Source organism: Pseudonocardia sp. (genome assembly GCF_035305885.1).
Lineage (GTDB): Bacteria > Actinomycetota > Actinomycetes > Mycobacteriales > Pseudonocardiaceae > Pseudonocardia.
In genome coordinates this window covers 1-42,402 of sequence record NZ_DATGOP010000148.1, presented here as the reverse complement: position 1 = coordinate 42,402, position 42,402 = coordinate 1, and the positions used below count along the sequence as shown (strand labels likewise).

Sequence of the window (42,402 nt, the reverse complement as noted above, 5' to 3'; positions counted from 1 at the left end):
GCGTGGGCGTGACCGGCGCCGGCACCCGAGCTCGGCCGCGCTGGGCAGGAGCTCTGCCGTCACGCCGTGCGGCCGAGGAACTCGGCGATCACCGCGGCGATCGCGGCGGGGTGCGTGATCGGCACCATGTGGGCGCCCGCGGGCAGCGTGTGCGCCCTTCCCCGCGGCGCGGCGGCGGCGAGGGCCGCGGTCCAGTCCGCCGGTGCGATCCGGTCGTGGCGTCCGCGCACGACCAGCACCGGGCAGTCGACGCCGGCGAGGGCCCGCTCGATGCGGTGGCGGCGCGCGGCCGCCATCCCGCGCAGCATCGCGCCGGGCGCGGTACGGGCGTAGTCGTGGGCGAGGCGCGGCACCTGGCCGGGCCGCTCGTGGCCCGCGGTGCGCAACCAGCGGGCGGCGAGGGTAGGCCAGCCGACGGCGCGGGGATCGGTGGTCGGGCCGACGAGCACCAGCCCGGCCACCCGCGTCCGCGCCGCGGCCGCGGCGACGACCTGGCAGCTCGCGGAGTGTCCGACCAGCACCACGGGGCCGGGCGCGTCGATCCGCGCGAGCAGCCTTTCGGCGAGCGCGCACGGGTCCAGATCGGTGCTCCGCGGTGCCGGCAGGCCGAAGGCGGGCAGCTCGACGACGCCTGCGGGCGGCCCGAGCAGGTCGAGGGTGCGGCGGGGTACGGCGGCCGAGAGCCCCAGCCCGGGCACCGCCACCACCGTCGGCCGGCGCCCGCTGTGCTCCCCCGCATCGAACCCCGTCGGCACGGTTGCTCGCCCGCTCAGACGAGCCCGAGCGCGAGCATCGCCTCGGCGACCCGGGCGTAGCCGGCGATGTTGGCGCCTGCGACGTAGTTGCCGGGCATGCCGTACTCCTCGGCGGTCTCGTAGCAGCGGGCGTGGATGCCGACCATGATCTCGCGCAGGCGCTCCTCGGAGTGGGCGAACGACCACGAGTCCCGCGACGCGTTCTGCTGCATCTCCAGCGCCGACGTCGCGACGCCGCCCGCGTTGGCCGCCTTGCCGGGCCCGAACGCCACCCCGGCCTCCTGCAGGACCCGCACGGCCTTCGGCGTGGTCGGCATGTTGGCGCCCTCGCCCACGGCGATGCAGCCGCCCCGCACGAGCGCGATCGCGTCCGCTTCGTCGATCTCGTTCTGGGTGGCCGACGGCAGCGCGACCGCGCACGGCACCTCCCACACCGAGCGGTCCGCGACGAACGCGGCGTCGCCCCCGCGCCGCTCGGCGTAAGCGCTGATCCGCTCCCGGCGCACCTCCTTGACCTCCTTGAGCAGCTCGAGGTCGATGCCCTTCGGGTCGTGCACGAACCCGGAGGAGTCGGAGCAGGCGACAACCCGGCCGCCGAGCTGGTGCACCTTCTCGATCGTGTAGATGGCGACGTTGCCCGAGCCGGAGACGACCACGTCCTTGCCGTCGAAGGACTCGCCGCGGGCGCGCAGCATCTCCTCGACGAAGAACGCGCACCCGTACCCGGTGGCCTCGCGCCGCACCTGGGCGCCGCCGTAGATCAGGCCCTTGCCGGTGAGGACGCCGGACTCGTAGCGGTTGGTGATCCGCTTGTACTGCCCGAACAGGTAGCCGATCTCCCGGCCCCCGACGCCGATGTCGCCCGCGGGCACGTCGGTGTGCTCGCCGAGGTGGCGGTAGAGCTCGGTCATGAAGCTCTGGCAGAAGCGCATGACCTCGCGGTCGGAGCGGCCCTTCGGGTCGAAGTCCGAGCCGCCCTTGCCGCCGCCGATCGGCAGCCCGGTCAGCGCGTTCTTGAACACCTGCTCGAAGCCGAGGAACTTCACCGTGCCCAGCAGCACCGACGGGTGGAACCGCAGCCCGCCCTTGTACGGGCCGAGGGCGCTGTTGAACTCGACGCGGAACCCACGGTTGATGTGGATGCGGCCCTGGTCGTCCTCCCAGGGGACCCGGAAGATGATCTGCCGCTCCGGCTCGCAGATCCGCTCGACGATCTTCGCGTCGGCGTACTCGGGGTGCTTGTCCACGGCGGGCCCGATGCTTTCCAGGACCTCGCGCACGGCCTGGTGGAACTCCCGTTCACCCGGGTTGCGCGCCAGTACGTCCTCGTAGATGCGCTCCAGCTCGACGTGCATCGTCCTCCTCGCTCGGCCGCCGCACCGCGTGCGGCCATCCGAGCCTAGGCGCCTCGAGGCGGCCCGCTCGGCGGGAGGCGCCCAGCGGGAAGCACGTGTGGCGAACGGCTCACCCCGCTGCGATCGCTGTGCGGCGAGGTGCCCGTTTGGCATGCTGGATGATCGTTTCCGGTGGGTGCCTCCCGCGGGCCCGCCGGGCCCGTCACCCGGAGGACGCGATGCCGCTCGACCCGCAGTTCCGCTCGGTCATCGACCAGGCCACCGCCGCCGGTGCGCTCCCGCTGGTCCAGGCCACCGCCCAGGAGACGAGGAGCCACTACCGCTCCCTCGCTGTGTCCCGGCGCGGCGCGGACTTCGTGCCGGAGCCCGTGGCGAAGGTCGTGGACGACGCGGTCGACGGCCCGGCGGGCCCGGTCCCGGTGCGGGTGTACACGCCCACCGGCGACCGCGGTCGGGTCATCACCTACCTCCACGGCGGCGGCTGGGTGGTCGGCGACCTCGACACCCACGACCCGGTGTGCCGCCGGGTGGCCAACGCGGTCGGCGCCACCGTCGTGGCCGTCGACTACCGGTTGGCGCCCGAGCACCCGTACCCGGCCCCGCTCGACGACGCGATGGCCGCGCTCGCGTGGACCGCGGACCGCTACCCCGGCCTGCCGCACGTCGTCGCGGGCGACAGCGCGGGCGCGAGCCTCGCGGCGGGCGCCGCGCTGCGGGCGCGCGACGGGAACGGGCCCGCGCTCGCCGCGCAGCTGCTCGTGTACCCGGCGACCGACCCGTCGATGAGCACCCCGTCGATGCGGGACAACGGCGAGGGCTACTTCCTCACCCGCGCCGACATGGCCTGGTTCTACGACCAGTACCTGCCGGACCGGGCCCGGCGCGGCGAGCCGCACGTCGACCTCCTGCACGCCCCGGACCTCGCCGGCCTGCCGCCCGCGGTCGTCGCGACCGCCGAGTTCGACCCGCTGCGCGACGAGGGCGACGCCTACGCGCAGCGCCTGCGCGCGGCCGGCGTCGCGGTGCGGCACGTGCCGGGCCCCGGGCTGATCCACGGCTACTTCGCCTTCCTCGGCGTCGTGGCCGAGGCGGACGCGCGCAGCCGGGAGGTCCTCGCCGCGCTCGACGACCTGCTGCCCTGACGCCCCCTCAGGTGGCGTCGGCGGCGGAGAGGGCGTGGGCGGCGAGCAGCCGCAGCTTCTCGTCGCTCTCGCTGCCCTTGTCGGGGTAGTAGACGACGAGGATGACGTCGTCGACGGGGAACTTGTCGCGGTGCAGGTGCAGCCGCCCGACGACGGGGTGGTTCACCGTGGTCGTGCCCCCGTCGAGGGTGCGCACGTCGTGGCGGGCCCACAGGGTGCGGAACCGCTGGCTGGCCAGCGACAGCTCCCCGACGAGCTCGACGAACCGGGGGTCGTCGGTGTCGTCGCCGATGGTGGTGCGCAGGGCGGCGACGAACTGGGCGGCCGCCTTCGGCCAGTCCTCGTGGAAGGCCTGCTCCTCGGGGTCGAGCATCAGCGAGCGGAGCCGGTTCTCACCCGGCCGCAGCCGGGGGGAGAACGCGAGGGCCATGCGATTGGAGGCCAGGACGTCGAAGGCCCGGCCCTCGACGAACGCGGGGAGATCCAGGTGGGCGAGCAGCTGGTGCAGCCGCGGCGGCACCCGCTCGGCCCGCTTGCGGCGCCGCGTGCGGGGGCGGGCCCCCACGAGGCCGAGCAGGTAGGTCCGTTCGACGTCGTCGAGCTGCAGGACGCGCGCGATCGACTCGAGCACCTGGGGTGAGGGGTTCTTGTCGCGCCCCCGCTCCAGCCGCAGGTAGTAGTCGGCGCTGATCCCGGCGAGCAGCGCCACCTCCTCCCGGCGCAGGCCGGGCGTGCGGCGGTTGCCGCCGGACGGGATGCCCGCCTGGGCCGGGGTGACCAGCTCGCGCCGGGCGCGGAGGTAGCTCCCGAGCCGGTTGGCGGAGTCGTCGTTCGGCACACCGGCAGCGTAGGCCGGTGCGGTCGTCGGAGAGGGGGTCCTGGCAGGACCCGGGACGACCGGGGCACCACCTCTCCCGGCGGAGGCGCCCGAGCATGGGATCACCTCAGGCAGAAGGGATGATCTCGTGGACGTCTCCAACCGCACCGTCCTGATCGTCGGCGGGACGTCGGGCATCGGCCGCGAACTGGCCCGGCGGTTCGCCGAGGCGGGCAGCACCGTCGTCGTCGGCGGTCGGAACCGGCAGGCGCTCTCCGAGCTCGCCGGCGAGGGCTTCGGCACGGTCGCCGTCGACGTCACCGACGCCGCCTCGGTCGCGTCCGCCCGGGACGACGTGCTCGCCGGCCACCCCGAGCTGGACACCGTGGTGACGATGTCCGGCGTCATGATCATGGAGGACCTGCGGGACCCGGCGCACTTCGCGACGGCCGAGAAGACGATCGACACCAACCTGCTCGGCACCATCCGGGTGATCGACGCCTTCACCCCCCACCTGGTCGGGCGGGGCGCGGGCACGTTCATCACCGTCACCTCCGGCATCGCGTTCCTCCCGTTCCCGCCCATGCCGTCCTACGGCGCCTCGAAGGCCGCGGTGCACGCGTACTCGGAGGCGCTGCGCGCTCAGCTCGCGGGCACCGGCGTCGGCGTCGTCGAGCTGGTGCCGCCCGCCGTCGCGACCGCCGGTCAGGAGAAGGTGAACCCGCGCGCGCTGCCGCTGGACGACTTCGCCACCGAGGTGATGCAGCTGCTCTCCCAGGAGCCGACCCCGGACGAGATCCTGGTGGAGGGGGTCCGCGGGCACCGCTGGGCCGAGCGCGACGGCACCTACGACGAGCTCGTCGCCCAGCGCGCCCAGGCCCTCGCCTTGCTCCCCGGCCGTAGCGGCTGACCCGATCTCCGCACCGCCCCGCCGAGGGCGACTACCGGAGCGGGCGGATGAACTGGGCGTGGTCGGGACAGCGGTCCCGGTAACCCAGGCTGCGGTAGATCGCGTGCGCCGTGGCGCGGTCGCGGGGGCTGGACAGCCGCACCGCGTCGCACCCGGAGGTCCACCCCCGGATCGTGGCCCACCCCGCCGGCGGGAGTGCGCGGTCCGGGTACGGTCCCCGGCGCCGGGAGACGCCCACGATTCGGATCGGAGGATGATGCAGCGATCGACCCGCGGCGCACCCGTCCGCTCGCTCGACCGGGGTGCAGACGGCACGCAGGCGCGGCTGCTGCTGGTCGAGGACGACGAGCGCATCCGGCAGGCGCTGGGGCTGGCGCTCGCGGACGAGGGCTGCGAGGTCGTCGAGGCCGGGTCGGGCGAGGAGGCGTTCGACCTGCTCGAGACGACCCGGGTCGACGTCGTCCTGCTCGACCTGATGCTGCCCGGCGTCGATGGCCTGGACGTCTGCCGCACCCTCCGGGCCCGCGGCGACCTGCCGATCATCATCGTCTCGGCACGGGCGGACTCGGCGGACGTGATCGAGGGGCTGGAGGCGGGCGCGGACGACTACGTCACGAAGCCGCTGGTCGCGAGCGAGCTCGCCGCCCGCATCCGGGCGCTCCTGCGCCGCAGGCACCCCGCCGACGCGGCCCGCAGGTCGCTCGTGGTCGGCGAGATCGAGATCTTCCCGGACGAGGAGGTCGTGCGTCGGGCCGGGACGCAGGTGCACCTGACCCGCACCGAGTTCCGCCTGCTGGTCGAGCTCGCCGCCGCCGAGGGCCGGGTCGTGACCCGGGAGGAGCTGCTGAAGCGGGTGTGGGGATACGACTACTTCGGCGACACCCGCCTGCTGGACGTCCACATCCGGCGGCTGCGGCGCAAGGTCGAGCGGGACCCGGACGCCCCGGAGTCCGTGCTCACCGTGCGCGGGCGCGGGTACAAGGTGAGCGGCACCGCGTAGGACGGGTGCAGATCGTGCCGCTCACGCTCCGCCGGCGGGTGGCGACCGCGTTCGGGCTGGGCTCGCTCCTGCTCACAGGGGTGCTCGCGGCCGCGACCTGGAACCTGGCCGGCGACTACATGCTCCGCCAGCGCGAGCAGAGCGCCGTCCGCCAGGCCGAGGTCAACGCCCTGCTCGTCGCGAACTCGCTGCGGAGCGGGTCGGAGGGCCTCGGTGAGCTGCTCGCCGGGTTGACGTCAGATTCCCCGACGTCGGTGCTGCTCCAGCGGCCCGGGGGGTGGATCACCAGCGGGCGCCGCATCGACCCGACCGTGCTGCCGGACGACCTCATGGATGAGGCCTCGGCCGGTGTCCCGGCCAGCAGGCGGCTCGACGTCGACCGGGTCCCGGTGATGGCCGTCGCGGTCCCGACCGGGGGCGGTTCCGACGTCTTCGTCCAGCTCTTCCCGCTCCTGGAGCTGCACCGGTCGCTGAGCTTCCTCGGCGTCGTCCTCGTGGCCGGGGTCGCGTCGAGCGGTTTCCTCGGCTTCGGGCTCGGCGCGTGGGCGAGCCGGCGGGCCCTGCGCCCCTTGGCCGAGCTGACGGCGGCCGCGTCGCGGGTGGCGAGCGGCGAGCTGCACACCCGACTGCCGCAGTACCGCGACCGGGACCTCGCCGCGCTCGCGACCGCCTTCAACGACACGACCGAGGCGTTGGAGGCGCGGGTCCGGCGGGACGCCCGGTTCGCCGGTGACGTGAGTCACGAGCTGCGGTCGCCGCTCACCACGATGACGAACGCGGCGGCGGTGCTGCGGCGGCGGCGCGCCGAGCTCACCGGCGCGGCCGGCCAGGCCCTCGACCTCCTGTTGTCGGAGGTGGCGCGGTTCGAGCGGATGGTCGTCGACCTGCTCGAGATTTCCCGCGACCACCAGCAGGCGGACGGGCCCACCGGCGAGATCGTCGATCTGGCCGAGCTGGTGCGCAACGTCCTCGCCGCCCGGTCGCGCGCGCCGATCGCGGTGGAGGTCGGCGCACCGCCGCCGGTGGTGCAGGGGGACCGGCGCCGGCTCGACCGGATCGTGTCCAACCTGCTCGACAACGCCGACCGGTACGCGGGAGGTGCGGTGCGGCTCGCCGTGCTCCGAGCGCGCGGGCGGGTCCGCATCGAGGTCGACGACGCCGGGCCGGGCGTCCCCGAGGACATGCGGGAGCGGGTGTTCGAGCGCTTCGCGCGCGGCACCCAGGCCGGTCAGCGCGGGCAGGGCGGCGGGAGCGGGCTCGGGCTCGCGCTGGTCGCCCAGCACGTCCGGCACCTCGGCGGCCGCGTGTGGATCGAGGACCGGCCGGGCGGCGGCGCGCGGTTCGTCGTGGAGCTGCCCGAGGCCGAGCACTGAGCGCGCCGCGTCAGGCCGGGTCGAGGCGCAGCTCGACCATCGGCAGCACCGGGTCCGTCTCGCCGATGTGCTCGCCCAGCGTCTCCTCGAGGACAGGCCGGAACCGGTCCCACGCCCGCGGGTGCCTGCGGCGGTAGGCCGCGAGCACGCGCCCGGCCTCCCCGGGCCCGAGCACCCGCGCGGTCGCCGGCCGCGGCCCGCGACCGCGGACCTGGACGCGGACGCGGGGGTTCGCCCGGACGTTGCGGAACCACTGGGCGCGCCGCCCGAACCCGGACGCCACCACGTAGGTGTCCGGGTCGGGGTGGTCGATCACCTCCAGCACGACCTGCCGCGGGATGCCGGTCGCCCGCCCGGTGTGTTCGAGCATCAGCAGCCGCGACCCGAACAGGAACCCGAGGCGGGCGCGGTAGACCCAGATCGGGGCGCGCACGAGCGCGCGGGTGCGCAGGATCCGCACCCCGACCGCGGTGGTGAGTCGGGACGGGGACTGCTTCGTGCCCACCATCGGCCTCCGTTCGTCGGAACGGACGTTACGGGGTTCCCCGCCGACCGTCGCCCCGCACGATGGGCGGATGGCCGCGCGGCTCGAGGTGGGGCTGCTCGGCCCGGTCGAGGTGCGCCGCGACGGTGCGACCGTGGCGCTCGCCGGCTGGAAGTGACCCGTCACCGGGTCAGCACGGCACCCTGGCCGTTGTCGAACACCTCGTTGTCGCCTTCCTCGAGCTCGTGGCCGCGGGCGGTGATCCCGATGCGGTTGCCGAAGATGGTGTTCTTCGAGATGTCGAACGCGCCCTCGGTGTCGATGTAGATCCCGTACCGCTCGTTCCGGCCGATCGTGTTGCCGCGCACCGCGGTCCCCACGGACTCGCTGACCAGCCGGACACCATCCTTGCCGTTGCCGCGCACCTCGTTGTCCGCCACGACGTTGTCGCGCCCGGTCTGGGTGATGGTGATGCCGGACTCGGCGTTGTCGTAGACCTTGTTGCCGCGGATCGTGTTGCCGTTCGACTCGTTGATGTTGATCCCCTGGGCGGCGTTGTCGAACGTCTCGTTGCCCTCGATGACGTTGTTGTCCGACCGGAGGTACATCACGATGCCGTGGTGCTCGTTGGCGTAGACGACGTTGTCGCGCACCACGCTGTCCACGCAGTCCTCGGCGAGGATGATCCCGTGCTTGCCGTTGTGGTGCACCCGGTTGCCCTCGATCGTCATGTTGCGTGAGCCGGTGTGCGGGTCGACGCCGTAGAGGACGTTGTCGTGGAACTCGTTGTCGATCACCTGCAGGCCGTCGACCTCGTGCGAGTAGAGACCGAAGTAGAGGTTCGACACGACGCTGTCGGTGATGCTCCCGGTCGTTCCCTCGGTCCGCCACGCGAGCCCGTACGCCTCGACGTCGCCCGATCCGAGGTAGCGGATCTCCGAATCGCGGATCGTCATCGTCGCGCCGTCGCGGGCCAGCACGTAGCTGCGGCGGTCGGTGTGGTTCTCGTCGACCCGCCCGTTCGCCTCGTCCCAGGAGGTGATGCACACCCCCTCGACGGTGATCCCGCCGCCGAGGGCCGTGATCGCGACGAACGCGCCGTCGCCGCTCGCCATCTTGAGCCAGCGCACGTCGGGGGCGGAGATGCGCAGGGATGCGTCGGTGAGCACGGTGATGTTGGCCTCGAGCAGCCACTCGCCGTTCCCGAGGTCGCGCAGCGCCGAAGCGGGCACCTCGTCGCCGAGCGTCGGGATCGTGACGTCCTCCCCGCGGGCCACCGTGATCGTGTTGCTGGCGCGGTCGAACCGGACCTCCGCGTCACCCGGCTCCGGCGCGGGATCCGGCGGCGGGGTGTTGTCCCGCACGCACGGCCTGACCGGGTCGGCCGGTCGGTGGGCCGGCACGTCCAGGCGCGGCAGCGGATCCGGCGGTGTCGTGCACGCGGCGGCGAGGACGGCGAGCATCCCCGCGATCACGCACCGGGCGAGCAGGCGGCGGGTCGCGGACGACGTGTCTGCCAACGAGAGCTTCCTCCGAGGGGTCGTGCTGCGGTGGAGCCGACGGGCACGCTAGTTGCCCACAGCGCGCGTCCGGGCCCCCGTCGGGAGCGATGCGGATCCCGCCCCCCGGTCGGGCTCATCCGGCCTGAACTGGGCGAATTCGTCCACGGCGACGCGGAGGAGGCGATCCGCGGGGCCGTCGGGGCGCCGCTCGGGGGAACCTGACGATCACCTGACGAATCGCCGGCGGCGCCGCACGCACCACCCCCTGGCCGGCCTCGGCGGTCACGGCGCCGCCGCGCACGAAGCCGAGGACCTCGGCGACGAGCCGGCCCGGGTCGGCGTCCATGGCGTTGTGCGCCTGCCCGGCGAGGACCACCATCCGGGCGCCGGGCACGGCGGCCGCGACGGCGTCGGTCGACGGCTTCAGCGACGGCGCGCTCTCCAGGTCGACCAGCAGCAGCGTCGGCACGGTGAGGGCGGCGAACCGCACCGGCGGCCGAACAGGTCGACCGGGCCGCGATGTCGTCCGCGACCGCGTCCGACACCGCCGCGGCGTCGGCGAACTCGCGGTCGATCGGGTAGCCGTCCGCGTCGCCGCCGGCGCCGCGCCGGTCGACGGCGTGGACCGTCGCGGTGCGGGTCGACGAGCGGCAGCACCGGGCGCGGCGGTCGTGGTCGGCCGCCGCGCCGTGGACCGGGACCAGCGACGGGCCGTCCCCTCCCCGCGAGGGAGCACACAGCCCGGCCCGGGCCGGTCCGGAAGGCAGGGCCCGGATGCACTAGCCCGACGTGGACCGCCCGCCCGGCTCCGCACGCGGGCCCACCCGTCCGGCCCCGCCTGGGACCGGCCCGGCGGGGCCGCCGACCCGCACGGGCTCCGGGGTCACCATGCGCGCCGTCCACCAGACGCTCCGGGCGAGGGAACCACCACCGCGGCGGCCGACCGGGGACGTCACGGCGCCGGCGGCAGGTCGACGAGCTCACCCAGCCGTGCCCGGTGGGCGCCGGCCGTGCCGAACGCGATCTGGTCGGCCTTCGCGCGCTTGAGGTACAGGTGCACCGGGTGCTCCCAGGTCATGCCGATGCCGCCGTGCAGCTGCAGGGCCTCCTCGGCCGCGGTCACGGCGAGGTCGCTGCAGAAGGCCTGCGCGACCGCGGTCGCGACCTCGAGGTCGGGTTCGCCCGCCGCCAGCGCGGCGGCGGCGTGGCGGGCGGCCGCGTTCGCCCCGTCCACCCCGGTCGCGAGGTCGGCGAGGCGGTGCTTGAGGGCCTGGAACCCGCCGACGACGCGGCCGAACTGCTTGCGCTGCTTCAGGTACGCGACGGTCTCGTCGAGGCACCAGCGCGCCACGCCGAGCTGTTCGGAGGCGAGCAGGGCGGCGCCGGCCAGCAGCCCGCGGCGGATCGCGGCCTCGGCGCGCGCGACCACCGGCGTGCCGGTGACCCCGTCCAGGCGGACGTCGGCCAGCTGCCGGGTCATGTCGAGCGACACCACCGGCTCCCGGGTGGTCTCCGCGGCGGTGACGGCGTGCAGCGCGAGCCCGTCCCCGGTGTCGACGGGCACGAGCAGGACGTCGGCCTCCAGCGCGCCTGCGACGCTGGTGACGGTGCCGGTGAGCCGGCCGTCGGCGGCGCGGACCGCGGGGATCGCGCCGTACGGTGTGGTGGACAGCGGCACGGCCAGGGCGGCGGTCCGCTGCCCGGCGCCGAGCTCGGCGAGCAGGTCGCCGCCGGTGCCGGTGAGCACGTCGGTGGTGAGCACCGTGGTGGCGACGACCGCGCTGGTGAGGAACGGCACCGGCGCCGCGGTGGCCCCCAGCTCCTCCAGCACGACGGCGGCCTCCCGGGCCGACGCGCCGGCGCCCCCGTGCTCCTCGGGCACGAGCAGCCCGGCGAGGCCGAGGTCGGTGGCCAGCGCCTTCCACAGCGGCGCCACCAGCGCTCGGTCGCCGTCGTAGAGGGCGATCACCGAGCTCGGGTCGCAGCGGTCGGCGAGCAGGTCGCGCACCGAGGCCCGCAGGTCGTCCTCGACGTCGGTGTAGAGCAGGTCCAGCTCGCTCATTTCGCCAGGTCCTTCCAGGGGACGTCCTTGTCGACGCGGGGCTCGGGCGGGAGGCCGAGGACGCGCTCGGCGACGATGTTGCGCAGGATCTCCGAGGTGCCGCCCTCGATGGAGTTGCCCTTCGAGCGCAGGTACCGGTAGCCGGCGTCGCGGCCGGTGAAGTCGACCCGCTCGGGCCGGACCATGGTCCAGTCCGAGTAGCGCAGCCCCTCCTCGCCCAGCAGCTCCAGCTCGAGCCCGGACAGCTGCTGGTTGATCCGGGCGAAGGTCAGCTTCATCGCCGCCCCTTCCGGGCCGGGCCGCCCCCGGGCGAGCTTCTGCCGCAGCCGCGTCCCGGTGAGCCGGGCGACCTCCGCGTCGACCCACAGCCGCAGCAGGCGGTCGTGCAGCTCCGGGGTGCGCCGCTCGGGGCGCTCCCGCCAGGTCCGCGCGACCACGCCGATCATGCCGCCCTCCCGCGGTGTGGGGCGGCCGCCGATGGCCACGCGCTCGGTGTTCAGGGTCGCGGTCGCCACCGTCCAGCCCTGGCCGACCTCGCCGACCCGGTGGGCGTCGGGGATGCGCACGTCGGTGAGGAACACCTCGTTGAACTCGGCCTCGCCGGTGATCTGCCGCAGCGGCCGGACCTCCACCCCGGGGTCGGTCATGTCGCACACGAAGTAGGTCAGGCCGCGGTGCTTGGGCACCTCCGGGTCGGTGCGGGCGACCAGGATGGCGAACCGGGCGAGGTGCGCGCTGGAGGTCCACACCTTCTGCCCGTTGACCACCCACTCGTCGCCGTCGCGCACCGCGCGGGTGGCGAGCGCGGCGAGGTCGGAGCCGGCGCCGGGCTCGCTGAACAGCTGGCACCAGATCTCCTCCCCGGTCCACAGCGGCCGCAGGAACCGCCGCTTCTGCTCCTCGGTGCCGAACGCGAGGATCGTGGGCGCCGCCATGCCCAGCCCGATGACGTTGGACTGCGGGTTGTTGTCGGGCGCCCCCGCCGCGGCGAACACCGCGTCCACCTCGGGCTGCCAGGCCTGCGGCAGGCCGAGCCCGCCGTGGCCCTCGGGGAAGTGCACCCAGGCCAGGCCGGCGTCGTAGCGGGCGCGCAGGAACGCGAGCCGCTCGGTGGTCGCGGGGTCGTGCTCGGCGAGGAACCGCTCGACGCGGCGGCGCAGCTCGTCGCGGGTGATCGGGTCGCTCATCGCGTCTCCTCGCGCTTGCGGGCCTGGCGGCGCAGCTCGGCGCGGGCCAGCGCGTTCTTGTGGGTCTCGTCGGGCCCGTCGGCGAACCGCAGGGTGCGGATGCTCGCGTACGCGCGGGCGAGCGGGAAGTCCTGGGACAGCCCGCCCGCGCCGTGCACCTGGATGGCCTTGTCCAGGATCCACTGCACCGTGGCCGGGGTGGCGATCTTGATGGCCTGGATCTCGGTGTGGGCGCCCTTGTTGCCGACGGTGTCCATCAGCCACGCGGTCTTGAGCACCAGGAGCCGCAGCTGCTCGACCCGCACCCTGGCCTCGGCGATCCAGTCGCGGATCACGCCCTGGTCGGCGAGCGGCTTGCCGAACGCGACCCGCTCCTCGGCGCGGGCGCACATCAGCTCGATCGCCCGCTCGGCCACGCCGATGGAGCGCATGCAGTGGTGGATCCGCCCCGGGCCGAGGCGGGCCTGCGCGATGGCGAAGCCGTCGCCCTCGTTGCCGATCAGGTTCTCGGCGGGCACCCGCACGTCGGTGAAGACCAGTTCGGCGTGGCCGCCGTGGTCGCGGTCGTCGTAGCCGAACACCTCCATGCCGCGCACGACCTCCACGCCGGGCGTGTCGCGCGGCACGAGGATCATCGACTGCTGGCGGTGCCGGTCGGCGGTGGGGTCGGTCTTGCCCATCACGATGAAGATCCGGGCGTTGGGGTTCATCGCCCCGGTGATCCACCACTTGCGGCCGTTGATGACGTAGTGGTCCCCGTCCCGCTCGATGCGGGTGGAGATGTTGGTGGCGTCCGACGAGGCCACCGCGGGCTCGGTCATCGCGAACGACGAGCGGATCTCGCCCTCGAGCAGCGGCTCCAGCCACTGCTTGCGCTGCGCCTCCGTGCCGAACAGCGACAGGACCTCCATGTTCCCGGTGTCCGGGGCGGAGCAGTTCAGCGCGGGCGGCGCGAGGGGGCTGCGGCCGGTGATCTCGGCGAGCGGGGCGTACTGCAGGTTGGTCAGCCCCGCGCCGTGCTCGCCCGGGAGGAACAGGTTCCACAGCCCGCGGCGGCGGGCCTCGGCGCGCAGCTCGGCGAGCACGGGCACCGAGTCCCACGCCCACGGGTCGTCGAGCGCGTCGAGCTGCTCGTGGTACACCGGCTCGGCCGGGTGCACGTGGCTCTCCATGAAGTCCAGCAGGCGAGCCCGCAGCTGTTCGGTGTGCGGGTCGAAGGCGAAGTCCATCAGCGGTACTCCTTCACTGCGGTGAGCCCGATGTCGAGCACGGCGTGGACGGTGTCGCCGACCCGCTCGAAGCCCGGGCCGACGGTCTGGCCGTGCAGGTGCCGGTAGTGGATGCCCTCGGAGATGACGGCCAGCTTGAACGCCGCGAGCCCGAGGTGGAAGCCGAACCGCGACACCTCGCGCCCGCCGTGCGCGGTGTAGCGGGCGACGATCTCGTCCTCGGACGGGAACCCGGGCGCCGCGGCGACGTCGGTGATCGCCTCGCCCGCCCGGTGGTAGATCAGCAGCAGCGCCAGGTCGGCGAGCGGGTCGCCCAGCGTCGCCATCTCCCAGTCGAGCACGGCGGTCACGGTGTCGGACGCGTCGACCAGGACGTTGTCCAGCCGGAAGTCGCCGTGCACGATGCTCGCCGCCGTCTCGGCCGGGACGTCGGCGGCGAGCAGGGCGTGCAGCTCGTCCGCGGCGGGGAGATCGCGGCTGCGCGAGGCGTCCAGCTGCTTCTTCCACCGGCGGACCTGCCGCTCCAGGTAGCCGCGCGGGCGCCCGAAGTCGGCCAGTCCGACGGCGGCGGGATCGACCGCGTGCAGGGCGGCGAGGGTGTCGACCAGGCCCTCGGCGATGGTCCGCGTGCGCCGCGGCCCGAGCGGGGCGAGCTCGGCGGCCCACCGGTAGGGCCTGCCCTCGACCCGCTCCATCACGTAGAACGGGGCGCCGAGCACGTCCTCGTCACGGCACAGCGCGTACGTCGCCGGCACCGGCACGGCGGTGTCGCGCAGCGCGGAGATCACCCGGTACTCGCGCGCCATGTCGTGCGCGGTGGCGAGCACGTGCCCCAGCGGAGGGCGGCGCACGACCCAGCTCGCGGTCCCATCGGTGACGACGTAGGTCAGGTTCGACTTGCCGCCCGCGACGAGCTCGGCCGACAGCGGCCCGCCCGGTTCCGGCAGCGGAGCCGTGGCCCACCAGGCCGTGAGCCGCTCCAGGTCGAGGCCCGGCGGCGACGTCACGCCGTCGGCCCGCCCGCGACGTAGAGGACCTGGCCGGAGACGAACCCGGCCCCCTCGCTCACGAAGAACGACACCGCGTGCGCGATGTCCTCGGGGCGGCCGGTGCGGGCCACCGGGATCTGCTCGGCGGCGCGCTTGGTGAACTCCTCGAACGGCACGCCGATCCGCTCCGCGGTGGCGGCGGTCATGTCGGTCTCGATGAACCCGGGCGCGATCGCGTTCACCGTGACGCCGAACTTGCCCAGCTCGATGGCGAGGGTCTTGGTGAAGCCCTGCAGCCCGGCCTTGGCCGCCGAGTAGTTGGCCTGGCCGCGGTTGCCCAGCGCCGAGGTGCTCGACAGGTTCACGATCCGGCCCCAGCCGGCCTTGACCATGTACTGCTGCACGGCGCGCGACACCAGGAACGCACCGCGCAGGTGCACCGACATCACGGCGTCCCAGTCGTCGACGGTCATCTTGAACAGCAGGTTGTCCCGGATGATCCCGGCGTTGTTGACCAGCACCGACGGCTCGCCCAGCCCGTTGGCCACCCGGGCCACGGCCGCCTGCACCGCGGACTCGTCGCCGACGTCGGCGCCGACGGCGAGCGCGCGCCCTCCCTCGCGTTCGATCGCCTCGACGACGCGCCTGCCTGCGGCCTCGTCCAGGTCGAGCACGGCGACGGCGAAACCGTCGGCGGCGAGCCGCTTCGCGACCCCTGCCCCGATTCCGCGGGCGGCGCCGGTGACGATGGCGGTGCGGGTGGTCATGCGGTGGTCTCCTCGGTGGGTTTCGGGTGGGACATCAGGCGGCGCCGGTCAGGGTCACGCCGCCGTCGACGACCAGGAGCTGGCCGGTGATCCAGCCGGCGTCGGGGGAGAGCAGGAACGCCACCGGGCCGGCGACGTCGGTGGGGACGCCGAGCCGCTTCAGCGGGTAGGCGGCGGCCACCTCGTCCTCGCGGCCCTCGTAGAGCTTGGTGGCGAACCTCGTCTTCACCACGGCGGGGGCGACGGCGTTGACCCGGACATCCGGGGCCAGCTCGACCGCGAGCTCCTGGGTGATGTGGGTGAGCATCGCCTTGCTCGCGCCGTAGAAGCCGATCCCCGGGGCTGGCCGGGTGCCGGCGATCGAGGACACGTTGACGATCGCGCCGCCGTGCTCGCCCATCCACGCGCGGTGCACGTGCTGGGTCCACGAGAGCGCGGCGAGGCAGTTGACCTCGAAGATCTTGCGGGCGGCCCCGAGGTCCAGCTCGATCATCGGGCCGTACACCGGGTTGATGCCGGTGTTGTTGACCAGCAGGTCCGCCCCGCCGAACGCCTCGACCGCCCGCCGGACGGTCTCGGCCTGGTGGTCGGTGTCGTCGGCCCGGCCGGGGACGCCGAGCGCGTGCTCCGGGCCGCCGAGCTGCGCCACGGCGGCGTCGAGCGCCCCGGCGTCGCGGCCGGTGATGACGACGCGCGCGCCGCCGTCGACCAGGCGCTGCGCGATGGCGAGCCCGATCCCGCGGCTCGCCCCGGTCACGATCGCGGTCCGGCCCGCGAACCGCGGGCTCACGACAGCCGCTCCAGCACCATCGCCATGCCCTGGCCGCCGCCGACGCACATCGTCTCCAGCCCGTACCGCTTGTCGTGGAACTGCAGCGAGTGGATCAGCGTCGTGGTGATCCGGGCGCCGGTCATCCCGAACGGGTGACCCACGGCGATCGCGCCGCCGTTGACGTTCAGCTTCTCCGGGTCGACGCCCAGCTGCCTGGCCGACGGGATGACCTGCGCGGCGAACGCCTCGTTGATCTCCACGAGGTCGATGTCGTCGATGGTGAGGCCGGCCCGGGCGAGGGCCTGCCGGGACGCCTCGACCGGGCCGAGGCCCATGATCTCGGGGGAGAGGGCGCTCACCCCGGTGCTGACGATCCGGGCGAGCGGCGTGACGCCCAGCCGCTCGGCCTTCGCGTCGGACATGACCACCAGCGCGGCGGCGCCGTCGTTGAGCGGGCAGCAGTTGCCCGCGGTCACCGTGCCGTTCGGGCGGAAGACCGGCTTCAGCGCCGCGACGGCCTCCATCGTGACGCCGGGGCGCGGGCCGTCGTCGGCGTCGACGACGGAGCCGTCGGGCAGCGTCACCGGCGTGATGTCGCGGGCCCAGAAGCCGTCGGCGATGGCCTTCTCGGCGCGGTTCTGCGAGCGGACCCCGAACGCGTCCTGCTCCTCGCGGGTCACGCCCATGTGCTGGGCGACGTTCTCGGCGGTCTGCCCCATCGCGACGTAGACGTCGGGGAGGCGGCCCTCGGTGCGCGGGTCCACCCACGTCCCGTCGCCCGCGGCGAGCGCCTCCGTGCGGGCCTTCGCCTCGGCGAACACCGGGTTGGCGGTGTCGGGCAGCCCGTCGGCGTTGCCCTTGCCGTACCGGCTGACCGTCTCGACGCCCGCGGAGACGAACACGTCGCCCTCGCCCGCCTTGATCGCGTGCAGCGCCATCCGCGTGGTCTGCAGGCTCGACGAGCAGTACCGGTTGACCGTCGTCCCGGGGACGGTGTCGAGCCCGGCCAGCACCGCGACCACCCGGGCCATGTTGAAGCCGGACTCGCCCGCGGGCTGCGCGCAGCCCAGCATCAGGTCGTCGATCTCGGCCGGGTCGAGCTGGGGCACCTGAGCCAGGGCCGCCTGCACCATCTGGACGGCCAGGTCGTCCGGCCGCACGTCCTTGAGCGATCCCTTGTTCGCCCGGCCGATCGGCGATCGGGCGGCGGCGACGATGACGGCCTCGGGCATCCGGACTCCTCAGCTGCTAACTAAGCGCTTGCTTAATTCGGAGCCTGCGGTACCGCGGGGGTGCCCGTCAACCCCCGTCGGTGTCCGTGAGGCACGACACCCGCCGCATGCGCGGATAATCGGCCGGCGATGACCAACACGTCCGGGCTCACCCGCGCCGACGCCACCCGCGCCCGTCTGCTCGACGCGGCGATCGCCGCGTTCGCGGCAAAGGGTTTCCACGGGACCACCACGCGCGACGTCGCGGCGGCCGCCGGGATGAGCCCGGCCGCGCTCTACGTGCACCACAGGTCGAAGGAGGAGCTGCTCTACCTGATCTCCCGGGCGGGGCACGAGGCCACCCTGCGGCTGGTGCAGGACGCGATCGGCTCCTCCGACGACCCGGCCGTCGCGCTGCGCCGGGTGATCCACGACTTCGCCGTGCACCACGCGCGCGGCCACACCAGCGCGCGGATCGTGAACTACGAGCTCGCCGCCCTCACCCCGGAGCACTTCGCCGAGATCCGCGAGCTGCGCCGCCGGATCGAGGCCGAGCTGCGCGCGCTCATCGAGCGGGGCGTGGCGGCGGGCGTCTTCACCGTCCCGGACCCGAGCATGGCCTGCACCGCCCTGCTCTCGCTGGGCATCGACATCGCCCGCTGGTACCGCGAGGAGGGGCGCTGGTCGCCGGAGGACATCGGCGAGCGGTACGCCGAGATGGCGCTGCGGATGGTGGGCGCCCCGCCGGCCTGACCGTCACAGCCAGGTGAGGCGCCCGCCGTGGGGGTCGGCGAGGGCGAGCGGGTCGTCGTCGAGGGTGAGGACGAAGCGGCCGGAGGCGTCGGCACCCGCCGGAAGCCGATCCGACACGCCGGGCAGCACGTGCGCCGCTTCGAGGCCGATCCGGAGAGCGCCGAGCTCGCCCACCAGCTCGACGAACGTCCTGCGCCTGGCCTCGTCGAGGTAGACCAGCGCGGCGCTGTGCAGCACGACCGGGGTGAGCCCGCGGGGGACGCGGCGGAGGAGGTCCGGCAGGTCGTCGACGAGGTCGCCCGCTTCGACCCGCACGCCGGTGCGGCAGGCCACGGCGAGGGCCGCGCGCAGGATGCGGGCACGCTCGCGGTGCTCGGGCCACACGAGGCACTCGAGCCAGCGCCGCACCTCCGGACGAGCCGGGTCGAGGGGGTTCAGGTCGAGGCCGACGCGCCACGCGATCTCCGGTACGCGTTCGGGGAGGGGGACGTCCCCCTCGACCGCGCACTCGAGCACGGGCCCCGTGACGGAACGCCGCCCGACGACGTGGTCGCGACCGGGACCGGTGTAGCGGTAGCGCCACGCGTCGAACAGGAGGCAGAGCCCCGCGCTCGCGCCCACCTCGACGAGGGCGAGGGGCTCGGGCTCGACCCGGGCGAGCGCCGGCAGCAGGAGGGCGCACCGCCCGACCTCGTTGGTCTGGGTGCGACGGGCGTTCACCTCGTCGAGCACGGTGGTGCGGTTGCGCCGCACCCAGGCGAGGGCGGCCGGAGGGTCGTCGACCGGGACGCCGTGCCACCGCAGCACGCCGAAGAGCAGGTTCGGCTGCCGTTTCGCCGCCGGCAGCTCGGCGAGCAGGTCGAGCGCGGCGTCGTCGCGGCTCACGGCGAGGGCGAGGGCTTCGTAGGCGGGTGAGGATCCGCGGGCCTCGACCGCCGCGAACCGCTCGAACCTGCTCCGCACGTCGTCGCGAGCAGTCACGCCGCGAGCGCTCGGGACCGCCATGCCACCGATGATCCGCGCCGGGTTCGTGGGACGCTGGGCGGCACTCCCTGACGAGCGATCGACGGCGATCCGACGGAACGGAGGGGCGGACCGGTGAGCACGAGCGTGACCGAGCTGGTGGACCAGCTGGTGAAGCAGTACGACCGACCCGACGCGGTGGCCGCCGAGCTGCTGTGCCGCAGGCACCCGCGGGACGCGGTGGCGTTCACCGTGGTCGAGGCCGACCTGTCGAGCCGCGACGTGACGTTCGGCGAGCTCGACGAGGCGTCCGGCCGGGTCGCCGCGGGCCTGGCCGCGCTCGGGGTGGGGAAGGGCGACCGCGTCGCGACGCTCATGGGCAAGTCGGTGGAGCTCGTGACCGCGCTGATGGGCATCTGGCGCCTCGGCGCGGCGCACGTGCCGCTGTTCACCGCGTTCGCCCCCGCGGCGATCGCGCTGCGGGTCACCGGCAACGGCACGAAGGTCGTGATCGCCGACCCGGACCAGCGCCCCAAGCTCGAACCCGGCCCCGACATGCCCGTAGAGCGGGAGTGGCGGGTGGTCACCACGGGCGTGCCCGCGGGCGGGGACGTCGGGTTCGCCGACCTGCTCGCCACCGACGCCCCGGCGCCGGACCCGGTGCCGGTCGGCGGCGACGGCACGCTGATCGAGCTGTTCACCTCCGGCACCACCGGTACCCCGAAGGGCGTGCCCGTGCCGCTGCGGGGGCTCGCGGGCATGCACGCCTACCAGGAGCTCGGCCTGTACCACACCGACGACGACGTGTTCTGGAACGCGGCCGACCCGGGCTGGGCGTACGGGCTGTACTACGCGGTCGTCGGCCCGCTCGCCACCGGCAGGCGCAGCCTGCTGCTGCGCGCCGGGTTCTCACCGGAGCTGACCTGGAACGTGCTGTCGCGCTTCGGGGTCACCAACTTCGCGGCCGGCCCGACCGTGTACCGCGCGCTGCGCAACAGCGGCCTGCCGGTACCGGGCGACCTGCGGCTGCGCCGCTGTTCCTCGGCGGGCGAGCCGCTCACCCCCGACGTCGTGACCTGGGCCGAGCGCGCGCTGGGCGTGCCGGTGCGCGACCACTACGGCCAGACCGAGACCGGGATGGTCGTCGCCAACGCCTGGCACCCCGACCTGGTGGCCGCCATCAAGCCCGGCTCGATGGGCCGCCCGCTGCCCGGGTGGCGGGTCGAGGTGCTCGCCGCGGACTCCGACGAGGTCGTGCCCACCGGCGAGCAGGGGCGGGTGGCCGTCGACGTGCCGGCGAGCCCGCTGATGTCGTTCACCGGCTACCGCGACGCCCCCGAACGCACCGCGGAGCGGTTCAGCCCCGACCGGCGCTGGTACTACACCGGCGACGTCGCCACCAAGGACGCCGACGGCTACCTCACGTTCGGCTCCCGCGACGACGACGTGATCCTCATGGCCGGGTACCGGATCGGGCCGTTCGAGGTCGAGAGCGTGCTGGTGCAGCACCCCGCGGTGGCCGAGGCGGCGGTGGTCGGGGAGCCGGACGAGCTGCGCGGGGAGGTCGTCGTCGCCCACGTCGTCACCCGGCCGGGCACCGAGACCGGCGACGAGCTCGCCGCCGAGCTGCAGCAGCTGGTGAAGACCCGGCTCGCCGCGCACGCCTACCCGCGCCGGATCCACTTCGTCTCCGAGCTGCCCAAGACCCCCAGCGGCAAGATCCAGCGCTTCCTGCTGCGGCAGCGCGGCGGTCGGCCCACCGCGTGAGGCCCGCTCGCCGACGGGCCCGCCGGCGGCCACCGTCCGGGGTCAGGCGAAGGCGGGGAGGACGTGTTCGCCGATCGCGTCGACCGTCCGCAGCGCGACCTCTCCGGGGACGCCGAGCGGGGCGACGCGGAGCTGGACCTGGGTGACGCCCGCGTCGCGCAGGCGCTCCAGCCCGTCGCGCACCGCGTCGACGCCGCCGACGAGGAGCGGCTCGGGGTCGCCGTCGGCGCGGCCGATGTCCCACGCTCCCCGGCTGCGGTAGTAGCCCACGACCCGATCGAGGTACCGATCGGCCGGCCCGGCATCGGGCCCGACGATGCAGAGCCGGTTCACCGCGACGTCGCCCGCGCCACCCGCGGCCCGGTACGCCGCGGCCTGCGCCGCCACCAGCCGGTCCGAGTGGTTCGTCGCGCCGTACCAGCCGTCGCCGAGCTCGACCGCGCGCCGGATGGCGGCCTGGCCGCGCCCGCCGACCAGCACCGGCGGGCCGCCCGGTCGGTGCGGCCCCGGAACGACCGCAGGGCGCCGCCACAGCTCCCGGAGCCGGACCAGCAACCCGTCCAGCACGCGGCCGCCGGGCAGGTCGGGGCCGCCGAGCGCGCCGCGCAGCGCGTCGCCGCCGAGACCGACCCCCAGCGTGAGCCGGCCGTCGCTGAGCTGGTCGAGCAGCGCGGCCTCCACGGCCAGGCGGTCCGGGTGGTGCGCGCGGGCCAGCAGCACCCCGGTCCCGAGCCCGAGCGTGGTGCGGGCGGCCAGGTGGGCGAGGACCAGCAGCGGCGACGGCAGGTGGAACGGTTCCGGTTCCGGGTGGTAGCTCTCCCCGAGCCAGACCGAGTCGAACCCGGCCGCCTCGGCGGCTCGCAGCAGCGGCTCCGCCGTCCGCACCTGGCGGGCGACGGGTCCCGCTGCCGGGTCGCTCCCGAGATCCAGGGCCAGTCCGACGCGCATCACTTGATCGCGATCGCGTTGCTCGGCGAGCCGGCGCCGCCTGCGAGGTTGAGCGGGGACGCGGTGAGCAGGAACTCGTAGCGCCCGTCCGCGGCGCAGTCCGCGGCCAGCTCGTCGAGGGCCCACAGCTCGCCCATCGCCATGCCGAGCAGGGCGATGAGCGGACGGTGGATCATGCCGTTGTGGTCGGGGCCGCGTTCCGGCCGGGGGAGCCCGTCGACGAAGAAGTCGGAGTCCTGCGGGGGGAACCGTTCGACGCCGGTGTTGTCCGCGGCGACCATCGCGACCCGGTGGTCCCAGAGCCACCGCACCACCGCTTCGGTCTGGGCGAGGCCCGGGGTGGAGCGGGCGGCGTTGAGCTCGGTGCGCTCCTGCGGGGTCAGCGCGAGGTACCGCCCGGCCCATCCGGTGCGGATCAGCAGCAGGTCCCCCTCTTCGAGCGCGACGCCCTGCGCTTCGACGACGGCGTCGAGCAGGTCGGCGTCGAAGGCCGTCGGGTCGTTGAGCTGCAACGGCCGGCCCTGCGCGGCGAGGTACCGGTCGACGTCGAGGAGGACCCCGCGCCCCGCGATGCCGGCTCGCGCGTAGTTCTGGATGCCCAGGACGTCGCTGGAGTCGTTGATCTCCTCCTTCGTCCGGCCGCCGTAGAAGCCGTGCTCGGGGTGCCCGATGTGGCGCAGGGAGTCGATCTGGGAGGACGACTGCATGTAGAACGAGTCCACCCAGTCGTCGCGGTGGTAGGGGTTGTTCGCGAACGTGTGGTGCTGGGCGGGCCGACGGGTCCCCGAGGGGTAGGGCTCGAAGGCGTTCACCGGGTGGTCCAGGTTGAACCGCCGTCCGGTGCGGACCAGCCCCGCGGCGCGCACCACGCGGTCGGGGGTGAGCAAGTTCAGGGTGCCGAGTTGGTCGTCGGCGCCCCACAGGCCCCACGCCGAACCCGCGGGTGCGTCGGTGCGGGCGAGCAGCTCGTCGTAGGTCGGGATCGTCTTCGGGATCGTCGTCGGAATCGTCACGGCACCATTCCTCGGGTCGTTGGCGGGGCGGGCGTACCGGGCCGGTCGGGGGCGTCGGCCAGCATGTCCTTGCCCCTGGTCTCGGGGAGGAAGTAGGCGGCGGCGAACGCGGCCAGGCTGAGCACCGACATGAACGCCGCCAGCAGCCACGGCCTCCCGCCCGCCGCGGTGATCAGGCCGAGGGCGGTGACGGGGGCGATCGAGGCGAGCAGCGCGGTGCTGAGCTCGCGGGAGAGCGCCACGCCCGTGTAGCGGTGCCGGGGCTCGAAGAGCTCGGTGAGGAACGCGGCCTGCGCCCCGGTCAGCGCCTGGGTGAACGGCGCCATGATCAGCACGTGGGCGGCCCAGAAGGAGACGTCGGTGCCGGCCAGGATCAGCATGAAGTACGGGAAGCTGCCCACGGCGCCGAGCGCCGTCATGACCATGTAGATCGGGCGGCGCCCGTACCGGTCCGACAGCCGCCCCGCGACCGGGGTGAGGAGGAACGCGGCGATCGCGCCCAGCAGCGAGCCGAGGAGCACACCGGTGCGGCTCACCCCCTGCTCGACGCCGAACGTGAGCGAGTACGTGGAGCTGACGTGGGCGTTGAAAGCGATCGGCGCGGTGAGCAGGATCGCGAGCACCAGCGTCTTCGGAGACTTCCGGAATATGACGAAGAACGGGATGCTGTGCGATTCCCGGCGGGCCCGGAGCTCTTTGAAGACCGGTGATTCCGACAGCCGCAACCGCATGACGAGGCCGATGACGACGAGCACGAAGCTGATCAGGAAGGGCAGCCGCCAGCCCCAGCTGTAGAGCTGCTCGTCCGGCAGCTGGAACACGGTCAGGCCGACCGTCGTCGCCAGCGTGATGCCCCCGTAGACGCCGGTGCCGGGCAGGGAGGCCCAGTACCCGCGCCGGTTGGCCGGGGCGAACTCCGCGACCATCACGAACGAGCCCGCGAACTCGGCGCCGGAACCGAGGCCCTGCAGCAGCCGGAGCGCGACGAGCAGGACCGGGGCGAGGATCCCCACGGACTCGTAGGTCGGCAGCAAGCCGATCAGCGTGCTGCACACGCCCATCATGATCAGGGTGAGGCTCAGGGCGGTCTTGCGGCCGAACCTGTCGCCGATGTGGCCGAACACGATCGCACCCAGCGGGCGGGCGATGTAGCCGGCGCCGAAGGTCGCGAGGGCGGCCAGCGTCCCCGCGGTACCGGAGAACGAGGGGAAGAAGATCGTCGCGAAGATCAGCGAGGCCGCCTGCGCGTAGACGAACATGTCGTACCACTCGAGGATGGTGCCGACGACCGTCGCGGGGATCAGGGTTCGACGCTGCTGATTCCACGACGTCGTCGTCGGGGAGGCACTCATGGAGGAACTCCAGTCTGCTCGGGGAAGGGCTAGGAGGTGGCCGTGGACCCGCGGCGGATCGCGGCGACGGTGTCGGCTGCCGCGGCGGCCAGCATCGATGCGTCGTTGGTGCAGATGACGAAGGCGTCGCCCGCGTCGAGGGCCGCGCTCGCCGCCGAGGGGGAGCCGGCCGCGGAGCCGACCGGGACGCCTGCGTCCCCTGCGGCGGCCCGCGCGGCGGCGAGCAGGTCGGACACGTCGCTGCGGCCGACGTCCATCGCGAGGTCGGCGGCGCCGAGGAACACGGCGTCGACGCCCGGGACGGCCGCGATCGCTCGGGCCTCCCGGACCGCCTGGGCGCTCTCCAGCTGGGGGATGCAGAGCACCTGCTCGTTGCCGTAGCGCACGTAATCCGCGCGGGGCAGCCGACCCCACCGCCCCGCGTGGCCGGTGGATCCCGCCCCGCGGGTGCCGTGGGGCGGGAACCGGCAGGCGCGGGCCAGGGCATCGGCCTGCTCCGCGGTGTCCACGTGCGGGACGAGGACGCCCGCTGCGCCCGCGTCGAGCACCCGCTGGATCGTCGAGGCGGCGTGGTCGGGCACGCGCACCAGCGGCGCCAGGCCGGACGCGCGCGCCAACGAGATCATCGTCTGGGCGGTGCCGAGGTCGAGCAGGGTGTGTTCGAGGTCGACCACCACGAAGTCGAAGCCGGCGTGCGCCATGATCTCGACGGTGGTCGGCGAGCTCAGCTTCACCCACGTCCCGAGCGCCTGCGCCGGCAGCACGTCGCTCACGGCGCGGGGTACTCGTCGGCGTTGAGCACCCAGCCTGGCTTGGCCGAGAAGTCGCGCCGCGGGGGCGCGAAGATGTCGACCAGCTGGTTGAGCCCGGCACCCACGGCTTCGCTGGTGTGCACCGTCGGCGGGGGGATCACCGCGACCGAGGGGCTGGGGAGGGTCTCGTGGACGTCCTCGCGCCAGCGGGAGCGGGCGGTCGTCCACGGCGTGCGGATGTGGTGGGTGAACTCGCCGCGCACCGCCAGCGAGACCTGCTCGAAGTCGTCGTGGTGGTGGGGCGACAGCTTCTCCGGATCGCGCGGGCCGTGGTGCGGGTAGAGGAAGTTGACCATGAACGAACGGGTCCGGAAGATCCGCCCGAAGCGGTCCGGGGCGCGCTCGATCCCGCCGACCGGGTAGACGCGCAGCCGGTCGCCGTCCACCGGGGCGGGCCAGCGGTCCGCGACCGCCACCCGCGGGTGCGGCTCGGCGTACGACGCGGCGTTGACGGCGCGCTCCGCCACCCCGGGGGCGTCCGGCCGGAACAGCCGCACCAGGTGCGTGGCGCCCACCGCCACGACCTCGCTGTCCCCCGGCGGCACGACGATCAGACCCTGGCCGGAGAGCTCCACCTCCGCGCCGCCCGCACGCGCGCGGACGGCGGAGGTCTCGTGCGGCAGCAGCACCACGTACTCGTCGGGGTCGCCGGTGCGGGGGAGGACCTCGCCCGCGACCGCCTCGGTGTAGGCGAGCACGACGTTCTGCGCCCGTACGTACCAGGTGCGCGAGCCGAGGTCGCTCACCTCGGTCGGTGCGGTGGTGGTGAAGTCCGCGAACTCCGGGGCGGCGATGCCCTCGTCGCCCGTCGGCCGGTCGGCGGTGGCGAGCTGCGAGCGCGGATCGGTCGACGCGAAGGCCATCAGTCCTCCAGCCCGAGCAGGAAGGCCGGGTTGTCCCGGGTCATGCGCTGGAGGTCCTTCTCGTCGACGCCGAGGTCGAGCAGGATCTCGCCCACCCGGAGGAACGCGTCGACGGGCAGCTCCCGGTTGGCCTGCCCGAGGTCGGACGCCAGCACGGTGTGTTCCGGGCCGAGCGCGTCGATCCAGTCCTTGAGGATCTGCGGGTCCCACTTCTTCGTGCCCTTCGGGTCGTACATGGACACCTCGTGCTCGACGTACGACCCGAGCGCCACGAGCCGGCGGGCCTGCTCCGGTTCCGCCCCGATGACGTAGTTCGGGTGGCTGACGACCATCCTGCGGACGCCGCGCGCCTTCGCCTCGGTGAAGACCTCCTCGATGCTGTCGGGGTCCATGTGCCCGCCGGAGAGCAGCGCGCCGCTCTCGGCGACCAGGTCGAGGACCTCGTGCAGCTCGTCGAGCAGGCTCCCGTCCTCCTTGCGGATCGACACCTCGACGTTGCGCAGCTCGACCGTCGCGCTGGGGAAGCCGACGCCTTCGGGGTGGCAGTCGATGTGCCGGCCCGAGGAGAAGGTCGGCAGCCAGACCGCCCTACCGCCCATCCGCAGCGACATCTCGACGGCGTAGGGGTTCACCCCGCCGACCTGGTTGTTCATCGCGATCCCGCCGAAGGCGCGACAGCTCGACCCGGCGAGCTCGTCCTTCATCGACAGGAGGTCCATCACGGTGTTGTGGTGGTGCGACTTGCACAGGATCCCCCGCATCCCCAGCCGTTCACCCGCGTCGCGGGCGGCCTCGGCGTGGGTGAAGCGGCGGGGGAACGGGCTCGGCCCGGAGTGCACGTGGAGATCGACGGATCCCCAGAGGATGTCGGTGATCGCGGTCACGGGGTGGGCTCCTCGTCTCGCTGCTGTGGCGGGACATGTTGTATCGAGATGCGAACGCAATAACCACATAGCGATGCAAAGATCCACTCGGATGCCGTAAGGTGCCCCCAGAATCGACCTCATAGTGGACTATCTGCACCGTTAAGCGACCGGAATGCGGAACAACACCGCAGGCAGGAGCGTGATGACCGAGACCGCCGACACCGCGGGCGCCGACATCCAGGTCGTCACCCGCTGCGCGCAGGTGGTGCGGATGTTCTCCCACGAGAACCGCACCGTGCGGGTGGCGCAGGTGGCCGCCGAGCTCGGGGTGGGGCGCACCACCGCCCACCGGTACCTGGCCTCGCTCGCGAACGCGGGGTTCCTGGAGCGGGACGGCCGCGGCTACCGCCTCGGTCCCCTGCTGGCGCACGCGGGGACCCTGGCCCTCAACGGGCTGGACGTCGTCGACATCGCCGATCCCTACCTGCGCGACCTCGCCGACGTCGCCGAGGAGACGGCCGTGCTCAGCGTGTGGGCAGGCCGCAGCCCGGTCGTCGTGCGCAGCCAGGAACCCGAAAACCGCGTGCTGAACATCTCGATCCGGGTCGGTCGGACCCTGAACCTCGACGCGGCGCAGGCCGCCGTCTTCCTCGCGTACCGGACCGACCGCGTCGAGCCGCTGCTGGAGCAGCTCGACGACCTGCAGGCCGAGCGGATCCGCCGCAGGATCGACCAGGCGCGGCGGACGGGGGTGGCCATCAGCGACACGATCAACGTGGGGGTGCGCGCCATCGCCGCCCCCGTCCTCGACCGCGAGGGGATGATCGCGGCGGCCGTCGCGATCATCGGCACCGTGCACACGTTGTCCGCCGACCTGAACTCGGGCAAGGTTCTCGCGCTCCGCGACACCGCCGCCCGGCTCTCGTCGGCACTGGGGCACGCCACGTGACACCTCGCCCCCGGCGGGAGCGTCCGGCGGCTCGGGGGGCGGGGGCTCAGGGCCGCGGCAGGAGCCGGTCGGCGAGCGTGCGCGCCGTCGCGGACAGCGCCGCGACGTCCGTGCCGGCCCGCCCCATGTACACGATGCCCTGCTGCGCGGTGAGCAGGGCGCGGGCCGTCTCCACCGGGTCGGCGTCGCCCGCCACGTCGCCCTCGCGCTGCGCCCGCGCGACGCACTCGGCGACCAGCGCGGTGGTCGTGTCGTAGGCGCGCCGGGCCTCGGCGAGCACGTCGGGGTCGGTGGAGGCGAGCTCGCACGTGCTGTTGGCCATGAGGCAGCCGCGCGCGGCGCCGTCGGGGTCGCTCACCGGCGCCATGAGGAACGAGCGCAGGGCGTCCACGGCCCGGGGCGCGGAGTCGAGCAGCTGCCGCAGGTGGCCGTGGCTGTCGTCGACGTACCCGCGCAGCGCCCGCAGGAAGAGCCGGTGCTTGTCGCCGAACGCCGCGTAGAGGCTGCCCTTGCCCAGCCCGGTGACGCGCATCAGGTCCTCGAGCGAGGTGTCGGCGTAGCCGGCGTCCCAGAACTGGTCCCGGACGGCGGTCAGCACCTGCTGCTCGTCGAACGTCCGCGGGCGCGCCATGCCCCAGACGGTACCCGTTGTTGACTGCGCGGTCCAGAACTGTCATTGTTGACCGTGCAGTCCATAACCCGCGCACCGAAGGAGAACACCGTGGGACACCTCGAGGGCAAGACCGCGCTCGTCACCGGCGGGAGCACCGGCATCGGGCTCGCCACCGCGCGGCGCTTCGTCCAGGAAGGCGCGCGGGTCTACGTGACCGGTCGCCGCCAGGCCGAGCTCCAGGCCGCGGTCGCCGAGCTCGGCGACGGCGTGACCGGCATCCGCAGCGACGTGTCCGACCTCGCCGACCTGGAGCGGGTCGTCGAGACGATCGGGAGCGCGGGCGACGGCCTGGACGTCCTGTTCGCCAACGCGGGCGGCGGCGCGTTCGCCTCGATCGACGAGCTGGAGCCGGAGGACTTCGACCGCACGTTCGCCATCAACGTCCGGGGCACGGTCTTCACGGTCCAGAAGGCGCTCCCGCTCATGCCCGACGGCGCCAGCATCGTGGTCACCGGGTCCACCTCGGCCCACCGGGGCACCGCCGGGTTCGGCGTGTACTCGGCGTCGAAGGCGGCCCTGCGCCAGTTCGCGCGGACCTGGGCCGCCGAGCTCGCCCCGCGGCGCATCCGCGTCAACACCGTCGTCCCCGGCCCGACCGACACGCCCGGCCTGCGCGGCCTCGCGGGCGACCCCGGGCGGGAACAGGCCCTCCTCAAGGGGTTCGCCGGGCAGGTTCCGCTGAACCGCATCGCCGACCCCGCCGAGGTCGCCAACGCCGTGCTGTTCCTCGCCGGCGAGCAGTCGAGCTACATGACCGGCAGCGAGCTCTTCGTCGACGGCGGCGAGGTGCAGGTCTACGCCTGAGCGGGCCCCGGCCGCTCCCCGCGGTGAGCGGCCCGGACGAGCCGGGTGAGGTCGTCCGCGGTGACCGGGCGCGGGTTGGCGTAGGGGGAGGCCACGGCCTGCCCGACGACCTCGCCGATGCCGGAGGAGGGCAGCCCCAGCTCGGCGAGCGAGCGCGGGGCGCCGAGCTTCGCGGCGAGGTCCCACAGCGCGCCGCCGGGGTCGGGCCCGAGCAGGTCGGCGAGGGCGGGCGCCGCGGGGGCGTTGAACGCCGCGACGTGGGGGAGCACGACGGTGTGCACCTCGGCGTGCGGCAGGTCGAACGCGCCGCCCAGCACGTGGCACAGCTTGTGGTGCAGCGACATGGTCGTCGCGCCGAGCACCGCGCCGCACAGCCACGCCCCGTACAGCGCCCGGCTGCGCGCGGCGAGGTCGCGCGGGGCGGCCGCCACCAGCGGCAGCGCCGCCAGCAGGGCCTGGGCGCCCTCGCGGGCCATGAGCGAGGTGATCGGGGAGGCGTCGGGGGCGTAGAGGCCCTCGACGGCGTGCGCGAGGGCGTTGAACCCGCTGGTCACCGACACCGGGACGGGCAGGGCGACGGTGAGTTCGGGGTCGTAGACGACGCTGCGGGGCAGGGCCTTCGGGTCGCGCCCGGTGCGCTTGCGGCCGCCGTCGGTGAGCCCCCAGATCGGGGTCATCTCCGAGCCGGCGTAGGTGGTGGGCACCGCGACGACGGGCAGGGCGTGTTCCAGCGCGATCGCCTTGCCGAGGCCGATCGTGGAGCCGCCGCCGACGGCGACGCAGCCGTCGGCGCCCAGGTCGGCGGCCGCGGCCCTGGCTCGGGCGGCCACCTCGACCGGGACGTGCATCCGGGCGTGCGGGTACACCCCCGCGGCGCGCGGCCCGAGCCCGTCGGCGATGCGGCGGGCGAGCGGCTCCTGCCCGGGGGTGGACAGCACGAGCACCCGGGTGAGGCCCAGCCGGTCCAGCTCGGCGCCGAGGCGGGCCGAGGCGCCCGCGCCGAACACGACCCGCATCGGCAGCGACTCGTGGACGAACTCATCCCACATCGGCGGGCTCCAGGACCAGCTCGATCGACGCGGCCCGGAACGGGTTGGCCACGTCGTGCGCGCGGGCCTGCCCGGGGTCGTCGACCTCGACGAAGTCGGCGATGAGGCTCTTCTTCACCGCGAAGACGGCGTCGGAGTCCAGGTAGGGGCTGTCGGCGACGAAGATGTGGGTGGTCAGCTCGCGGTGGCCGGGCGCGGTGGCGATGAAGTGGATGTGGGCCGGCCGGTACGGGTGGCGGTTCGTGGCCAGCAGCATCTTCCCGACCGGGCCGTCGGTGGGGATCGGGTAGTGGCTCGGCACCACCGTGCGGAACCGGATGCGGCCCTCGGCGTCGGTGCGGAACAGGCCGCGGCCGTTGCCGGGCGGCTGCACGTCCGGCTGCTGGACGTCGTAGAAGCCCTCGGCGTTGCACTGCCACACGTCGACGGTGGCACCGGCCAGCGGGGCCCCGTCGGTGCCGACGACGCGCCCGGACACGACGCACGGGGTGCCGCCGCCGACGAGGGCGATGCTGTCGCCGTGCTCGCGCTCCGGCGAGGCGACCATGTGGAACGGCCCGAGCACGGTGCTCTCCGTGCCGGAGGACTGCCCGTTGAGCGTCTCGACCAGCATCGAGATGCCGAGCACGTCCGACAGCAGGATGAACTCCTGCCGGTTCTCGTCGCACTTCTGCCCGACCGCGGTGAGGAACTCGATCGCGGCCTGCCATTCGGGCAGCGTGAGCCGTACCTTGCGGACGAAGTCGTGCAGGTGCGGCACGAGCTCCTGCAGGATCTCCCGCAGGCGCGGGTCCGGGGTGGCGGCGAAGCTGTCGACCACCGCGGCGGTGGTGCTCTCGGAGGTGAGGTCCATTCCTCGGCTCCAGGGAAGGGAGGGGCGTGACGTGCGCACAGCCACGCTAGGGGCGCGGGCCGCGGGCGCGACAGCCGCGACGCGCGGTCGGTGGCCGGATCGCGCGGCGGGATCGCGGAGCGCGGTGCTGCGGCGGCACGCCATCTGCGAGCGCGCGAGCCTCGAGGAGTTCCGCCACGAGCTCAACGCGCTCTACTACCCGGCGCGGGTCGAGCCGCTGGGCCGCGCCCGGGCCGGCCGCGGCCTGCTGCGCGGCGTGCGCACCGAGCACCTCACGGTCGGGGTGATGCGGTTCGGCCAGCCGACGCTCGTCGACCCGGGCCGCACCGGAGCGGGCTACCACGTCAACGTCACCCTGGCCGGGCGGATCGCCAACGCCACCGACGGCGAGGACACCGTCGCGGCGGCGGGCGAGGCCACCGTGTTCGCCCCGCACCGCACCCACCGCCTCGACCACTGCCCGGAGGGCGCCGCGCAGCTGGGGATCCGCATCGACCGCGACCTCGTCGACCGCGAGCTGGAGGCGCTGCTCGGGCGCCCGGTGCGCGTGCCGCTGGAGTTCGCGCTGGCGTTCGACCTGACCACTCCGGCAGGTCGGGCCTGGCGGGCCGCGCTCGACCTGCTGCTCGCGGAGCTCGACGAGCCGGACGGGCCCATCGGGCGCGCGGCCGTGCGCTCCTTCCACGAGCGGCAGCTCGCCACCGGCCTGCTGCTCGCGCAGCGGCACAACCACACCGACGCGCTGCGGGGCGGGGGAGCCCCGGCGACCCCGCGCGCGGTGCGGCGCGTGGTCGACCTCGTGCAGGGCGATCCGCAGCGGCCGTACACGCTCGGGGACCTGGCCCGGGCGGCCGGCGTGAGCGCCCGCAGGCTGCAGGAGGCGTTCCGCGAGCACGTGGGCGCCACGCCGATGGAGTACCTGCGGTCGGTGCGGCTCGACCGGGTCCGCGAGGAGCTGCGCCGCGGCGACGTCGCCGTCACCGAGTGCGCCCACCGCTTCGGGTTCACCCACCTCGGCCGCTTCGCCGCGGCCTACCGGGAGCGGTTCGGCGAGCTGCCCTCGCAGACGGCGCGAAACGCCTGATCCCGCCGCTCGGTGGGAACCCGTGGCGGGCGGAGGCCGGCCGGGTTCCGACCGGGACGTGCACCCGGGTGCGCTTTACACACCGTTGCGGGCGAGGTACACATGGTCGTCAGAGCTGTTCTGTGCCCTGCACAGGGAAGCGAGACCAGGCGGGACGTGCGCCGCGCGGTGCCTGGCTGGGTCGGCCTGGCGGCTAGGAGTGGTCGGCGGTCTCAAGCTGGGTCGGGTGCTGTGCGGCGCCGGGGACGAACCAAAGGCGGTTCTGCGGCATGAGCGATGGACAGCGAACCGACACCGCCCCGGTGAGCACCGGCAAGGGCTCGGTGTACGCAGCGTGGGAGCAGTTCGTACAGGGTGAGGACCACGTCCGGGGCGTCCGGCCCGAGGTGTTGCTCTCCTGGCACCGCTGCCGCGAGCAGTACCGGGTCGACCCGCACCTCACCGAGGCTCCCCTGGCAGCGGCCCACAGCGATCACACGCTCGAACAGGACGTCGTGCTCACGGAGCTGGGCGGGTTCGCGGCGAGCGTGGCGCGCGAGGTCGAGGGCCGCAACGGCATCGTCACGGTCGCCGACGCCACCGGCCGGATCCTCGCCACGTGGGGCGACCAGGCCACGGCGACCCGGGCCGCCGACGCCAACCTCGCCACCTGGTCGTGCTGGTCGGAGTCGGCGGCGGGAACGAACGGCATGGGCACGGCGCTGGAGACGTACGGTCCCGTCCTGATCCGGGGCGCCGAGCACTGGTGCCAGGCGTTCCACGGCTGGGCGTGCGCCGGGGTCGCGGTGCGGGACGTGGTGACGCGCGACCCGATCGCGGTGCTGAACATCTCCTGCTGGCGCACCCCGCTGCCGGAGTTCACGGGCAAGTGGCTGTCGCACGCGGTCCAGCAGACCCAGAGCGTGCTCAAAGGGCGCGCCCGCGACAGCGCCGCCGAGCTGATCGCCGCGTTCGCGCAGGCCAAGGGCCGTGGTCCCGCCGTGGCCGCGGTCGACACCGCGGGCAAGGTGGTGATCGCCGACGAGCGGGCCGGGCTGCTGATGGGGGTGCCCGCCGAGACGCCCGCGGTCGAGCCCGCCATCCGGTGGCACACCAGCCTGCCGGACCTGATCCGGGTGGCCGAGTACGCGAGCACGAAGGCCGCGAAGGACCCGGACTGGGTCGGCACCACGCAGATCTACACCCACCTCGGCGACGAGCCGTCCTCGGTGACCATCCGCCCGGTGTTCTTCTCCGGGCAGCTGGCGGGGCACCTGGTCTCCTTCGGCAGCTCCGACGACGCGCAGCCGTGTCCCTCGGCGTCGCTGGCGCCGATGTCGGCGGGCAAGACGAGCATGCGCCGGGTCGTGGCGGTGCGCGGCGACCGGATGGTGCTGCTGCGGCTGCCGGAGGTCGCCTTCGCCGAGGCGGACGGCAACGACGTGTGGCTGTCCACCGACCAGGGCCGGTTGCGGGCGAGCTCCGCGGGCCTGGACAAGCTCGCCCACGAGCTGTCCGAGGCCGGGTTCCTGCGGGTCCACCGCCGTTACGTGGTCAACCTGAGCCGCATCCGGGAGATCGAGCGCGGCTTCAAGGGCGAGCTGTTCCTGGTGATGGACAGCCGGGGCGGCGAGGTGGTGCCGGTGTCGCGGCGCAACACCCCGGCGGTCCGGGAGGCGCTGGGCCTCTGACGCCCCCGGGTCACCAGAACTTGATGCCGGCCGCCTTGAGGCGGCGCCGGTGCTGGCGCACGGCGCCGTCGATCGCGTCGGGGGTGATGAGGTTGCCCCACACCTTGGCGGCGGCCTCGCCCTGGGCGAGCATCGCATCCGCCTCGTCGCGTCCGAGGTCGGCGTTCTGGACGATGCGCGAGCCGAAGCCGATGTGCCAGCGCTCGTCGCGCAGGACCAGCTCGACGCCCTTGCGCAGCCCGGGCAGCGGGTGCGACAGGCCCTCGAGGGTGTCGAGCATCGCGTGCTGGCCCGCGAGGAGCACCACGCCCTCGATCACCATGTGGTACAGCCCGACCGCGGAGGTGAGGGCGCCGTGGTCCTCGGCGAGGCGCCGGGCGGTGGCCGGCAGGCGCTGTTCGAACAGCTCGACGAGCTCGGGCCGGACGTGGGCGCGCAGCGCGTCCCGCCGCGCCGCGGCGTCGGCCCCGGGCACGCCCGCGACGTCGGCCGCGACGAGGTCGAAGAAGCGGGCGTGCCGCTCCTCGTCGCGCTCCTGGGCGCGGAAGACCGCCTCCATCGACTCGTCCGTGGCCGCGGCCTGGTAGGAGCGGATCTCCTCGGACACCGAGCTCTCGGCGATGACGAAGCCCGCGATCAGGCCGAGCACCTTGGCGCTCTCGTCCTCGGCCAGCAGCGGCCACGACGCGCGGTCCTGCGAGTAGTCGATGTCCTTCTCGTCCCACTGCAGGGACTCGGCCAGCGTCACGAAGTGGCTGTATCCCCTGATCACGGCTCAGCTCCCCCACTCGTCCGGGAACTCCCCGGGCAGCAGCTCGCGGAAGTCCGCCTTCGTCGCACCGCAGATCGGGCACATCCAGTCGTCCGGGATCTCCTCGAACGGCGTACCGGGCGGGATGCCGCCGTCCGGGTCGCCCTCCTCGGGGTCGTACACGAACCCGCAGGGCTCGCAGTACCACCGCTTGGTCTCCGGCTTGTCCAGCACCTGTCCACCAACGCTCATGCCCGACGTCTCCTCCTCTCCTGCTGTCAGCCGCGGTGCGGGCGGGGGATCAACAGCTCGTCCCGCGGGCGCGCCGCCGCGTTGGCCCGCTCCACCGCCTCGGTCACCAGCCCGTGGTCGGGGGAGAGGTGGCAGACCGGGTCGGTCCGGGCGGCATCACCGGTCAGCTGGAACGCCTGGCACCGGCACCCGCCGAAGTCGATCTCGCGGCGGTCACAGGTGCGGCACGGGTCCCGCATCCACCCGGTGCCGCGGAACGCGGTGAACAGCGGCGAGCCGTCCCAGATCGCCTCCAGGGACTCCGTGCGGACGCTGGGCGCGGGCAGCGGCAGCGTGTGCGCGGCGAGGCACGGCAGCGCGTCGCCGTTGGGCGTGACGACGATCTGACGCGCCGCCCACCCGCCCATGCACGGCTTCGGGTAGTCGCTGTAGTAGTCGGGCAGGACGTGCACGATCTCCATCCGGCCCGCCAGGCGGGCGCGGGCGTCGCGCACCACGTCCTCGGCGCGGGCGAGCTGCTCGCGGCTGGGCAGCAGCGCCGCCCGGTTGCGCCAGGCCCAGCCGTAGTACTGGGTGTTGGCGAGCTCGACGCGGTCGGCCTCGAGCTCCTCGACCAGGTCCACGATCTCGGCGATCCGGTCGATGTTCTGCCGGTGCAGCACCACGTTGACCGTGAGCGGCCAGCCGAGGTCCTTCACCACGGCGGCGGCCTTGAGCTTGCGCTCGAACGACGGGATGCCCGCGATCCGGTCGGACGTCGCCGGCTCGTCGGCCTGCACGCTGATCTGCACGTGGTCGAGCCCGGCCGCCTTGAGCGCCTCGGCCCGCGGGCGGGACAGCCCGATCGCGCTCGTCACCAGGTTCGTGTACATGCCCAGGTCGGCGGCTGCGCGCACGAGGTCGACGAGGTCGCGGCGCAGCAGCGGCTCACCGCCGGACAGGTGGCACTGCAGCACGCCCATCTCGGCCGCCTCGGTGAACACCCGCTGCCAGTCGGCCGTGGGCAGCTCGTCGTCGTAGCGGGCGAGCTCGAGCGGGTTCGAGCAGTAGGCGCAAGCCAGCGGGCAGCGGTAGGTGAGCTCCGCCAGGAGCCCGAAGGGCCGGTCCATCAGCTCGCCTCCTCGACGGTGACGTGACGGCGGGCGGCCATGCGGGCCAGGAAGCCGCGCACCTCGTCCTCCACCGGGTACGCGTAGCGCGTGCGCAGCTCGGCGACGATGTCGGCGACGGTGCGCGACCCGTCGCACAGGGCGACGACGTCCGCGGCGGTGCCGTTGAGGACGATCACCGACTCCGGGCCGAGCAGGACGTGCTTGCCGCGCGCGCGGTCGAACCGCTTCCGCAGGTGCGGCCCGAGCCGGGGCCGGGCCGTGTCCGGGAGCGCTGTCAGCTGGGCGGGCGGGGTGGGCCCGGCGTCACTCGGCATAGGCCTGGTCGATCGCGTCCATCATGGACCACAGCACGTCGCACTTGAACGACAACGCCTCCACGGCGCGGTCCTGCTGCTCCCGGGTCACGCAGTGCGCGGTGACGACCTCCAGCGCGTGCTCGGAGTCGCGCGGCGCCTGCTCGAGGCGGGCCCGGAAGTAGGCGAGCCCGTCGGGGTCGATCCAGGTGTAGTAGCGCTCGAACGCGGCGAGGCGCTCGGCCATGAGGTCCGGCGCGAACAGCTCGGTGAGCGAGGACGCCACCGCCTCCACCCACGGCTTCGTGCGCGCGAACGTCACGTAGGCGTCCACCGCGAACCGCACCCCGGGCACGAGGTGGCGGTGGTCGAGCATCTCCTCGCGGGTGAGCCCGCACGCCTCGCCCAGGCGCAGCCACGCCTCGATGCCGCCCTCGCCCGCAGCGGTGCCGTCGTGGTCGACGATGCGGCGGATCCAGCGCCTGCGCACCTCCACGTCCGGGCAGTTGGACAGGATCGCGCCGTCCTTGCGGGGGATGTTCTCCTGGTAGTAGAAGCGGTTGGCGACCCAGCCGCGGATCTGGTCGGGGGAGAGCGTGCCCTCGTTCATCCGCACGTGGAACGGGTGGGCGCTGTGGTACGCCTTCGAATGGGCCCGCAACCGCTCCAGGAACGCCGCCGTCCCCTGGGCCGCCGTCCCCTGGGCCGCCGTGGTGTCGCGTCCCGTCGCAGCCGTCGTCGTCATCGCGCCTAGACCTCCACCTCGAGCCCGTCGTAGGCCACCTCCATGCCGCCGTCTGCCACCAGGCGGCGCTCGGGGGAGTCCTCCAACAGGATCGGATTGGTGTTGTTGATGTGGATGTAGATCTTCCGTGCGATCGGCAGGGGGGACAGCAGCTCGAGGCTCCCCCCGGGCCCCCCGATCGCGAGGTGGCCCATGTCGCGGGCGGTCTTCTCGGCCAGCCCGAGCCGGATCAGCTCGTCGTCGTGCCAGGTGGTGCCGTCGACGAACAGGCAGTCGATCCCGTCGAGCTCGTCGCGCACGGCGGGCGTGAGCTCCTGTACGCCCGGCAGGTACACCGCTGCGCGGCCGCTGCGCTCGTCGGTGAGGCGGTAGCCGACCACCCGCCCGTGGTCGGTGCCGGTGCCGAACCGGTCGTGCTTGGCCGTCGGCACGTCGAACGCGCGGTAGGAGATCCCGCCCAGCGACACCTCCTGCCCCGGGTGCACCGGGTGCCACTCGACCGGGCAGAACCGCTCCAGCGTCTCCAACAGGCGGGTTCCCTCGCGCAGCGTCGTGTGCGTGGCGGGCGTGGCGTGCAGCCGGATGCCGCGCCCCTCGCGCAGGAGCAGCAGCCCCAGGGTGTGGTCGATCTCGGCGTCGGTGAGCAGCACGGCCTGCAGCGGCGTGACCCGGCCCTCGCCGGGGTGCAGTCCGGGGAACGCCTCGAACTGGGTACGGATGTCGGGGGAGGCGTTGAACAGGAACCAGCGCTCCCGGTCCGGGCTCACCGCGATCGACGACTGGGTGCGCGCCCTGGCCGGCCGGGACCCGTCCCGGACGGCGACGCACCCCGGGCAGCTGCAGTTCCACTGCGGGAACCCGCCCCCGGCCGCCGAGCCCAGCACCCGCAGCCACATCGCCGCGTCCTCCTCTTCCCGCGCCCGTCGGCGCGCGTCGTCGGGTGGCGAACGGAAGGAGGGGCGCCGGACCCGCGTCCGGTGCCCCTCCTCCTCACCTACGTCGGATCACGCCTCCGAGCGGGCGATGTACATGGTCACCTCGGGGGCGCACCCGATCTCCTCGAACTCGGGGGCCTCCCACTCGATCGTGGACTCCACGCCGTCACCTCCCTTCCACGGTTCCGCGGCGAGTCCTGCGGTGCTGGTCGGATCAGGACTCGGGCAGGGCGAACACGAACAGCGCGTCTCCCTTGTTACCCCCGAGCAGCCCGGGGAGGAAGCCCTCGAGCCAGCCGCCCCACCCGGTCGGCACGGCGATGTACTGCCGGCCGTCGACCTCGTACGGGGTCGGGCTGCTGTGGTGCCCGCTGCCGCACTGGAACGACCACAGCTTCTCGCCGGTCTCGGCGTCCAGGGCGACGAACTCGCCCGTCGGGGTGCCCTGGAAGACCAGGCCGCCCGCCGTGGTCAGGGTGGAGGCGCACATCGGGTACTCGTTGCGCCACCGCCACTTCTCCTCGCCGGTCAGCGGGTCGATGGCGGCCACGAAGCCGTAGAAGTCCTCCAGGTCCACGGCCACCGCGGCGCCCCAGTACGGCATGCTCTCCTTGAACTCGCGCCGACGGCGGGTGGCGGTGGCCCCGACCTCCTGCACCGGCACGTAGATCAGCCCGGTCTGGGGGTTGTAGGACATGTGCGTCCATTCCTTGCCCCCGGCGGGACCCGGCCAGAAGTGGACCGGCTCGCCCTCCTTGTCCGGGTAGACCTTCGGGGTGACCTTCCCGTCGGGCGTGATCTCGCCCCAGGTGATGCGGTCGACGAAGGGGAACACCCGCACGAGCTCGCCGTTGGTGCGGTCGAGCACGAAGAAGTACCCGTTCTTGTCCGCGTGGGCGAGCAGCTTGCGCCCGTCGGGAGCGTCGAACAGGAGGTTCTCCATCGTGGAGTCGTAGTCCCACACGTCGTGCGGGGTGAACTGGTAGTGCCACCGGATCTCGCCGGTGTCCACGTCCACCGCGACCACGCTGTCGGTGTAGAGGTTGTCGCCGGGGCGCACCTCGCCGTCGAAGTCCGGGGCCGGGTTGCCCGTGCCCTGGAACAGCAGGTTCAGCTCGGGGTCGTAGGTGGGCGTCACCCAGCAGTTCGCGCCGCCGCGCTGCCACGCCTCGCCGTTGTCGGCCCAGGTCTCCGAGCCGGGCTCGCCGGGCTTCGGCACGGTGTAGCAGCGCCAGCGCCGCTCGCCGGTGTGGGCGTCGAACGCGTCGAGGTGGCCGCGCACGCCGAACTCGCCGCCCGCGCTGCCGACGATGACCATGTCCTTGACGAGCAGCGGGGCGACCGAGCCGCTCTCACCGGCGCGCACGTCGCCGTTGACGCTGTCGAAGACGACCTGGCCGGTCTGCGCGTCGAGCGCCACGAGGTGGGCGTTGAGGGTGTAGAGGTACACCTTCCCGTGCCCCACGGCCACGCCGCGGTTGACGTTCCCACAGCACAGGGAGACGTCGTAGGGCGAGGCGTGCTTGTAGCGCCACAGCTCCTCGCCGGTCTTGGCGTCGAGGGCCCAGACCTTGCCGTCGGGGCCGGAGACGTACATGACGCCGTCGACCACGATCGGGCTGGCCTCGAAGGAGAAGGTCGACGCACCGGAGTGCATGCCGACCATCGCCGCCTGGAACACCCATGCGGGAGCCAGGTTCTTGACGTTGTCCTTGTTGATCTGGTCCAGCGTGCTGTAGCGCTGGCCGTCGTAGGTGCCGTAGTAGGTGAGCCAGTTGTGCGGCTCGGAGCGCGCGTTGAGGATGCGCTCGTAGTTGACGTTCTCGGCCACCGGCGGGGCGCTGCCCTTGACGGCGCTGAGCTGGGACAGGGGGATGGCCTGGCCTGCGTCGACGTACTCGGTCATTCAGGTGCTCCTCTCTGCGCTACGGACGGGGCTGCGGGGGACGGTCGAGCTTGGCCTCCGGCGGCACCTCGCCGCCGATGACGATCGCCCCGGTGAGGCCGCGGCCCTCGTCGTTGCCGGTCGCGGAGCCGTACCAGTAGATGCCCGGGCCCTGCAGGTTGAGCGTGGCCGTGCCCTTGGAGTGGTTCACCAGCCAGATCACCAGGTTGTCGCCGATGTTCGGCAGCACGGAGCAGTGCGTGTTCTTGTCGTCGTTGATCAGGGTGAGCTCGAGCGTGCCGCCGTGGGGCAGGATGAGGATCCCGGGCTCCCAGCAGAACTGGTCCTCCGGGATGCGGACCGTGGCCCGCATGACCCCGTCCGGTCCCTCCTCGGCGTAGCCGATGGACCCGGTGCCGAGCAGCCGGCCCAGGGTGAGTTTGTTCTGCCCGTTGAGGCCGGCAGCGGCCAACTCGTCCGCTCTTTCATTCGAAATGGTCGTCATTGAGCACCCTTCTCCGTCGGCTCGGGAACACCGATGCGAACGATCTCCCGGAAAAACAGCGTTCGGCTGCTTCGGGACGTGCGTTGCGAGTTGGAGCGATCGACCCGGAAGAATGGGATCGAGTTACGGCGTCTTCGTCACCTGAGCGGGATTCGCAGAACGGAATCTGTGACTGCGCCGGAGAGGTACTCCCACTGCAACCCCTTTGTCTCAGTGTGATTCCGTGAAATGTACCGTACACTTTGCTCGATTGGCTGGGCAAGGGGCGGCACCGGGTAGCGTGGCCGCGCTCCGCTCGTTGCCGAAGTCCTACCGCTCATCGGGGATTCGGGGCCGCTGGCGGGTGATCGGTTGCGCCGCTCGGCCCGCCACCGGACCGTGGCACCGGCTGATCGGCGGGAGGCGCGGTGGCGCCGACCCGTGAGCGGACGTGCCCGGGACCGCGGCCGGTGACCCGCCCGAGGAGGCGAAATGTCGGAGTACGGCGTGCTGCCGCGCGACCCGTCGCGCGCCGCGGACGCGGTGACGTACCTCGACCACGCCGCCACCACCCCGATGCTGCCCGAGGCCGTGGCCGCGATGCGCGCGGCGATGACGCACACGGGCGCCGCCTCGTCGCCGCACTCCGCGGGGCGGGCGGCGCGGCGGGCGGTCGAGGAGGCTCGGGACGCGATCGCGGCCGCGCTGGGGGCCCGGCCGGCCGAGGTGGTGTTCACCGGTGGCGGCACCGCGGGGGCCAACCAGGCGGTGAAGGGCGTCTATTGGGCCCGCCGTGCGGTGGACCCGCGGCGCACCCGCGTGCTCGTCTCGGCCACCGAGCACCACGCCGTCATCGAGGCCGCGGAGTGGCTCGCCCGCCACCAGGGCGCCGAGCTGGAGCGCGTGGCGGTCGACGCGTGCGGCCGCGTGCACCCGGAGGCGCTGCGGGCCGCGCTGGCCGCGGCACCGCACCGCGTGGCGCTGGTCAGCGTCATGTGGGCCAACAACGAGGTGGGCACGGTCAACCCGGTCCGCGAGCTCGCCGCCGTGGCGCACGAGTTCGGCGTCCCGCTGCACACCGACGCGGTGCAGGCGGCCGGCGCCCTGCCCGTCGACTTCGCCCGCTGCGGGGCGGACGCGCTCACCCTCGCCGGCCACAAGCTGGGCGGGCCGCACGGCACGGGGGTGCTGCTCGTGCGCCGCGAGCTGGCCTGCGTCCCGCTGCTGCACGGCGGCGGCGCCGAGAACGTCCCGGCGGTCGCCGGGCTGGCGGCGGCGGTCCGGCACGCCGTGGCCGCGGCGCCGCACCGGTCGCCCGAGCTGGCCCGGCTGCGCGACGAGCTGGTCGCCCGCGTGCTGGCCGAGGTGCCGGACGCGGTGGTCAACGGCGAACGGGGGGACGGGGCGATCGACGGCGGGCCGTCGCGGCTGCCGGGCATCGCGAACCTGTCCTTCCCCGGCTGCGAGGGCGACAGCCTCGTCGTGCTGATGGACGCCCACGGCATCGCCTGCTCCACCGGGTCGGCGTGCACGGCGGGCGTGGCCCACCCGAGCCACGTGCTGCGGGCGATGGGCGCGAGCGAGGCCGCGGCCCGCGGCTCGCTGCGGTTCTCCTTCGGGCACACCTCCACGCCGGCGGACGTCGCCGCCGTGGCGCGGGCCATCGGGCCGGTGGTCCGGCGGGCCCGCAGGGCCGGACTCGCTGCCGGCAGCAGGCGCGCGGTGGCCGCGCGCTGACTCGTACCACCAGATCCGGACACGAAAGGGAGTGCAACGTGGCGCAGCAGGTACGCGGGGTCGTCGCCCGCGCGAAGGGCGAGGCGGTGTCGGTGGAGACGGTGGTCGTGCCGGACCCGGGGCCCGGTGAGGCGGTCGTGAAGGTGCAGGCGTGCGGGGTCTGCCACACCGACCTGCACTACCGCGAGGGCGGGATCAACGACGAGTTCCCGTTCCTGCTGGGCCACGAGGCCG

General features: G+C 73.8%; 45 protein-coding genes. 13 read left to right on the top strand and 32 right to left on the bottom strand.

The window, feature by feature from the left end; translation table 11 throughout:
• Nucleotides 1–59: 59 nt before the first annotated feature.
• Complete coding sequence (locus VKZ81_RS33125) at nucleotides 60–755, bottom strand: alpha/beta fold hydrolase (protein ID WP_324245694.1); 696 nt, start codon at nucleotides 753–755, stop codon at nucleotides 60–62.
• Between the two features lie 14 nt (nucleotides 756–769).
• Entirely contained in the window at nucleotides 770–2,110 is a 1,341-nt protein-coding gene (gdhA, locus tag VKZ81_RS33120; RefSeq protein ID WP_324245693.1) for an NADP-specific glutamate dehydrogenase, read from the bottom strand.
• A gap of 218 nt (nucleotides 2,111–2,328) precedes the next feature.
• Here gdhA and VKZ81_RS33115 point away from each other — a divergent pair, with 218 nt between their 5' ends.
• Nucleotides 2,329–3,252, top strand: a complete 924-nt coding sequence (locus VKZ81_RS33115) for an alpha/beta hydrolase (protein WP_324245692.1) — start codon at nucleotides 2,329–2,331, stop codon at nucleotides 3,250–3,252.
• Nucleotides 3,253–3,259: 7 nt separating this feature from the next.
• Here VKZ81_RS33115 and VKZ81_RS33110 read toward each other — a convergent pair whose 3' ends face one another.
• Nucleotides 3,260–4,090, bottom strand: coding sequence for a helix-turn-helix transcriptional regulator (locus VKZ81_RS33110; protein WP_324245691.1), 831 nt, complete (start codon nucleotides 4,088–4,090; stop codon nucleotides 3,260–3,262).
• Nucleotides 4,091–4,217: 127 nt separating this feature from the next.
• On the opposite strand from VKZ81_RS33110, the gene VKZ81_RS33105 reads away from it, so the two are divergent.
• The 3 genes from VKZ81_RS33105 to VKZ81_RS33095 all read left to right on the top strand — a co-directional run bounded on the left by VKZ81_RS33105 (nucleotide 4,218) and on the right by VKZ81_RS33095 (nucleotide 7,352).
• Nucleotides 4,218–4,979 (top strand): SDR family oxidoreductase, encoded by a 762-nt coding sequence (locus VKZ81_RS33105; RefSeq protein ID WP_324245690.1) that lies wholly within the window; start codon nucleotides 4,218–4,220, stop codon nucleotides 4,977–4,979.
• Between the two features lie 253 nt (nucleotides 4,980–5,232).
• Nucleotides 5,233–5,979 (top strand): response regulator transcription factor, encoded by a 747-nt coding sequence (locus VKZ81_RS33100; RefSeq protein WP_324245689.1) that lies wholly within the window; start codon nucleotides 5,233–5,235, stop codon nucleotides 5,977–5,979.
• A gap of 14 nt (nucleotides 5,980–5,993) precedes the next feature.
• Nucleotides 5,994–7,352 carry a sensor histidine kinase gene (locus VKZ81_RS33095; RefSeq protein WP_324245688.1) on the top strand — a complete coding sequence of 453 codons (1,359 nt, stop codon included), beginning with the start codon at nucleotides 5,994–5,996 and terminating at the stop codon, nucleotides 7,350–7,352.
• Between the two features lie 10 nt (nucleotides 7,353–7,362).
• Here the strand turns inward: VKZ81_RS33095 and VKZ81_RS33090 are convergent, their stop codons facing one another.
• Nucleotides 7,363–7,857, bottom strand: coding sequence for a nitroreductase family deazaflavin-dependent oxidoreductase (locus tag VKZ81_RS33090; protein ID WP_324245687.1), 495 nt, complete (start codon nucleotides 7,855–7,857; stop codon nucleotides 7,363–7,365).
• Between VKZ81_RS33090 and VKZ81_RS33085 the strand changes: the two genes are divergently transcribed.
• Nucleotides 7,850–8,014 carry a hypothetical protein gene (locus tag VKZ81_RS33085; RefSeq protein WP_324245686.1) on the top strand — a complete coding sequence of 55 codons (165 nt, stop codon included), beginning with the start codon at nucleotides 7,850–7,852 and terminating at the stop codon, nucleotides 8,012–8,014. The genes VKZ81_RS33090 and VKZ81_RS33085 overlap by 8 nt on opposite strands.
• Before the next feature lie 4 nt (nucleotides 8,015–8,018).
• On the opposite strand, the gene VKZ81_RS33080 is transcribed toward VKZ81_RS33085, so the two are convergent.
• The 9 genes from VKZ81_RS33080 to VKZ81_RS33040 all read right to left on the bottom strand — a co-directional run bounded on the left by VKZ81_RS33080 (nucleotide 8,019) and on the right by VKZ81_RS33040 (nucleotide 17,576).
• Nucleotides 8,019–9,356: a right-handed parallel beta-helix repeat-containing protein gene (locus VKZ81_RS33080; RefSeq protein WP_324245685.1), complete on the bottom strand. Its 1,338-nt coding sequence runs from the start codon at nucleotides 9,354–9,356 to the stop codon at nucleotides 8,019–8,021.
• A 115-nt stretch (nucleotides 9,357–9,471) separates the two neighbouring features.
• The gene (locus VKZ81_RS33075) at nucleotides 9,472–9,807 is read right to left on the bottom strand and encodes an alpha/beta fold hydrolase family protein (RefSeq protein ID WP_324245684.1); all 336 of its coding nucleotides are present in this window, start codon (nucleotides 9,805–9,807) and stop codon (nucleotides 9,472–9,474) included.
• Between the two features lie 483 nt (nucleotides 9,808–10,290).
• A complete protein-coding gene (locus tag VKZ81_RS33070) occupies nucleotides 10,291–11,400 on the bottom strand; it encodes an acyl-CoA dehydrogenase family protein (protein ID WP_324245683.1) in 1,110 nt (369 codons plus the stop codon).
• A complete protein-coding gene (locus VKZ81_RS33065) occupies nucleotides 11,397–12,587 on the bottom strand; it encodes an acyl-CoA dehydrogenase family protein (protein ID WP_324245682.1) in 1,191 nt (396 codons plus the stop codon). The genes VKZ81_RS33070 and VKZ81_RS33065 overlap by 4 nt, the downstream gene beginning before the upstream one ends.
• Complete coding sequence (locus tag VKZ81_RS33060; protein WP_324245681.1) at nucleotides 12,584–13,816, bottom strand: acyl-CoA dehydrogenase family protein; 1,233 nt, start codon at nucleotides 13,814–13,816, stop codon at nucleotides 12,584–12,586. The genes VKZ81_RS33065 and VKZ81_RS33060 overlap by 4 nt, the downstream gene beginning before the upstream one ends.
• On the bottom strand, nucleotides 13,816–14,823 hold the full coding sequence (locus tag VKZ81_RS33055; protein ID WP_414709539.1) for a phosphotransferase family protein: 1,008 nt from the start codon (nucleotides 14,821–14,823) through the stop codon (nucleotides 13,816–13,818). Before VKZ81_RS33055 ends, VKZ81_RS33060 begins: the two co-directional genes overlap by 1 nt.
• On the bottom strand, nucleotides 14,820–15,572 hold the full coding sequence (gene fabG, locus VKZ81_RS33050) for a 3-oxoacyl-ACP reductase FabG (RefSeq protein ID WP_324245680.1): 753 nt from the start codon (nucleotides 15,570–15,572) through the stop codon (nucleotides 14,820–14,822). The genes VKZ81_RS33055 and fabG overlap by 4 nt, the downstream gene beginning before the upstream one ends.
• Before the next feature lie 34 nt (nucleotides 15,573–15,606).
• Entirely contained in the window at nucleotides 15,607–16,362 is a 756-nt protein-coding gene (locus tag VKZ81_RS33045) for an SDR family oxidoreductase (protein WP_324245679.1), read from the bottom strand.
• Nucleotides 16,359–17,576, bottom strand: a complete 1,218-nt coding sequence (locus tag VKZ81_RS33040; protein ID WP_324245678.1) for an acetyl-CoA C-acetyltransferase — start codon at nucleotides 17,574–17,576, stop codon at nucleotides 16,359–16,361. Before VKZ81_RS33040 ends, VKZ81_RS33045 begins: the two co-directional genes overlap by 4 nt.
• A 129-nt stretch (nucleotides 17,577–17,705) precedes the next feature.
• Between VKZ81_RS33040 and VKZ81_RS33035 the strand changes: the two genes are divergently transcribed.
• Nucleotides 17,706–18,308 carry a TetR-type transcription factor C-terminal domain-containing protein gene (locus tag VKZ81_RS33035; RefSeq protein WP_324245677.1) on the top strand — a complete coding sequence of 201 codons (603 nt, stop codon included), beginning with the start codon at nucleotides 17,706–17,708 and terminating at the stop codon, nucleotides 18,306–18,308.
• Between the two features lie 3 nt (nucleotides 18,309–18,311).
• Here VKZ81_RS33035 and VKZ81_RS33030 read toward each other — a convergent pair whose 3' ends face one another.
• Nucleotides 18,312–19,313 carry a DUF2332 domain-containing protein gene (locus tag VKZ81_RS33030; RefSeq protein WP_324245676.1) on the bottom strand — a complete coding sequence of 334 codons (1,002 nt, stop codon included), beginning with the start codon at nucleotides 19,311–19,313 and terminating at the stop codon, nucleotides 18,312–18,314.
• Between the two features lie 93 nt (nucleotides 19,314–19,406).
• Between VKZ81_RS33030 and VKZ81_RS33025 the strand changes: the two genes are divergently transcribed.
• A complete protein-coding gene (locus tag VKZ81_RS33025; RefSeq protein WP_324245675.1) occupies nucleotides 19,407–21,038 on the top strand; it encodes an AMP-binding protein in 1,632 nt (543 codons plus the stop codon).
• A 42-nt stretch (nucleotides 21,039–21,080) separates the two neighbouring features.
• Here the strand turns inward: VKZ81_RS33025 and VKZ81_RS33020 are convergent, their stop codons facing one another.
• From VKZ81_RS33020 to VKZ81_RS32995, 6 genes are read right to left on the bottom strand one after another with little or no spacing between them, the layout of a single operon-like run.
• Entirely contained in the window at nucleotides 21,081–21,986 is a 906-nt protein-coding gene (locus VKZ81_RS33020; protein WP_324245674.1) for an LLM class flavin-dependent oxidoreductase, read from the bottom strand.
• The gene (locus VKZ81_RS33015) at nucleotides 21,986–22,999 is read right to left on the bottom strand and encodes a cyclase family protein (protein ID WP_324245673.1); all 1,014 of its coding nucleotides are present in this window, start codon (nucleotides 22,997–22,999) and stop codon (nucleotides 21,986–21,988) included. Before VKZ81_RS33015 ends, VKZ81_RS33020 begins: the two co-directional genes overlap by 1 nt.
• The gene (locus VKZ81_RS33010) at nucleotides 22,996–24,351 is read right to left on the bottom strand and encodes an MFS transporter (protein WP_324245672.1); all 1,356 of its coding nucleotides are present in this window, start codon (nucleotides 24,349–24,351) and stop codon (nucleotides 22,996–22,998) included. Before VKZ81_RS33010 ends, VKZ81_RS33015 begins: the two co-directional genes overlap by 4 nt.
• A gap of 29 nt (nucleotides 24,352–24,380) precedes the next feature.
• Nucleotides 24,381–25,124 (bottom strand): HpcH/HpaI aldolase family protein, encoded by a 744-nt coding sequence (locus VKZ81_RS33005; protein ID WP_324245671.1) that lies wholly within the window; start codon nucleotides 25,122–25,124, stop codon nucleotides 24,381–24,383.
• Nucleotides 25,121–26,026: a cupin domain-containing protein gene (locus VKZ81_RS33000; RefSeq protein ID WP_324245670.1), complete on the bottom strand. Its 906-nt coding sequence runs from the start codon at nucleotides 26,024–26,026 to the stop codon at nucleotides 25,121–25,123. The genes VKZ81_RS33005 and VKZ81_RS33000 overlap by 4 nt, the downstream gene beginning before the upstream one ends.
• Complete coding sequence (locus VKZ81_RS32995; RefSeq protein WP_324245669.1) at nucleotides 26,026–26,910, bottom strand: DUF6282 family protein; 885 nt, start codon at nucleotides 26,908–26,910, stop codon at nucleotides 26,026–26,028. The genes VKZ81_RS33000 and VKZ81_RS32995 overlap by 1 nt, the downstream gene beginning before the upstream one ends.
• 184 nt (nucleotides 26,911–27,094) lie before the next feature.
• Between VKZ81_RS32995 and VKZ81_RS32990 the strand changes: the two genes are divergently transcribed.
• Nucleotides 27,095–27,841, top strand: a complete 747-nt coding sequence (locus VKZ81_RS32990) for an IclR family transcriptional regulator (RefSeq protein ID WP_324245668.1) — start codon at nucleotides 27,095–27,097, stop codon at nucleotides 27,839–27,841.
• A 46-nt stretch (nucleotides 27,842–27,887) separates the two neighbouring features.
• Here VKZ81_RS32990 and VKZ81_RS32985 read toward each other — a convergent pair whose 3' ends face one another.
• Nucleotides 27,888–28,472: a TetR/AcrR family transcriptional regulator gene (locus VKZ81_RS32985; RefSeq protein ID WP_324245667.1), complete on the bottom strand. Its 585-nt coding sequence runs from the start codon at nucleotides 28,470–28,472 to the stop codon at nucleotides 27,888–27,890.
• 90 nt (nucleotides 28,473–28,562) lie between these two features.
• On the opposite strand from VKZ81_RS32985, the gene VKZ81_RS32980 reads away from it, so the two are divergent.
• A complete protein-coding gene (locus tag VKZ81_RS32980; RefSeq protein WP_324245666.1) occupies nucleotides 28,563–29,318 on the top strand; it encodes an SDR family NAD(P)-dependent oxidoreductase in 756 nt (251 codons plus the stop codon).
• Here VKZ81_RS32980 and VKZ81_RS32975 read toward each other — a convergent pair.
• A complete protein-coding gene (locus VKZ81_RS32975; protein WP_324245665.1) occupies nucleotides 29,309–30,367 on the bottom strand; it encodes a maleylacetate reductase in 1,059 nt (352 codons plus the stop codon). The two genes, VKZ81_RS32980 and VKZ81_RS32975, sit on opposite strands and share 10 nt — an antisense overlap.
• A complete protein-coding gene (locus VKZ81_RS32970; RefSeq protein WP_324245664.1) occupies nucleotides 30,357–31,220 on the bottom strand; it encodes an intradiol ring-cleavage dioxygenase in 864 nt (287 codons plus the stop codon). Before VKZ81_RS32970 ends, VKZ81_RS32975 begins: the two co-directional genes overlap by 11 nt.
• A gap of 124 nt (nucleotides 31,221–31,344) precedes the next feature.
• Here VKZ81_RS32970 and VKZ81_RS32965 point away from each other — a divergent pair, with 124 nt between their 5' ends.
• Complete coding sequence (locus VKZ81_RS32965) at nucleotides 31,345–32,304, top strand: helix-turn-helix transcriptional regulator (RefSeq protein ID WP_324245663.1); 960 nt, start codon at nucleotides 31,345–31,347, stop codon at nucleotides 32,302–32,304.
• A gap of 269 nt (nucleotides 32,305–32,573) precedes the next feature.
• Nucleotides 32,574–33,974, top strand: coding sequence for a DNA-binding protein (locus VKZ81_RS32960; RefSeq protein ID WP_324245662.1), 1,401 nt, complete (start codon nucleotides 32,574–32,576; stop codon nucleotides 33,972–33,974).
• A 10-nt stretch (nucleotides 33,975–33,984) separates the two neighbouring features.
• On the opposite strand, the gene VKZ81_RS32955 is transcribed toward VKZ81_RS32960, so the two are convergent.
• From VKZ81_RS32955 to VKZ81_RS32915, 9 genes are all read right to left on the bottom strand, one after another.
• Complete coding sequence (locus VKZ81_RS32955) at nucleotides 33,985–34,746, bottom strand: ribonucleotide-diphosphate reductase subunit beta (RefSeq protein ID WP_324245661.1); 762 nt, start codon at nucleotides 34,744–34,746, stop codon at nucleotides 33,985–33,987.
• A 3-nt stretch (nucleotides 34,747–34,749) separates the two neighbouring features.
• The gene (locus VKZ81_RS32950) at nucleotides 34,750–34,977 is read right to left on the bottom strand and encodes a rubredoxin (RefSeq protein ID WP_324245660.1); all 228 of its coding nucleotides are present in this window, start codon (nucleotides 34,975–34,977) and stop codon (nucleotides 34,750–34,752) included.
• Nucleotides 34,978–35,003: 26 nt separating this feature from the next.
• Nucleotides 35,004–36,086, bottom strand: coding sequence for a pyrroloquinoline quinone biosynthesis protein PqqE (pqqE, locus tag VKZ81_RS32945; protein ID WP_324245659.1), 1,083 nt, complete (start codon nucleotides 36,084–36,086; stop codon nucleotides 35,004–35,006).
• On the bottom strand, nucleotides 36,086–36,403 hold the full coding sequence (gene pqqD, locus VKZ81_RS32940; RefSeq protein ID WP_324245658.1) for a pyrroloquinoline quinone biosynthesis peptide chaperone PqqD: 318 nt from the start codon (nucleotides 36,401–36,403) through the stop codon (nucleotides 36,086–36,088). The genes pqqE and pqqD overlap by 1 nt, the downstream gene beginning before the upstream one ends.
• A complete protein-coding gene (gene pqqC, locus VKZ81_RS32935; protein ID WP_324245657.1) occupies nucleotides 36,393–37,127 on the bottom strand; it encodes a pyrroloquinoline-quinone synthase PqqC in 735 nt (244 codons plus the stop codon). The genes pqqD and pqqC overlap by 11 nt, the downstream gene beginning before the upstream one ends.
• 5 nt (nucleotides 37,128–37,132) lie before the next feature.
• Nucleotides 37,133–38,023, bottom strand: coding sequence for a pyrroloquinoline quinone biosynthesis protein PqqB (gene pqqB / locus VKZ81_RS32930; RefSeq protein WP_324245656.1), 891 nt, complete (start codon nucleotides 38,021–38,023; stop codon nucleotides 37,133–37,135).
• Nucleotides 38,024–38,131: 108 nt separating this feature from the next.
• Nucleotides 38,132–38,224, bottom strand: a complete 93-nt coding sequence (gene pqqA, locus VKZ81_RS32925; protein ID WP_324245655.1) for a pyrroloquinoline quinone precursor peptide PqqA — start codon at nucleotides 38,222–38,224, stop codon at nucleotides 38,132–38,134.
• A gap of 52 nt (nucleotides 38,225–38,276) precedes the next feature.
• On the bottom strand, nucleotides 38,277–39,968 hold the full coding sequence (locus VKZ81_RS32920; protein ID WP_324245654.1) for a PQQ-dependent dehydrogenase, methanol/ethanol family: 1,692 nt from the start codon (nucleotides 39,966–39,968) through the stop codon (nucleotides 38,277–38,279).
• A gap of 19 nt (nucleotides 39,969–39,987) precedes the next feature.
• Nucleotides 39,988–40,452, bottom strand: coding sequence for an MSMEG_3727 family PQQ-associated protein (locus VKZ81_RS32915; RefSeq protein WP_324245653.1), 465 nt, complete (start codon nucleotides 40,450–40,452; stop codon nucleotides 39,988–39,990).
• A gap of 522 nt (nucleotides 40,453–40,974) precedes the next feature.
• Between VKZ81_RS32915 and VKZ81_RS32910 the strand changes: the two genes are divergently transcribed.
• Both VKZ81_RS32910 and VKZ81_RS32905 read left to right on the top strand, forming a co-directional pair.
• Nucleotides 40,975–42,168 carry a cysteine desulfurase family protein gene (locus tag VKZ81_RS32910; RefSeq protein WP_324245695.1) on the top strand — a complete coding sequence of 398 codons (1,194 nt, stop codon included), beginning with the start codon at nucleotides 40,975–40,977 and terminating at the stop codon, nucleotides 42,166–42,168.
• A 38-nt stretch (nucleotides 42,169–42,206) separates the two neighbouring features.
• A partial coding sequence (locus tag VKZ81_RS32905; RefSeq protein ID WP_324245652.1) for an alcohol dehydrogenase catalytic domain-containing protein occupies nucleotides 42,207–42,402 on the top strand: 196 nt, incomplete at its 3' end.

Excerpts from the sequence above, each read along its gene's own strand:
- gdhA (WP_324245693.1), bottom strand. The coding sequence starts at position 2,110 with ATGCACGTCGAGCTGGAGCGCATCTACGAGGACGTACTGGCGCGCAAC.
- VKZ81_RS33115 (WP_324245692.1), top strand. The coding sequence starts at position 2,329 with ATGCCGCTCGACCCGCAGTTCCGCTCGGTCATCGACCAGGCCACCGCC.
- VKZ81_RS33100 (WP_324245689.1), top strand. The coding sequence starts at position 5,233 with ATGATGCAGCGATCGACCCGCGGCGCACCCGTCCGCTCGCTCGACCGG.
- VKZ81_RS33070 (WP_324245683.1), bottom strand. The coding sequence starts at position 11,400 with ATGAGCGAGCTGGACCTGCTCTACACCGACGTCGAGGACGACCTGCGG.
- VKZ81_RS33065 (WP_324245682.1), bottom strand. The coding sequence starts at position 12,587 with ATGAGCGACCCGATCACCCGCGACGAGCTGCGCCGCCGCGTCGAGCGG.
- VKZ81_RS33060 (WP_324245681.1), bottom strand. The coding sequence starts at position 13,816 with ATGGACTTCGCCTTCGACCCGCACACCGAACAGCTGCGGGCTCGCCTG.
- fabG (WP_324245680.1), bottom strand. The coding sequence starts at position 15,572 with ATGACCACCCGCACCGCCATCGTCACCGGCGCCGCCCGCGGAATCGGG.
- VKZ81_RS33040 (WP_324245678.1), bottom strand. The coding sequence starts at position 17,576 with ATGCCCGAGGCCGTCATCGTCGCCGCCGCCCGATCGCCGATCGGCCGG.
- VKZ81_RS33035 (WP_324245677.1), top strand. The coding sequence starts at position 17,706 with ATGACCAACACGTCCGGGCTCACCCGCGCCGACGCCACCCGCGCCCGT.
- VKZ81_RS33030 (WP_324245676.1), bottom strand. The coding sequence starts at position 19,313 with ATGGCGGTCCCGAGCGCTCGCGGCGTGACTGCTCGCGACGACGTGCGG.
- VKZ81_RS33020 (WP_324245674.1), bottom strand. The coding sequence starts at position 21,986 with ATGCGCGTCGGACTGGCCCTGGATCTCGGGAGCGACCCGGCAGCGGGA.
- VKZ81_RS33010 (WP_324245672.1), bottom strand. The coding sequence starts at position 24,351 with ATGAGTGCCTCCCCGACGACGACGTCGTGGAATCAGCAGCGTCGAACC.
- VKZ81_RS33000 (WP_324245670.1), bottom strand. The coding sequence starts at position 26,026 with ATGGCCTTCGCGTCGACCGATCCGCGCTCGCAGCTCGCCACCGCCGAC.
- VKZ81_RS32990 (WP_324245668.1), top strand. The coding sequence starts at position 27,095 with ATGACCGAGACCGCCGACACCGCGGGCGCCGACATCCAGGTCGTCACC.
- VKZ81_RS32985 (WP_324245667.1), bottom strand. The coding sequence starts at position 28,472 with ATGGCGCGCCCGCGGACGTTCGACGAGCAGCAGGTGCTGACCGCCGTC.
- VKZ81_RS32975 (WP_324245665.1), bottom strand. The coding sequence starts at position 30,367 with ATGTGGGATGAGTTCGTCCACGAGTCGCTGCCGATGCGGGTCGTGTTC.
- VKZ81_RS32970 (WP_324245664.1), bottom strand. The coding sequence starts at position 31,220 with ATGGACCTCACCTCCGAGAGCACCACCGCCGCGGTGGTCGACAGCTTC.
- VKZ81_RS32960 (WP_324245662.1), top strand. The coding sequence starts at position 32,574 with ATGAGCGATGGACAGCGAACCGACACCGCCCCGGTGAGCACCGGCAAG.
- VKZ81_RS32950 (WP_324245660.1), bottom strand. The coding sequence starts at position 34,977 with ATGAGCGTTGGTGGACAGGTGCTGGACAAGCCGGAGACCAAGCGGTGG.
- pqqE (WP_324245659.1), bottom strand. The coding sequence starts at position 36,086 with ATGGACCGGCCCTTCGGGCTCCTGGCGGAGCTCACCTACCGCTGCCCG.
- pqqD (WP_324245658.1), bottom strand. The coding sequence starts at position 36,403 with ATGCCGAGTGACGCCGGGCCCACCCCGCCCGCCCAGCTGACAGCGCTC.
- pqqC (WP_324245657.1), bottom strand. The coding sequence starts at position 37,127 with ATGACGACGACGGCTGCGACGGGACGCGACACCACGGCGGCCCAGGGG.
- pqqB (WP_324245656.1), bottom strand. The coding sequence starts at position 38,023 with ATGTGGCTGCGGGTGCTGGGCTCGGCGGCCGGGGGCGGGTTCCCGCAG.
- VKZ81_RS32920 (WP_324245654.1), bottom strand. The coding sequence starts at position 39,968 with ATGACCGAGTACGTCGACGCAGGCCAGGCCATCCCCCTGTCCCAGCTC.
- VKZ81_RS32915 (WP_324245653.1), bottom strand. The coding sequence starts at position 40,452 with ATGACGACCATTTCGAATGAAAGAGCGGACGAGTTGGCCGCTGCCGGC.